At 59.9% G+C, this 55,329-nt stretch carries 58 protein-coding genes (1 of these 58 only partly in view); 18 read left to right on the forward strand and 40 right to left on the reverse strand.

Annotation, left to right across the window (positions count from 1 at the left end; translation table 11 throughout):
• Together HHL22_RS23075 and HHL22_RS23080 are read right to left on the reverse strand one after the other, a co-directional pair.
• Positions 1-2,203, reverse strand: a 2,203-nt coding sequence (locus tag HHL22_RS23075; protein ID WP_169533800.1) for an AAA family ATPase, incomplete at its 3' end; no start/stop codon positions are given.
• Positions 2,178-2,420: a hypothetical protein gene (locus HHL22_RS23080; protein WP_169533801.1), complete on the reverse strand. Its 243-nt coding sequence runs from the start codon at positions 2,418-2,420 to the stop codon at positions 2,178-2,180. The genes HHL22_RS23075 and HHL22_RS23080, both read right to left, overlap by 26 nt.
• A 324-nt stretch (positions 2,421-2,744) precedes the next feature.
• On the opposite strand from HHL22_RS23080, the gene HHL22_RS23085 reads away from it, so the two are divergent.
• Positions 2,745-3,674, forward strand: a complete 930-nt coding sequence (locus HHL22_RS23085) for a hypothetical protein (protein ID WP_169533802.1) — start codon at positions 2,745-2,747, stop codon at positions 3,672-3,674.
• Here the strand turns inward: HHL22_RS23085 and HHL22_RS23090 are convergent.
• The 4 genes from HHL22_RS23090 to HHL22_RS23105 form a co-directional block, all read right to left on the reverse strand.
• The gene (locus tag HHL22_RS23090) at positions 3,671-4,051 is read right to left on the reverse strand and encodes a hypothetical protein (RefSeq protein WP_169533803.1); all 381 of its coding nucleotides are present in this window, start codon (positions 4,049-4,051) and stop codon (positions 3,671-3,673) included. The two genes, HHL22_RS23085 and HHL22_RS23090, sit on opposite strands and share 4 nt — an antisense overlap.
• A complete protein-coding gene (locus HHL22_RS23095) occupies positions 4,048-4,419 on the reverse strand; it encodes a hypothetical protein (protein WP_169533804.1) in 372 nt (123 codons plus the stop codon). The genes HHL22_RS23090 and HHL22_RS23095 overlap by 4 nt, the downstream gene beginning before the upstream one ends.
• 66 nt (positions 4,420-4,485) lie before the next feature.
• The gene (locus HHL22_RS23100) at positions 4,486-5,520 is read right to left on the reverse strand and encodes a site-specific integrase (RefSeq protein WP_169533805.1); all 1,035 of its coding nucleotides are present in this window, start codon (positions 5,518-5,520) and stop codon (positions 4,486-4,488) included.
• The gene (locus HHL22_RS23105) at positions 5,513-5,881 is read right to left on the reverse strand and encodes an XRE family transcriptional regulator (RefSeq protein WP_169533806.1); all 369 of its coding nucleotides are present in this window, start codon (positions 5,879-5,881) and stop codon (positions 5,513-5,515) included. Before HHL22_RS23105 ends, HHL22_RS23100 begins: the two co-directional genes overlap by 8 nt.
• A 668-nt stretch (positions 5,882-6,549) precedes the next feature.
• Here HHL22_RS23105 and HHL22_RS23110 point away from each other — a divergent pair.
• The 3 genes from HHL22_RS23110 to HHL22_RS23120 all read left to right on the forward strand — a co-directional run bounded on the left by HHL22_RS23110 (position 6,550) and on the right by HHL22_RS23120 (position 11,458).
• Entirely contained in the window at positions 6,550-8,292 is a 1,743-nt protein-coding gene (locus HHL22_RS23110; RefSeq protein WP_169533807.1) for a hypothetical protein, read from the forward strand.
• Positions 8,293-8,396: 104 nt separating this feature from the next.
• The gene (locus HHL22_RS23115; RefSeq protein ID WP_169533808.1) at positions 8,397-10,067 is read left to right on the forward strand and encodes a hypothetical protein; all 1,671 of its coding nucleotides are present in this window, start codon (positions 8,397-8,399) and stop codon (positions 10,065-10,067) included.
• A gap of 245 nt (positions 10,068-10,312) precedes the next feature.
• On the forward strand, positions 10,313-11,458 hold the full coding sequence (locus HHL22_RS23120) for a C40 family peptidase (protein WP_169533809.1): 1,146 nt from the start codon (positions 10,313-10,315) through the stop codon (positions 11,456-11,458).
• Positions 11,459-11,541: 83 nt separating this feature from the next.
• On the opposite strand, the gene HHL22_RS23125 is transcribed toward HHL22_RS23120, so the two are convergent.
• From HHL22_RS23125 to HHL22_RS23160, 8 genes are all read right to left on the reverse strand, one after another.
• On the reverse strand, positions 11,542-11,988 hold the full coding sequence (locus tag HHL22_RS23125) for an arsenate reductase ArsC (protein ID WP_169533810.1): 447 nt from the start codon (positions 11,986-11,988) through the stop codon (positions 11,542-11,544).
• Between the two features lie 23 nt (positions 11,989-12,011).
• On the reverse strand, positions 12,012-13,118 hold the full coding sequence (gene arsB / locus HHL22_RS23130) for an ACR3 family arsenite efflux transporter (RefSeq protein ID WP_169533811.1): 1,107 nt from the start codon (positions 13,116-13,118) through the stop codon (positions 12,012-12,014).
• A 15-nt stretch (positions 13,119-13,133) separates the two neighbouring features.
• Positions 13,134-13,628, reverse strand: a complete 495-nt coding sequence (locus HHL22_RS23135) for a GNAT family N-acetyltransferase (RefSeq protein WP_169533812.1) — start codon at positions 13,626-13,628, stop codon at positions 13,134-13,136.
• Positions 13,629-13,659: 31 nt separating this feature from the next.
• Positions 13,660-14,103 (reverse strand): DMT family transporter, encoded by a 444-nt coding sequence (locus HHL22_RS23140; protein WP_169533813.1) that lies wholly within the window; start codon positions 14,101-14,103, stop codon positions 13,660-13,662.
• 30 nt (positions 14,104-14,133) lie between these two features.
• On the reverse strand, positions 14,134-14,907 hold the full coding sequence (locus HHL22_RS23145) for a metallophosphoesterase family protein (protein ID WP_169533814.1): 774 nt from the start codon (positions 14,905-14,907) through the stop codon (positions 14,134-14,136).
• Between the two features lie 72 nt (positions 14,908-14,979).
• Entirely contained in the window at positions 14,980-15,444 is a 465-nt protein-coding gene (locus tag HHL22_RS23150) for a DUF6428 family protein (protein ID WP_169533815.1), read from the reverse strand.
• 40 nt (positions 15,445-15,484) lie between these two features.
• Positions 15,485-15,835, reverse strand: a complete 351-nt coding sequence (locus tag HHL22_RS23155) for an ArsR/SmtB family transcription factor (protein WP_169533816.1) — start codon at positions 15,833-15,835, stop codon at positions 15,485-15,487.
• A complete protein-coding gene (locus HHL22_RS23160; RefSeq protein WP_169533817.1) occupies positions 15,822-16,097 on the reverse strand; it encodes a hypothetical protein in 276 nt (91 codons plus the stop codon). Before HHL22_RS23160 ends, HHL22_RS23155 begins: the two co-directional genes overlap by 14 nt.
• Before the next feature lie 588 nt (positions 16,098-16,685).
• Here HHL22_RS23160 and HHL22_RS23165 point away from each other — a divergent pair.
• The 6 genes from HHL22_RS23165 to HHL22_RS23190 all read left to right on the forward strand — a co-directional run bounded on the left by HHL22_RS23165 (position 16,686) and on the right by HHL22_RS23190 (position 21,473).
• The gene (locus HHL22_RS23165; protein ID WP_169533818.1) at positions 16,686-18,320 is read left to right on the forward strand and encodes a class I SAM-dependent methyltransferase; all 1,635 of its coding nucleotides are present in this window, start codon (positions 16,686-16,688) and stop codon (positions 18,318-18,320) included.
• A 109-nt stretch (positions 18,321-18,429) separates the two neighbouring features.
• Positions 18,430-18,708 (forward strand): hypothetical protein, encoded by a 279-nt coding sequence (locus HHL22_RS23170; RefSeq protein WP_169533819.1) that lies wholly within the window; start codon positions 18,430-18,432, stop codon positions 18,706-18,708.
• Positions 18,709-18,771: 63 nt separating this feature from the next.
• Positions 18,772-19,071: an antitoxin VbhA family protein gene (locus tag HHL22_RS23175; RefSeq protein WP_169533820.1), complete on the forward strand. Its 300-nt coding sequence runs from the start codon at positions 18,772-18,774 to the stop codon at positions 19,069-19,071.
• Positions 19,072-19,157: 86 nt separating this feature from the next.
• A complete protein-coding gene (locus HHL22_RS23180; protein WP_169533821.1) occupies positions 19,158-20,252 on the forward strand; it encodes a Fic/DOC family protein in 1,095 nt (364 codons plus the stop codon).
• A gap of 145 nt (positions 20,253-20,397) precedes the next feature.
• The gene (locus HHL22_RS23185) at positions 20,398-20,757 is read left to right on the forward strand and encodes a DUF6922 domain-containing protein (protein WP_169533822.1); all 360 of its coding nucleotides are present in this window, start codon (positions 20,398-20,400) and stop codon (positions 20,755-20,757) included.
• A gap of 8 nt (positions 20,758-20,765) precedes the next feature.
• Positions 20,766-21,473, forward strand: a complete 708-nt coding sequence (locus HHL22_RS23190) for a nucleotidyl transferase AbiEii/AbiGii toxin family protein (protein WP_169533823.1) — start codon at positions 20,766-20,768, stop codon at positions 21,471-21,473.
• Between the two features lie 30 nt (positions 21,474-21,503).
• On the opposite strand, the gene HHL22_RS23195 is transcribed toward HHL22_RS23190, so the two are convergent.
• The 16 genes from HHL22_RS23195 to HHL22_RS23270 form a co-directional block, all read right to left on the reverse strand.
• On the reverse strand, positions 21,504-22,049 hold the full coding sequence (locus tag HHL22_RS23195; protein WP_169533824.1) for a hypothetical protein: 546 nt from the start codon (positions 22,047-22,049) through the stop codon (positions 21,504-21,506).
• Positions 22,050-22,199: 150 nt separating this feature from the next.
• The gene (traN, locus tag HHL22_RS23200) at positions 22,200-23,063 is read right to left on the reverse strand and encodes a conjugative transposon protein TraN (RefSeq protein WP_169533825.1); all 864 of its coding nucleotides are present in this window, start codon (positions 23,061-23,063) and stop codon (positions 22,200-22,202) included.
• A gap of 12 nt (positions 23,064-23,075) precedes the next feature.
• Entirely contained in the window at positions 23,076-24,269 is a 1,194-nt protein-coding gene (traM, locus tag HHL22_RS23205; RefSeq protein ID WP_169533826.1) for a conjugative transposon protein TraM, read from the reverse strand.
• Positions 24,270-24,278: 9 nt separating this feature from the next.
• Complete coding sequence (traK, locus tag HHL22_RS23210) at positions 24,279-24,893, reverse strand: conjugative transposon protein TraK (protein ID WP_169533827.1); 615 nt, start codon at positions 24,891-24,893, stop codon at positions 24,279-24,281.
• Between the two features lie 39 nt (positions 24,894-24,932).
• Positions 24,933-26,045 (reverse strand): hypothetical protein, encoded by a 1,113-nt coding sequence (locus HHL22_RS23215; protein WP_169533828.1) that lies wholly within the window; start codon positions 26,043-26,045, stop codon positions 24,933-24,935.
• Positions 26,046-26,087: 42 nt separating this feature from the next.
• Positions 26,088-26,474, reverse strand: a complete 387-nt coding sequence (locus HHL22_RS23220) for a hypothetical protein (RefSeq protein WP_169533829.1) — start codon at positions 26,472-26,474, stop codon at positions 26,088-26,090.
• A gap of 36 nt (positions 26,475-26,510) precedes the next feature.
• Positions 26,511-27,158, reverse strand: a complete 648-nt coding sequence (locus HHL22_RS23225) for a hypothetical protein (protein ID WP_169533830.1) — start codon at positions 27,156-27,158, stop codon at positions 26,511-26,513.
• Positions 27,159-27,189: 31 nt separating this feature from the next.
• Positions 27,190-27,837, reverse strand: a complete 648-nt coding sequence (locus HHL22_RS23230; protein WP_169533831.1) for a hypothetical protein — start codon at positions 27,835-27,837, stop codon at positions 27,190-27,192.
• A 29-nt stretch (positions 27,838-27,866) separates the two neighbouring features.
• Positions 27,867-30,353 (reverse strand): TraG family conjugative transposon ATPase, encoded by a 2,487-nt coding sequence (locus HHL22_RS23235; RefSeq protein ID WP_169533832.1) that lies wholly within the window; start codon positions 30,351-30,353, stop codon positions 27,867-27,869.
• A gap of 26 nt (positions 30,354-30,379) precedes the next feature.
• On the reverse strand, positions 30,380-30,712 hold the full coding sequence (locus HHL22_RS23240) for a DUF4133 domain-containing protein (protein WP_169533833.1): 333 nt from the start codon (positions 30,710-30,712) through the stop codon (positions 30,380-30,382).
• A 9-nt stretch (positions 30,713-30,721) separates the two neighbouring features.
• The gene (locus HHL22_RS23245) at positions 30,722-31,039 is read right to left on the reverse strand and encodes a DUF4134 domain-containing protein (RefSeq protein ID WP_169533834.1); all 318 of its coding nucleotides are present in this window, start codon (positions 31,037-31,039) and stop codon (positions 30,722-30,724) included.
• Positions 31,040-31,090: 51 nt separating this feature from the next.
• Complete coding sequence (locus HHL22_RS23250; protein ID WP_169533835.1) at positions 31,091-31,870, reverse strand: hypothetical protein; 780 nt, start codon at positions 31,868-31,870, stop codon at positions 31,091-31,093.
• Positions 31,871-32,140: 270 nt separating this feature from the next.
• Positions 32,141-32,905 (reverse strand): LytTR family transcriptional regulator DNA-binding domain-containing protein, encoded by a 765-nt coding sequence (locus tag HHL22_RS23255; protein ID WP_169533836.1) that lies wholly within the window; start codon positions 32,903-32,905, stop codon positions 32,141-32,143.
• A 32-nt stretch (positions 32,906-32,937) separates the two neighbouring features.
• Positions 32,938-34,722, reverse strand: a complete 1,785-nt coding sequence (locus tag HHL22_RS23260) for a sensor histidine kinase (protein ID WP_169533837.1) — start codon at positions 34,720-34,722, stop codon at positions 32,938-32,940.
• Between the two features lie 258 nt (positions 34,723-34,980).
• Positions 34,981-35,712, reverse strand: a complete 732-nt coding sequence (locus HHL22_RS23265) for a hypothetical protein (protein ID WP_169533838.1) — start codon at positions 35,710-35,712, stop codon at positions 34,981-34,983.
• 61 nt (positions 35,713-35,773) lie between these two features.
• Positions 35,774-36,559, reverse strand: a complete 786-nt coding sequence (locus tag HHL22_RS23270; RefSeq protein ID WP_169533839.1) for a ParA family protein — start codon at positions 36,557-36,559, stop codon at positions 35,774-35,776.
• Positions 36,560-37,255: 696 nt separating this feature from the next.
• Here HHL22_RS23270 and HHL22_RS23275 point away from each other — a divergent pair.
• From HHL22_RS23275 to mobC, 3 genes are all read left to right on the forward strand, one after another.
• Complete coding sequence (locus HHL22_RS23275) at positions 37,256-37,579, forward strand: plasmid mobilization protein (RefSeq protein WP_169533840.1); 324 nt, start codon at positions 37,256-37,258, stop codon at positions 37,577-37,579.
• Entirely contained in the window at positions 37,576-38,448 is an 873-nt protein-coding gene (locus HHL22_RS23280) for a relaxase/mobilization nuclease domain-containing protein (protein ID WP_169533841.1), read from the forward strand. Before HHL22_RS23275 ends, HHL22_RS23280 begins: the two co-directional genes overlap by 4 nt.
• Positions 38,449-38,583: 135 nt before the next feature.
• Positions 38,584-40,593 carry a conjugal transfer protein MobC gene (gene mobC / locus HHL22_RS23285; RefSeq protein WP_169533842.1) on the forward strand — a complete coding sequence of 670 codons (2,010 nt, stop codon included), beginning with the start codon at positions 38,584-38,586 and terminating at the stop codon, positions 40,591-40,593.
• Positions 40,594-40,601: 8 nt separating this feature from the next.
• Here mobC and HHL22_RS23290 read toward each other — a convergent pair whose 3' ends face one another.
• Genes HHL22_RS23290 through HHL22_RS23300 form a run of 3 tightly spaced genes read right to left on the reverse strand, consistent with a single transcriptional unit; the run spans position 40,602 to position 41,837 of the window.
• Positions 40,602-40,835 (reverse strand): GDCCVxC domain-containing (seleno)protein, encoded by a 234-nt coding sequence (locus HHL22_RS23290; RefSeq protein WP_169533843.1) that lies wholly within the window; start codon positions 40,833-40,835, stop codon positions 40,602-40,604.
• Between the two features lie 7 nt (positions 40,836-40,842).
• Positions 40,843-41,463 carry a mercuric transport protein MerTP gene (merTP, locus tag HHL22_RS23295; RefSeq protein WP_169533844.1) on the reverse strand — a complete coding sequence of 207 codons (621 nt, stop codon included), beginning with the start codon at positions 41,461-41,463 and terminating at the stop codon, positions 40,843-40,845.
• Positions 41,460-41,837, reverse strand: coding sequence for an ArsR/SmtB family transcription factor (locus HHL22_RS23300; RefSeq protein WP_169533845.1), 378 nt, complete (start codon positions 41,835-41,837; stop codon positions 41,460-41,462). The genes merTP and HHL22_RS23300 overlap by 4 nt, the downstream gene beginning before the upstream one ends.
• A gap of 242 nt (positions 41,838-42,079) precedes the next feature.
• Between HHL22_RS23300 and HHL22_RS23305 the strand changes: the two genes are divergently transcribed.
• Entirely contained in the window at positions 42,080-44,254 is a 2,175-nt protein-coding gene (locus tag HHL22_RS23305) for a DUF3945 domain-containing protein (protein WP_169533846.1), read from the forward strand.
• Positions 44,255-44,357: 103 nt separating this feature from the next.
• On the forward strand, positions 44,358-46,433 hold the full coding sequence (locus HHL22_RS23310) for a toprim domain-containing protein (protein WP_169533847.1): 2,076 nt from the start codon (positions 44,358-44,360) through the stop codon (positions 46,431-46,433).
• 85 nt (positions 46,434-46,518) lie between these two features.
• On the opposite strand, the gene HHL22_RS23315 is transcribed toward HHL22_RS23310, so the two are convergent.
• Complete coding sequence (locus HHL22_RS23315) at positions 46,519-46,854, reverse strand: hypothetical protein (protein WP_169533848.1); 336 nt, start codon at positions 46,852-46,854, stop codon at positions 46,519-46,521.
• A gap of 495 nt (positions 46,855-47,349) precedes the next feature.
• Between HHL22_RS23315 and HHL22_RS23320 the strand changes: the two genes are divergently transcribed.
• On the forward strand, positions 47,350-47,589 hold the full coding sequence (locus HHL22_RS23320; protein ID WP_169533849.1) for a hypothetical protein: 240 nt from the start codon (positions 47,350-47,352) through the stop codon (positions 47,587-47,589).
• 196 nt (positions 47,590-47,785) lie between these two features.
• Positions 47,786-48,046, forward strand: a complete 261-nt coding sequence (locus HHL22_RS23325) for a hypothetical protein (RefSeq protein WP_169533850.1) — start codon at positions 47,786-47,788, stop codon at positions 48,044-48,046.
• Positions 48,047-48,081: 35 nt separating this feature from the next.
• Here HHL22_RS23325 and HHL22_RS23330 read toward each other — a convergent pair whose 3' ends face one another.
• From HHL22_RS23330 to HHL22_RS23350, 5 genes are all read right to left on the reverse strand, one after another.
• Complete coding sequence (locus tag HHL22_RS23330; RefSeq protein WP_169533851.1) at positions 48,082-48,348, reverse strand: hypothetical protein; 267 nt, start codon at positions 48,346-48,348, stop codon at positions 48,082-48,084.
• Between the two features lie 26 nt (positions 48,349-48,374).
• A complete protein-coding gene (locus tag HHL22_RS23335; protein WP_241738260.1) occupies positions 48,375-49,178 on the reverse strand; it encodes a ZIP family metal transporter in 804 nt (267 codons plus the stop codon).
• 20 nt (positions 49,179-49,198) lie between these two features.
• Positions 49,199-49,846 (reverse strand): DUF305 domain-containing protein, encoded by a 648-nt coding sequence (locus HHL22_RS23340; RefSeq protein ID WP_169533852.1) that lies wholly within the window; start codon positions 49,844-49,846, stop codon positions 49,199-49,201.
• Between the two features lie 79 nt (positions 49,847-49,925).
• Positions 49,926-52,097: a CHAT domain-containing protein gene (locus HHL22_RS23345; RefSeq protein WP_169533853.1), complete on the reverse strand. Its 2,172-nt coding sequence runs from the start codon at positions 52,095-52,097 to the stop codon at positions 49,926-49,928.
• Complete coding sequence (locus HHL22_RS23350; protein ID WP_169533854.1) at positions 52,094-54,208, reverse strand: heavy metal translocating P-type ATPase; 2,115 nt, start codon at positions 54,206-54,208, stop codon at positions 52,094-52,096. Before HHL22_RS23350 ends, HHL22_RS23345 begins: the two co-directional genes overlap by 4 nt.
• 93 nt (positions 54,209-54,301) lie before the next feature.
• Between HHL22_RS23350 and HHL22_RS23355 the strand changes: the two genes are divergently transcribed.
• A complete protein-coding gene (locus HHL22_RS23355; protein WP_169533855.1) occupies positions 54,302-54,583 on the forward strand; it encodes a hypothetical protein in 282 nt (93 codons plus the stop codon).
• Here the strand turns inward: HHL22_RS23355 and HHL22_RS23360 are convergent.
• Positions 54,580-55,329, reverse strand: partial view of an efflux RND transporter periplasmic adaptor subunit gene (locus HHL22_RS23360; protein ID WP_169533856.1) — the 3' portion only. The gene runs 435 nt beyond the window's last position; the window shows 750 of its 1,185 coding nt (coding positions 436-1,185); its start codon lies off the right edge, out of view; the stop codon is at positions 54,580-54,582. The genes HHL22_RS23355 and HHL22_RS23360 overlap by 4 nt on opposite strands.

Below are 55,329 nucleotides of genomic sequence, written 5' to 3' on the forward strand. Positions count from 1 at the left end.
CAGCGCCAGAAGGACTGAAGTGGGCTCCGACTTCGTTGCGAATGAACGTCAACCCATTGATTGTCTGAAACAAGTCATTTAATTGAATTTCAGACCAGTTGTTAGGCAATACAGGGTGGCCGTGCACATCACGGTCAATGCGGATAATAGTCGCTTTTTGTAATAGCTTACCGGTGCTAAACAGCAGTTCGCCCAATGTGTAAGAGTTGCCATGCTTATGCGGCAACAAGCATCCATAGGCAAGCGCTAATCTATCTAACACAGTCTCAAGCACAATACCAGCTTGTGAGGCCACCGCTTGTCTATCAAAAGGCTCAGCCCCCAGCGCGTCGGCTAGGGCGGCCATCAATGTTTGGTCCTCGTAGGGTTTTAGTCCTTTATTTAACGTCCAGCTTTCAAGCTTGATAAGATGCGCGCCAGCACTGTTCTGCCGATAGAGGTCATGCCAACGCCGGTTATGAGTCGCAATGATAAGCTGTTGAAAATACTGGGCTTCGTCAGCCAGTAGTTCAGAGATTCGTTGAAAATGCTGGGTATCGACAGACGTGAATACATCGTCGAGCACAAGCACGAGTTGTTTGGGATTTAGTCGCTTGGCCAAGGCTAGCCACAGACAAAAGCCGAATGTATCAAGGTGAGATTCGCTGAAATAGGCTTGTGGGATGACCTCTGAGGCATCCTCAAATCGAGCGTGCTGCTCAAGTGAAGACCGTTTCACTTCATCCATTTCGAGACGATGTAACCCAATCTTCTCCCCTGGATGAATGGCAGTAAATAGCCGATTTACTTCCTCGATTATTCCATCCAGAATAGTCTGCACAAACTCCCGGCGGGTATCTACTACCAATTGGCAAGTTTTGGTAAGTCTCTCCACCACCTGGCCCAAATCAGCAGCTTTCTTCGTGCTGTCTTTTAATAAATCAGCTTGCACTTTAATGTTGTCGTGCAAGGTGAGCCGCTGACGCAAAGAATCCAGTGCTTGCTGTACTACCGGACTTTCAGCCCATAGTTGCTGTGCAAGGTCCGTCGCTTGTTCGCTGATAACGTCACTTGCAGCAGCAGTTTGCAGTTCGAGAGTAAGCTCCTTCCAATTAATATTTAACGCTTGCACAGCTACCGGCTCGTGAGTGGCTAAGTGCGTGGCTAGCTTCTGGAATTGGCTGAATACATCCCGATTACACCGGTCACAATCATCTGCTGCGCGCTTATAACTGTTTTGCGTGCTGTTAACTAGCTGCAGCAATTCACTGGCACTTTGAAGTTGGTGCAGTTGGTCCTCTATGCGTTGCCGCAGGGATTCGGCCTGTACGTCATTGGCGCACAAGGGACAGCTAGTGGGAGCAGCAGGAGGAGCCAAGTATTTCCTGGCTGAAGTGAGCAGGCCAATAAGGTCAGTCCGGCGTGTATCTTCACTACGGTTTGTATCAGCTAGCTTCGCCTTCGCGGCTTCTACCTTCAGTGTCCAGTCGTCACGGGTTTCATGTGCTTGTTGCCAGCTGGCAGTAGCGGTTAATAGCGTCTTAATACCGGAAAGAAGCGTTTCCAAATGGCTTGCCTGACTTTCAAGGGCAGTCAAATCTTCCGCAATGCGTTGCTCAGCCCAACCTAGCGGCTCAGCTTCTGTTTCGTGCGCCTGTTTCTCCTGCTCCCAGAAAGCGTGCAAAGATTTTTGTGCTTGGTCGCGAGCTGCCTTCGCATTGCCAAATTGCTTGTCTACAGCCACTAAATCGCCGCGAAGAGCGGCCTCTGCTTTATCAACCTCTGCCACGTCGATAAAGCTTTTGATAGCCTCATATCGCTTCGCTGGTTGAGTTTCAATCAATTTTAATAACTCACGGCGACGCAATACAAGTATCCCCGGTAGAAAGCTACCATCGGTTCCGGCCGCTACGACGACATTCTTGCCACTGATAGTAGCTTTCCAGGTATGGCCAATAGCAGTTGTCAGTTCCACTTCCAATGACCGTGCGGTGCGGTTGATGGAAGAAACGTATTTGTGCGGATTTGGCCGAACACCTTCTCGGTCCAGAGACCCAAAAGAGGCATTGCCAACTGCATCAATGGCATCAACAACTGTGGATTTGCCAGTGCCATTTTCACCAAATATGACCACAACGGATTTCTTCGGGTCAAACTGTATCGTGACAGGTTGAGTTGCGCCCCGAAAGTGGGTGAGTTTAAGCTCCTTGATTCGGTGCGGCATGGTCAGTGGCTATAGCTGTAGAAGGAATAAGGTGCTTTTCGAGCAGGCTACGCCAATCACCCGCTTTTACCGTTTGGGAGTTAAGTAAGGCTGCCACCGCCTTCTCATCAGAAATACCAATAAAATCAGCCGCACGTAAAGCTGTTACAATTTGAGCAGCTAGCTCTGCATTAGCAGTTTGTGACGGGAAAGGCGAGTTAGATGATGGCTCGGACATTTCTGAATTAGAACGAAGGACAAATGTGTCTATTCTTGGCAATTTCTACCAAGCAGACAATTGGGCAGTTGAAGATATTACATCGGGCGTCAACTTCACGGGGTCTTCTGTTACAGGCAGCAGCGCCAGCGAAAAGAACATGTATTTTTACAATTGTAATTTGCAATTGTAAAAAAGCAATTGTAATTTAGTGCATTAACTAGCCCTCTTCCTGTCATGAGTCAGCAAAGCATCAATCTGGAACGGTCCCAAACGTGGGATGCCCTTTGTTTCCCAATAGCCGCCGTACCGTTAGAAACCCTACTCCCGACTGGCTACCGTATTGTGCCCACGGACCGCAAGCAGGCCATCGTTGGGGAGTTGCCGGATGGGACGAAGAACATCTTCGCCATGCAGAGCGGCGAGTACAGCCTGATTAAAAACGAGGTGCTGCGCGAGGCTGCTGAGCTGTACCTACCGGGACACACCATTGATGCCAGCTTTACGCCCCAGGGGGAGTTTTCCATCAACTTGATTCTGCCCGACGAAGTCAATATCGCTTCGGCGTCGGCGAATACTAAAGTGGTGGACCGGCTTTATAAGTCAATGATTATTAACAATTCATATTCAGGCAAAACGCCGTTTTCGCTGCAAGGCACGGCGTTGAAGGAACACATTGAGACGGGCACCACCTCGAAAATGCGGGTGAGCTACTACCGGCAGGTGTGCACCAATGGCCTGATGGGCTGGGCCGATGATTATATGAGCTTCGACCAGTACTTGGCCTGGCTGTTGAACGGCAAACCGAAGAAGTTTAAGGACGCACTTAAAATTAAGGATGCCGAGCTGGTCGTGCTAACGGGCCGCCAGGTGCAGCGCGAGCAAGAAGTGCTGGTGGATAAGAAGTTTCACCACAAGGGGCTCAACATAGAAGTGTTCAAAAAGCAGCTGGCCAGCATCTTTACCACCTTCCAGAACCAGACGAACTCGCTGACTCCGACCATTGGAGTCTATAAAGAGTTGGCTAAGCGCCCCACGCCGGAAAACCTGGCCACGGTCATTGCCGAGAGCGGCTTGCCGAAAATGCTGGCCCGCAATGCGATGGACCGCTTGGCCGAGGAAATGAGAATGCTGGAAACCCCGGCCAATCTATGGCTGGCCTACAATGCCGTTAACCACGCGCTGTTCAACAGCCGCAGCTCGCTTTCCATCAGCGACCGGTTCCGGCTGGACGAGGCCGCGTTTCACCAGTTGGCCACGCTGGCGCTGACCTAACCCACGGGGGGCATGCGCATGGCCGCGTGGTCGTAATAGAGGGTAGCCCAGCCATTGGGGTTGGGGCTACCCTTCGTGCGTTGGTGCAGCACGTCCCAGACTTCGGAGTAGGGAATGCTCACCCGTGTCCAGTCGGTGAGGCGGCGGCCGTCGAGCAGAACATCCAGTTGCAACTCATCGGCCCCTAACTCAAAGTTGCGGGTCGTCTCCTCGTTGAGCCACATAACGGCCAGCCACCACCGCGCCGGGTCATCGCCATCGTCGTTGTCTTCAACGTGGTCGTAGTAGTTGGCTTTCAAAAAGTAGTGGTTGCTGGCGTCGGGCAGGCCGGCGGCCATCGCTTGCAGCGCCGCAGCTAGGGGAGCAGGGCAATTCATGATTCCGTGATTACGCTTTGTTGATAGGCCCAGTCTTCGGGCGACAGAATGGCCTGCATGAAGGCGGAATAACCTTGGTCGCGCCGTTCCAGCGCGTGCCGGCGTAACGCCAGGCTGCTTTTGCTTTGCTCGAAGCCTTCCTGCTCGACCACGCGGCGCATGTTGGCGGGCAAGCCTTCGAGCCAGTCTAGGTAGTCGGCTTCGGTGATTTCGCCCACGGCCTGCCGCTGGTAGCGGTAACTGGCATTGCCCAGCCGAAACAGGCGGGCGTGCTCGGCCCGCTGCGCTTCTGGCAGGGCGGCCAGAAACTTCAATTGCGACTGGTGATACTTATCAAGCGGGTGCCGGGGCTGGAGCAGGTGTTCCATTTTGTAAATGTGCGAAACAACTGCGATTGGACTAGGGGCAACAATTCGAGGATACTATCTGCATGGCTATAGCCCTAGGGAGCGACCCGCATTATACTTAATAATGTCATCCAGCCGGGTGTAGCGGCTAATCATAGCATCGGTTTTCTGCTTGGTCTGATTCTTAATAAAGTCGTTGCTCTGGCCCGCCAGCTTGGAAGTAGTGATAAACGATACCCGCAGCGAATGCGCGGAATACTTCGCGCCCAGGTGCTCTTTCACCAGCAGGTTCACGCGCCGGTCGGCCAGGCGCTTGTCTGTGGGCTTGCCCGGCTCGCCCGGCCGGCTCCGTTTGAGCGATACAAACAACGGTCCCTCGGTGCGGTCCCCGAGCTGCGCTATCCAGGCATTGTAGGCTCCGATGGGGCAATAAGCCGGGTTTTCGCCATAGAAGATGATTTTCTGCTCGACTTCCCCCGCCTGGTTGGCTTTGCTTTTGGGCAGGGTGATGACCAAGACCTCGTCGGTCGCGTCATGCACCATTTCCAGGTGCTCCAGATTAATATCTACCAGCTCCGAGCGGCGGAAAGCGCCCGCGAATCCGAGCAGCAGCAGCGCCCGCGCTCGCAGCCCGTCCGGCCGCGAGAGGTCCAGCCGGTCGATGGTGCGTTTGAGGTGGGGCACCGAAAAGGCCGGGGCCTGCTTTTGCTTTTTGCCGATTTCCCGCGCCACGCCTTTGCGCAGCACATCCAGGGCCGGGGCGTTAATAGCCGAGGGCAGCCCGAGCAGCTGGTGGTTCTTCTCGATAGCGGCCAGGTGCCGGTTGATGGTGGCCAGCTTACGGCCCACGTCGGCGAGGTTCGCCACGTAGCTGGCCAGCGTTTCCAGGGCGGCGGGCCACGGCGCGAGCTGGTGCAACTCACAATAGGCCTCGTAAGAGCGTAAGTCCGCTGAGTAGGCCAGGCGCGTATTATCGGAGCCTTCTAAGCCGCGCAGCAAATACCGCTCAACATTAGGCGCTACGCGGCTGGCCAGGTCGGCGGCCAGCGCCAGCGTCGGCCTGTTAGCTTCTACCACGGTCAGGCCTTTTTCTCCCTTTGGTTCCTTTGGTGGCTTACTCATGGGTGGCCAGCTGGGCGTAGGTTGCTTCCACCATGACGGCAAGAACGTTGGCCATCGCCGGCTCCAACCGGCTGTCAGAGCGCAGCAGTCGAGCGACCGTCGCGGCCGTCGACTCAGCGGGGGCTGTCATCGGCGATGACGAGCAGTAGAGCAGCCGGGCCGGTGACACGTCCAGCCAGTTGCAGAAGTGCAGGAACACCGGCAGGTCGGGTAAGCGCTGCTGCTCGACCCTCAGCAAGGTGCCCACGCTGACCGGGCCGACGGCCTTGGTGATTTCTTCGGCGGCCTCTCGCAGGGTCTGGCTGCCGCGCTTGGCGCGAACCAGCGAAGCCAGTCGGGCAGTGTCGACTTGGTACAGCATATTTTGCAATTGTAAAAATATGGGTGGAAACGGTCATTTTGCAATTGCAAAATGACCGTTGCGGGGTGCCGTAAATATAGGCAGAGTTTAGGGCCGATAAGGAAGGCTTATGGTTCCTAAACTTCGAAAGGGGAGAGGAAAAAAAATTGATGACTCGGTTGAGTGGATGACTCCGTAGAACCTCGCGCCATCTTCACGGACCGCATTCCTCATTCAGTCCGCCTGCGAAATCGGACGACCAAGAACTGCTCGTTCCCTTTCAACTCCTTATTAATATGTGTCTCCGCGCTGGCTCAGTTTCCTAAGCTGGCTGTGGTGTGTTTATCCTTGTCTGGTATCGGCCACTTTGACTACGATTGAGAACAAGCTGCAATCTTGGAAGAAGTAATCTGTGCTTGCATTGTGTGCTGCGACACCTCGGGCAAGTCCCGCAGGCCAGCGCACCGCTCGCGATAGTTCCAGGAAGTGACCGTCCTTACGCTTGCCGGGCCTCAACACTTGGTGCTGCCAGTCACGTCCACTGCCTGAACTGGTTGGTATGGCGTTGAATAAACGGGTAGGTGGGCAGTAAGCGCGAAAAAAGCGGCAGTGTAATTAACGCCGGGCTATTTTTTGCTGTTCATCAAGTCAGGGGGCATTCATCTGATTTTCCAGTTCCCGCACCGCTTATGACCCGACAGCTTCTCGTTGACTTTTCTGACGTATTCAATGAGCCAATCTTGCCGATTGAGACTTATCTGGCGGGTATTAGCCGACTGCGGCGTTTGCAATGCGTCGCTCATTTACTTGGCTATCTAAGCCAGGTTCCTGCCGCAGAGCGCGACTATAAAACGGATATGGAGCAGATTTTTGCTCCGCACAATCGTCCTTTTGCAACGGTAGTGTACAATAGGATGAGTGACTTAGCTCGTCGTGCAGGTGCTAAGGTCAACTTCCTGCACCCTAAGGTGGTACTCCAGCTGTATGGCTACTGCTTTGAGTTGCCTGACTGCCCGGATACGCAGTCTTACCCAGAGGTGGAGCGAAACCTCTACAAAGCCTGTCTGGCGTTAAACGGTCCATACATTCAGCAGCAAGACCAGGCCATGGCGGATGCCAAACGCTTGCTCCCGACGCAGCGGTTAGCGGCATTGGCACTGGCGGGTACTTTTTCCGACTTTGAGTTGGTTAATCACCGCTTGCCCAATATTGCCATGCTGCAACTCATGAAGTCGGTGCGCTTTTTTGAGTTTATGGAGGCTGAGACTCGGTTCAAGCCTCTGTTAGAGGCCTTTTTGCAGTGCTTCGGCTGCCAGGATTGGCCGGAATACTTTCGCCGGCTCGGTGGGGTAATCAAGCCAGTCCTTCAAGCCACGAAGCGCGGCCGAATCGCGGTAGAGTTAGCTCCTGATGCTGATTTTGAGTCTAATCGCGCTTTCTTACGGCATTTCACCTTGCCCGAAGACTTACCAGTAGACCACGCCGATTTTACTAGTTTGCGAGCTACACCGCTGTGCGAAGAAGAGCCGGGCACTTTCGCATTGGTTTATCCAGTGCTGGTATTAGAAGCCCTGCACAAGGGGCTGTATTTTCAGTTTAGTGCCGCCAATCGAACTTTGCCCAAAGGGCAGCGGGAGCCAGATTGGCGCTCGGTGTACTGCGACCTGTTCTCGGAGCAATACCTGCTCTATCTACTGTTGGATGCCGTTTTTCGGGGCCGGGGTTTGGCCTTGAGCGGCAAAGCCATTCTTCAGGGCTGGCAACTAAAAGGGCAGTCCGAGCCGGACTACTATTTCCGCCACGATAACCGGGCGGTGCTCTTCGAGTCGAAAGACGTGCTGGTGCATAAAGATGCCAAGGCGGGCCACGACTTCGCTACCTATCTGGATGAGGTAAAAAAGAAATTCTACGAAGACGACAAGCAGCATCCCAAAGCAGCGAAGCAGCTGGCCAACAATGTGGCACGTCTACTGCGCCACCAGTTGCCTTTCGATACCAATTTTGACCCAGCCGAGTTGGTAATTTACCCGGTGCTGGTGGTGCATGACCGGCTCTATAACCAGCCCGGCCTGAACGTGGTCGTCAACGACTGGTTTCAAGAGGAGTTGGCCAAGCTGGCGCAGGAAGGTCTGGCCGTGCATAACGTGCGCCCGCTGATTATTATCGACGCTGATACGCTCATGGCCTATCATGAAGACTTCCGCGATGGGCGGTTAGTATTCGAAGACGTACTCGAAGAATACGTGGCGTACCTGCGAGCCCCAGCCTGGGCGGGCATCAGCACGGCCGAGGACGAACAGCGGCAGATGCAGCGTGTTCACCCCTTCGCCTTATTTCTGGAAAACTACGCGGAAAAGCGCGGTATGCCGGGCATTCCGCAGGAGATGCTATACCAGATTCTGCCCATCATCAACCGGGGCGCGGCCGACTAGCCAGCAGCGTAAAGTTATTGAGCGTTCTATATTACTGCCTTTCACTCATTTCGCCAGAACCTATAGCTTGGTGTTTTATCAAGCCAAAAAGCTAGCCCGCTGCCATGTTACTAAACCTGACCATTCCCTCGTTGCAGGTACGAAACGTTCAGTACGTCACGCTTAACCCCCGGTTCAGCAGCGCGTACTGGGTGGCAATCAGCCAGTATGTCCGCTTCGAGTATGGCGTGGGCAAACTCACCGACCCCGCGACGGTGCGGCGGGCGTTGGAGGGCATTTATGCGCTGCTGCTGGAAAACTTTGAGCGGGTAGCGGCGGCCGTTTCCAGCGTGCGGTTTCTGCTGTTTGTGCACCGCATCCACGAGTCGTCGGTGCTCATTTCGCAATTGTTTCAGGACGAAAACGAAGAGCTAAACGCCTACTTGACCCCGCAGGACCTGAAAGAACTCCCGGCCATCCGGCGGGTGCTGAAGCTGGTGATGGAAGCGGTACTGCCGCCGCAGTTCGCGGAAGAAATCGGGCCGGAGCTGGTGGGCAGCGCCCAGGCGACGCCTCAGAACGTGGCGCAGCTGGAAGAGCTGCTGTACCTGGGCGGCCACCTGCTGGAGATGAAGGAGTACATCAACAGCTGCTCGCTGTTTGAGAAATCCGTGTCGCTGCACTCCCGGTGGAAAAGGCCGCTGGTTATCCTGCACAACAGCCCGTACAACTACGTGCTCGAAACCGTGCAGCGCGACATCGCCACGTACCGCAACAACGAGTACGAGGGCATTAACGCCGAGCTGGACGAACAGCTGTTAGCCACCTTCGGCAGCAACCTCACGCGAGTCTTGCAAGGGCTGCCCGGCCTGGGCACCTTCATCGTGCCGCGCGAGCAGTGGCTGCGCGAGCAAGGCCTCACGCCCGGCCGCGAAGACGAGGCGCGGCCTTTCTACGCCGGGCTAACCCTGACGGCCCACAATAAAATGCCGCTGGCGGACTCGTTCCAGAAAATGCAGAACAACACCCGGCTCATTTACCGGCCCATCCTGGAGTTTCTGGATAAAAACGGGGAGCCGTACTGGGTGGTAGGCTCGGGCAAGATGCTGGAAAGCATGCGCGCGCTGCAAACCAACGCACTGCTGTGGGGGCATTTGCCCAACGAGTGGAAGGCTGCCCCCGACCTGCAGGCGTTTGCCAAGACGCTGGAGCTGCGCCGCGAAAGCCTGATGGTAGACCAACTTTCGGAGCACCTGCGGGCGCACGAGGTGCCGCACGTGACCAACCTCAAGCGGTTGATTGACCGGAAAGGCCAGGCCTTCAATATCGCGACGGCCGGGCTGGGCGAGATTGACGTTATTTTCCTGAACGTCGCGCAGAAAGTGATTTACGTGGGCGAATGCAAAAACAATCGGCCTCGGTTCGATATGTTTTACTGGAAGGGGGAGCACCGGCAGTTTTCGGAGGGCTACGAAGCCAAGCTGGCCCGCAAGCACGCCTGGGTGCAAAGCAATAAGCAGCGGGTGCAGGAGCACTTCACCCACGAGTTGAAAACCGACTTCGACTTCACGGACTGGACCGTGGAAGGGGTGTTTTTCCTGATGACCTCGTCCATCTACAAGTACGATGGCTCTTTTCTGGTGTTGACCCTGAAAGACGTGGACGCTTTCTTGGAGAACGGCTTTGTGTTCCGCTACCCGATTCTGGGCTTCCGGCGCAAAAATGGCAGCGAGTACGAAGTCCACTATCCCTACTTCAAAAACCTGCACCGCCTGGTCAGGGAAGGGGTTATATAGCTAGCGGCGGAAGGAATCCCCTGACCAGTATGCTAGCCGGGATGAAGGGTACGATAGGGTAACTCGTCGTTGCTGCCGAGGCTTGCCTAATAGGTGGTAATCCCCGCAGAATTGGCAGTTGGCGCAACTGGCCTTTGGTTTGTGGTGAAGCAGGTCATTCCGACCAAATAGGGAGGGCATCACTTGCGCCCCAACTCAAACAACGGGGGCTTACTCAGCTACATCACCTATCAACTTCCTGCCATATGTTCGTACTCGATTCGCAAAAGTTACAACCATTTGACATACTGCTAGTACGGTTTGCCGATACTACGTCGGCTGACATCCGGGCCGCCTGCAATTCCGAGTTCAGCCACGCCGCCGTGTACATCGGCAACAACTCGTTCATTGAAGGGGTACCACCCGTGGTGACGCTGTTCTCAGCCCAGCGCTATTTCTTCCCAACTCTCGATGACGTCCGAGTTATTCGGCTCAAGGCAGCCCATCGGGCTAGTTTCGACGCCGGGCAAGCCGAGCAGACGATACGGGGGTTGGCGTACTGCAACTACTCTAGTATGTTATTGACCCGTATTCAGTTGCGGTCTATAAGTGAGGATATCAAGGCCCGTTTTTTGCGGGAGAAGCGGTGGACGGGCGGCGTTGTATGCTCCACACTTGTCGCGCTGCCATACTACGCCGGGGGTATCGACATTTCACAGCAGCAGGAGCCGTTCTTCGTGCATTTTGGCGACATTGAGCAGTCCGATTTCTTTGAGGAAGTCACCACAAGTGTCTTTACCACGACTACCGAGCTGGACGGGGCCTTCAACTACTTCACCACCGCCGAGACGGGCTCCATTCTGGAAAAGCAGTCCGCCGCCGCCAAGGAGTTGAATACGCTCGTCACTGACATTCTGGGCGAAATGCGGCGCGACCGCAAAAAGTACGACACCATCCTTCGCATAGAAGACCAAGACCTGGTTTTTACCACCTGGGAGGACATCATTCCGCTCATCATGCGCTGGTTTCTCACCGAGCGGGGCCAGGAAATTGATGAGCAAGTCTACCGTAAGCTCGTATCGAGCGGGTACACCACGCTCTGGTTTGAGGAAGTGCACTCCCACCGCCGACTGTTTTTTCCCGCTGGTTACTTTGCCCAAGCCTTGGAAGAAGGTCCCCAGTACCTGATGCCCAAGGAGCATTACGAAACCACGCGCACCGCACTCAACATCGCGCTGCAGCACAACCGGCGGCAGGAGAAAGCTACTTTTCATAACTTCTCACAGGCTCCGGCTAAAACACTACACGCCTTGTTGGACATGCATCGCTCGTTCAGCGACTTGCTGCAATCTTCGGTTACCCAGTATACGGGCATCATTGACATGCTTGAGGAGTTGCAATTAGCTGGTTAATGCCTCCGCAGGCAAAGCCTAACACTGCGCACAGGCAAAAATTTCTGATGATGCTTTTCTAAGATGGCCTGGCAAGCCGTTGCTTAGTCAGCTTGCGCGGCCAAACCGGCAAAAGACTGCTGCACAAACTGGTGGGCATAGGCCTTCACTTGGTCGCGCACGGCCCGGAACTGCTGCATAATTTCCTCCTCACTGCCCGTGGCCTTGGCAGGGTCGGGAAAGTTGTGGTGCAGCTTCTTGGCGGAGGAGGGAAACACCGGGCACACCTCGTTGGCGTGGTCGCACACGGTAATCACGTAGTCGAACGGCACGGCGGCGTATTCGTCCACATGGTTGCTGGTGTGGTGGCTAATGTCCATCCCGTCCTCGGTCATCACGCGCACGGCGCGGGGGTTGAGGCCATGCACTTCCACGCCGGCGCTGTACACGGCGGCTTGGTCGCCCAGGGCTTGTTCGAGGTAGCCGTGCAGCAGTTGGCTACGGCAGGAATTGCCGGTGCACAGCACCAGCACGTTTTTTTTGTCAGACATGAGAGAGGAATAGCAAAGAAGGGTTACGCGGCCGAAGCCACCGTTTTGCCGCCGTACCAGCGGCGGCGGAACCAGAAGGCCAGATTGACCAGCGCAATCAGTGCGGGCACCTCAATCAGCGGGCCGATGACGCCGGCGAAGGCCTGGCCCGAGTTCAGACCGAACACCCCGATGGCCACGGCAATGGCCAACTCGAAGTTGTTGCCGGTGGCTGTGAAAGCAATGGAGGCATTCTCGGCATAATCGGCCCCCAGGTACTTGCCGGCGGCAAAGCTGAGCACGAACATGATGCCGAAATACAGGGCCAGCGGCAGGGCAATGCGCAGCACGTCGAGCGGCACCTGCACGATAGTCTCGCCCTTGAGGCTGAACATGACCACGATGGTGAGCAGCAGCGCCACCAGCGTAATGGGGCTGATGGCCGGGAGGTAAACCTTTTCGTACCACTCGTCGCCTTTCAGGCGGCGCAGGATGGTACGCGAGAGAAAGCCCGCTGCGAAGGGGATGCCCAGGTACACCAGCACGCTCTGCGCAATGTCCCAGATGCCGATGTTCACCGCGTAGCCTTTCAGGCCGAAGTAGGGCGGCAGCACGGTGATGAATAGCCAGGCCAGCACCGAGTAGAATAGCACCTGGAAAATGGAGTTGAGCGCTACCAGCCCGGCGGCGTACTCCCGTGAGCCATCGGCCAGGTCGTTCCACACCAGCACCATGGCAATGCAGCGGGCAATCCCAATCAGAATCAGGCCCATCATGTATTCCGGCTTATCAGGCAGCAGCCAGATGGCCAGGAAAAACATCAGCAAAGGGCCCAGAATCCAGTTCAGGAAAAGCGACAGGCCAATGATGCGCGTGTTCTGGAAGACCGTGGGCAGCTGCTCGTACTTGACCTTGGCCAGCGGCGGGTACATCATTAGAATCAGGCCGATGGCCAGCGGCACGTTCACCGTGCCCACCGAGAAGTAGTTGATGGCCCCGTTGATGCCGGGCACGAAATAGCCCAGGCCCACGCCCAGGGCCATGGCCAGGAATATCCAGAGCGTGAGGCCCCGGTCGAGGCCGGAGAGTTTCTTTTCGGCCAGCACGGCGGGGGCTGGCGCGGCGGGCTGGGGTTGATTGAGTGTGTTCATGATAAGGAAGTTGAATTAAGCGACGCCGACGCAGGCGCTGCGCCGCTCCATCTGCACCGTGTTGCGCCACACGCCGTGGTGCTGGCCAATGCGCTCGCGGTGGCCGATGACCCGGAACCCTGCTCGCGTGTGCAGGCCGATGCTAGCCACATTTTCCTCGAAGGTGCCGGCCTGCAGCGTCCAGATGCCGTGGGCCTCCGAGTCCGTAATAAGGGCGTGCAGCACCTGCCGGCCCACGCCTTGCCCGCGGGCTTCGGCGGCGATGTAAATACTGATTTCGGCCACCCCGCCATAGACGCAGCGGCTCGACACGGGCGAGAGGGCGGCCCAGCCCAGCACCGTGCCGGCATCATCGACGGCAACCAGGCGGCTGTGGGCCAGGTGCGCCCGGTCCCAGGCCTCCCATTCGGGGACCTGATTTTCAAACGTCGCGTTGCCGGTGGCAATGCCCTGCTCGTAGATGGCGCGCACGGCGGGCCAGTGCGCGGTGGTCATGGGTTGCAGCTTCATGAGCGGATAGCAAAAAGTGAGAAGAGCGGGATTATTTGCGGTTGAGCAGGTACGCCCCGGCGACGAGCAGCAGCGCCCCGGCCAGCCGGCTCAGGGTGAGGGGGCTGCGCACGAGGCCCAGTAGCCCCATCTGGTCAAAGAGCAAGGCCGTGAGGAGCTGGCCGGTCACGACCAGAGCGAACAGGGAGGCCGCGCCGACCCGTTGCAGGGAAAAGGTGATGGCCGCGATGTAGACCATGCCCAGGGCCCCGCCCGTCCACTGGTACCACCGGATTCCGTTCACCTCGGCCAGTGCCGGCAGTGACGTCTGGGTACTGACCAGCACTAGGGCCGCGGCCAGGGTGCCGACCAGATAGGAAGCGAGCACGGCCCACATGACGCTGTGCAGGCCCCCGCGCAGTTGGCTATTCACGGCCGATTGCGTGGTCAGGGCCGCCCCGGCCAGCACCAGCACGAGGAAGGGGAGGAATTTCATGGCCAGAACGACAGGTCAGGGGCGCAGCATTCAGTAGGCTTTGCGCAGCATGTCGGCGTACTCGTTGGGCAGCGGCGAGGCCTCCACGGCCCGGGCCGCTTTCTCCACGTCGTATTCAACGCGAATCAGCTCCGAGCGCACGCTGCCGGGGGCGGTGAGCCGGGTGTTCTCGTCGAGGTGCAGCAGCTGGTAGGCGGCGCGCGGGTCGCCGTCCTTGGGCTTGCCCACCGAGCCGATATTGAGCGCGTGGCGGTAGCGGGTTTCGCCTTCCACCTCGTAGGCGAAGGTGCGGTGGTAGGGCTTGTGGGTGTGGCCGAAGAGCAGAATATCCGCATTAGCTTCGGCCAGCACCCGCAGAAAGCTGGCTTCGGGCCGGTCCTCAAACAGGTATTCGTTGATTTTGCGCGGTGAGCCGTGCACCATCAGCAGGCTGAGCGTGCAGGGCTCCTCCTGAAAATCCAGTCGCATGTGCTTGGGCAGCAGGCGCAGATAGCGCCGCTCTTCGTCGCCCACCACGTGGTTGGTGTAGGCGATGCTCTGGGCGCCCAGGTCCTTTTCGGTGTCGGTTTTATAGGCGCAGCCGCAGTTGCTGCTGGCCAGCCCGATGCCCTGGTCGTAGTTGCCGGCCAGCGTGGGGATGCCGCGGCGGCGCACCTCGTTTACCACTTCGTTGGGCCAGGGCGCGTAGCCCACCAAATCGCCCAGGCAGAAAATCATGTCGGGCCGGCGCTGCTCCATATCGGCCAGCACCGCTTCCAGGGCCGGCAGGTTGCCGTGCACGTCGGAGAAAAAGGCAATCGTCATCGAAATCGGGAGGAAGGAATGGAGAGAAAAATCAAGCGGCGCGACCCAGAAGGGCCGCGCCGCTTAGCCTTGTTAGCAGCACCCGCCGCCCGGCGTGCAGCCGCCGGCCGTTTGCAGCTGCGGCAGCGCAAACTGCTGGGCGGCCGGAATGCCGCAGGCATCCTGGGCCAGGCAGGCCGTCTGCTTCTGCGTCAGCACGAAGTCGTTGCCCTCGCGCGTCAGCCCGAATTTGCCGATGGTAGCCTGCTGGTATTCCACTTCAATGTCTAGGTCGTCGGTGCCCAGAATGCGCTGCGACAAGTCCAGGATGTGCAGGAATTTCTGGGGTGCCAGGCGGTGGTCGTAGTCGCCGGCCTCCCAGAGCTGGAAGTTGGCGACCTGCTCCTGGCGCTCCACGCCGCCGCAGTCGATGAAATGCTTGCTCACCAGGCCCACTTCCGTCACGTGGAAGTGCGCGGGCAGGTACTCGCCCGTGGGCAAACGGAAATTGACGGCTTCCACTTCGGCCAAAGCCTGCTTGATTTCAGAGATTTTCATGGCGTTACGTATTGATTTGAAAGTGAAAAAGAAAGTGGGCTTAGCAGGCGCAAGCATCGTCGGGGCCGCAGGCCGCGCCGCTGGTGGCCTCAATGAAAAAGGCGGTGAACTGCTGGTGCACCCGCTGCAGTAGCTCGGTATTGAGGCAGTAGCAGACCGTGAGGCCGTCGATTTCGCCGCGAATCAGGTCCAGCGCCTTCAACTCCTGCAGGTGCTGCGAGACGGTGGTGCGCGAGAGCGGCAGCTCGGCGGCGATGTCGCCGGAAATGCAGGTTTGCTTGCTGGCCAGAAACTGGATGATGGCCACCCGGGCCGGGTGGGCCAGGGCTTTGGCCACGCGGGATAATTGCTGTTGCTCTTCGGTGAAGGCGGCGGTTTTAGCGTAGGTCATGGTCGGAAGCTGGAGGAGTGGGTAAGGTGGCGGCCGGTGCCGCCGTGGCCGCTAGCAGGTGGGTGAGCAGCGTTTCGGCCCGCTGATAGGCGCGCTGCTCGGCGGCTTGCAGTCGCTCTTCGCCGCCGCCGCCCGGCAGGCCATTGTAGCCGCCCTGCGTCTGAAGCCGCAGGCTTTCCAGCACGAGGCATTCGGTGCGCAGCACCCGTTCGAGCACGACGCGCAGCAGGGGGTGAACGGGAGTATCGACGGTGGATGACATGGGCGCCGGTAAGCAACTTGGAAGTATGTCGCAAATATACGACATTAAATGACGTAAGTTTACGACATATTTTCTTGGAAAGCCGAAACAAGCGGTTTTAGGGGCTTTTTGGTAGGGCGAGCCCGCTGGGCCAGGCTATGCAGGAGTCCGCTGCGCTACCGTGCTGCGCACCGCTCCCGCTGGTCGCGCCCTTCCTATCCTTCTCGCAAAAAATCCCCCCGCGCCGGCCCGGCCCAGGCAGCGCCGCTTACTCGGGGGCGCGGCCGGCTATCCGCCACTCCCGCTGGTCGCCACGGAATGCCGGCCGCGCCCCCGGTGCGCTCTGCAGCCCCGGCCGGGCCTTCCCCCTTCTTATTGGCTGCTGGCCGAACCGGCAAGGGCCGGTACCGCCAGCGGAGCGCTGGAGCCGGCGTACCGCCGGCAGCTTTTATTATAAGGAACAAGGGGGAAGAAGGAGTTGGCACAGTCAAAACGGTAAGTCGATTCCGGTTAAATATTGTTGTCTTTTTAGCAACAAAAACGTCTGAAATTGCGTTTAATAGGATAAGCAATTGGTTGTTCACTATCACCTTAGCCCTTTTAAGCATCATGCTCAATCCTGAATTCTTCCCTACCCCGGCCGCCGTTATTCAGCGCATGCTCGACCCGTTTTTCAACCCCGCTTCCACCGGCGACGAGGAGCCGGGCAGCGACCGGTACCGCCGCTACAACCCGGCCGCGGCGGCCCTGCGCAAGCTCACCATCTTGGAGCCCAGCGCCGGTAGCGGGTCCATCGTGGACGAGCTGACGGCCTGGCTGGACCGGGAGGACTACCACAGCCGCAGCGGCAAGCAAAACGTGTATTGCTGCGAGGCCGACCCCGAGCTGCGCGCCGTGCTGCACGACAAAGGCTACAAGGTGATTGCCAACGACTTCCTGAACTACCGGGGCGACCATTTTTTCGACCTCATTATCATGAACCCGCCCTTCTCCAATGGCGACCGGCATTTGCTTAAGGCCTGGGACGTGGTAGCTGCCGGCGGCGATGTGGTGTGCCTGCTCAACACCGAAACGCTGGCAAACCCCTACACCGAAACCCGGCAACTGCTGGCTCGCCTCATTGAGGACCACGGCACGAGCGAGGCACTGGGAGCCGTGTTTGCCGAGGCCGAGCGTCCCACCAACGTAGCGGTAAGCTTGGTCCGGCTGCACAAGCCCGCCAAGGCCGACCGCCTCACGTTTGAATTCACCAGCCGGGGCCGCAGGGGGCCGGAGCTAAACGAAAACCTGTTTGCCAATGCCGTGGCCACTCGCGATGTTATCGGCAACATGGCGGCCGAGTACGAGGGCCTGAAAGCGCAGTACGCGGCCTACCTGCAGGCCCGCGAAGGGATGAAGTTCTACGCCAAAAGCCTGCTGCGCAGCGAGTACCAGGACGTGCTTAAGCTGGCCGAGGCCAGCCTGGAGCGCGGCAGCCTGCGCACGAGCTACAACAACTTTGCCGACGAGATGAACCAGCAAATCTGGGGGCTGGTGCTCGATAAGGTGAACATTCAGAAGCTGATGACGGCCGACGTGCGCCGCAACTTCGCGGCCTTCAGCAAGGCCCAGGGCTACCAGGAGTTTACCCACGAGGCCGTGGCCGAGCTGGTGGCGCTGGTGCTCGACAACCGCGAAACCATCATGGAGCAGGCCGTGGAATCGGTGTTCGATACCTTCACCAAGTACCACAAGGAAAACCGCCTACACGTGGAGGGCTGGGTAACCAACTCACAGTGGAAGGTAAACCGCAAAGTAATTCTGCCCTACGCGGTGGAGGAAAGCTATTCCGGCAAGGGCTTCCGGGTGAACTGGAGCCGCCGCGACGACTACGCCGACATCGACCGGGTGATGTGCTACCTGACGGGCGAAAACTACGATACCTGCGTGGGCATCGACACGGCCCTCGACCGCTACGGCAACCAGAACCCCAACCCGAACGGGGTTTGGACGGTGTACAGCCGGTTCTTTGAAATCCGGGCTTTCAAGAAAGGCACGGTACACCTGATTTTCCGCGAGGAATTCCTCTGGCAGGAGTTTAACCTCCGGGCCTGCGCCGGCAAGCAGTGGCTGCCTGGCCCCGAAATGGCCGCCTATCGTGCCCGCCAGGCCAAAGCGGCCACCACTAAAACGCACTCGATGGTACCCGAGGCAGAGCAGGTGGCCGCGCCCGGCACCCAAATGCAGCTGCAGCTTGCGGCCTGAACACCGTTGCCAGCGGGCGGGCTGCCGCCCGCTGGCACGCGCCGGGGGTAGTGGCACATTGCCCTGCTGCTCCTCCTCCCCTAATGCCGGGAAGCGTTATAATGCGAGCATGAAAGCCCCATTCCCTCCCTCGGCCCCCCCCGCTGCTACCCCGCCGGCGGGCCAGCAGTTCAGCTACCTGCTGCGGCATGGCCGCTTCTCCTTCACCGAGCGCGAGTTACAGGAACACCTGCAAATGACCTACCGCACCATCAAGCAGCGCGAAGCTGACCCTTCCGGCCTGACCGTAGCCGAGGCGCTCCGGGTGGCCGAGCTGCTGGCCGTGCCCGTGCAAACGGTGCTGGATGCGGCCCTGGCCGATGCGCAGGCGGCCGGCGCGAAGCAGTAGCCTGATTTGGCACATTTTTGCCTAACTTTCGTTTGCCGTAGTAGACTACTCAGGCAAAACAGCATGGATACCCTCGTAAAATTCGGCCCCAAGGAAGCAACCCGTGAGCAGCGCCAGGCGCTATCGGACCGGGCGGCCGCGCTGAACGCGACCCAGGACCGCAAGCTGAGCCCCTTTGCCGAGCAGCTAAGCCAGCGCTACATCAACGGTGAGCTGAGCCTACCCGAGGTAAACGCGCAGCTTGATGCCCATTACCAAGCCCAGGCCCAGACGCCGGTACCCACGCGGGGCGACGATGGCACCCTGGCGGTGGCGCCCCGGCCGGCTCCCGCCGTGGCCAAGGCCCGCTCATTATCGCACTAGCCCTTCGCTCTTACTCTATTCGCTAACGCCCTGCCGGTTGGTGGGGCGTTTTGCTTGCTTACCCAGTTCCCGCGCGGCTTTTCCTTATGACTGACGGTTTTACCGACCCCCACACCGGTGTCCTGATTAACAAGCTCAACATCACCGATGAGGACAAGCTGGCCGAGGTCGAAGGCAACCGCTTCCACTTCCGCCTGCTGGAGGTGCTGGCCGGCCACGTGGAAGTAACGCCCCACAACGCCCAGGGCCTGCAGGCATTGCACCGCCACCTTTTTCAGGATGTGTACCCGTGGGCGGGCGAAACACGCGCTTGGGGCGAGTTCCAGGCCACCAAGTCAACTTCGGCCGATAAGCAGGGCCCCGGCTTGTACACCATGTACTTTGGCAGCTACCAGCAACTGCCCGCCCACCTGGATGCCATTGGGCAGCAGCTGGCCGCTGAGCGCTTTTTGAAGGGGCTGGACAAAGACCAGTTTGTGGCGCGGGCGGCCTACTATTTCGACCAGTACAACTACGCCCACGCTTTCCGGGAGGGCAATGGCCGGACCCTGGGCGCAGCCTTCCAAGTGCTGGCCGAGAATGCCGGCTACGACATGAACCTCGTTGCGCAGTCGCACCCCAGGCAATACAACCAGGCCCGGGACTACGCCATTCTACGACCTGCCGGAAACTCAGAAGTCGATTTGCAGCCGCTCCGCGCCTTTTTCGGCCAGATTATAAGCCCGCTCCCGGAACTGGTGCTGGCCCCGGCCGCGCCCGTGGTAGTGCCCGAGTTTCTGCGGCGCGTGGACGCCATGCGCGAGGTGCAGCAGAGCCAGGAGCCCATCTGGCGGGCGCTGCTGGGAGGACGTCACACCGGCGTAGCCCGGCAAATTATGCAGGGCACCCGCGGCGTGGTGCACCCCGATGCGCAGCAGCCGGCACGGCTGGCCATCCTGAAAACCGGGGCCGAGCTGCTGGAGCAAATGCCCGCCAAGATGGAAGATGCCCGCCTGCGCCAGCGCGTGGCGCGGCTGCTACGGGCACTCCCCCTGGTTACGGTGGTGCTGCTGATAGCAGGGCCGCCGCTCAAGGCCGCGCCGCAGCAAGGGCCGGAGCCGCCCAACAGGCAAGTGGAGAAAAACGTCGAGCCCCAGCTGCAAAAAATGCCCGGGCAGAAACGAAAAGGGCCAAAGCTGTAAGTCAAAACCAGGCAGCTAAGCGCAACTATAGGTCCCCCGAAGCTGTTTAAATAGACAGGCTGTGATAGGGCTTTTTATCCCTTTGGTTCAATCCAGCCGTAGTAGTAAGCAGCTTGCCTGATGGCCAAACTCATCCCCTGTTAGCATGGAAAAGCGCCCAACTCCTACCCCCGAAGCCATAGCTCCGGCAACCGTGCCTTTGGCCGTGCCGGCCCCATTGGCCGAGCACCTGCCCACGCTGCTCTGGGACGTGGACCCCGACACCATCGACCCGCAGGCCATGGCGCGTACCATCGTGCAGCGCGTTATTCAGCGCGGGAGCAAAGAAGACTGGGCCGCCATGCTGGAATACTACGGCCGGCCCCGCGTGCAGGAAATCGTTGAAACGGTGCCCTATATGTCGGATGCCGCCATTGCGGCCGTGTGCCAGTTCTTCCACATCGAAAAGGAAACCCTTAGATGCTACCAGCGCAAGCAGTCGATACCGCAAACCTTCAACTCCTAGCGCAGCTCATGCAGGAGCCCTTGCTGAAGCCGTTCGTCCTGGTAGGGGGAACGGCTTTGGCGTTACATCTGGGGCACCGTCGCAGCCGCGACCTCGACTTGTTTTCGGACGGCCCCACGCCGATTGACGGCGAAATCAAGGACCTGCTGCTAAGCAAATACGAGATGCGGGCCGACGGCGCGCTCCAGCGAATGCGGGCCCAGGAGCCGGAATGGGACAAAGCCGCCATCCAGGGCGTCATCGGCCAGGTCAAAACCGATGTGGTGAACTACGGCTTCCCGCTGATACGACCGGCCGTGCTCTATCCCGGCTCCAACATTCGCATGGCCTCGCTCGAAGACCTGAGCGCCATGAAGCTAGCCGGCGTGGTGATGAGCGGCGAACGACTCCGTGACTTCGTGGACGTGGCTGCACTGAGCGAGAAGCTCACGCTGAACCAGATGCGCCAGGCCTACGAGGGCCGCTTCAACACGTCCTCTTCCGAAGTGCCCCGCGCCCTGGCCTTCCACGGTGACATCGATTTCAACATGAAACCCGAGATGCAGGGCTACCGCTGGCCCGCCATCGCCACGCGCCTGGAGCAGATGCAGCGAAGCCCCGACCGTCTGTTTCCACCCATCGTGGCGCAGCGGCTGGTGATGCCGGTGCTGGAGCAGATACGGGAAGTCAACAAACAAAAAGCCCCCGAGCCGAAGCTGCGGGGGCCGAAATTGTGAGCGCCTAACGTGAAAAAATAGTCCTGGGCATTAACGAAGAGCCCAGTTATAGCCCCGGCGGTAAGACCAGAGGGCTAAGCTGGGGGCGATGTCCTCGGTGAAGCGGTAGCGCCCGTAAGCAAACAGAGCAAAAGCTGCCCCGAGGCCCCAGCCCCATAGCGGACTGGCCGTGGGAAACGAGCTGGTGATAAACAGCCGAACCAGCCAGCCGGGCAGCAGGCAAGTAACCGCCACACAAACCGAGAACGGCAGTAGCCACAGCCAGCCCGCGCGGCGATGCTGGGCAACCACCAGGCCTTTGAGCCAGTAGAGGCCGGCGTAAAACAAGTAGGCTACAACACCGATTCCCAATAAGCGGACTGCCCCGAGCACTGGCCCGAGAAAATCCAGGGGAGCCATCACCACGAAACCCAGCATCAGGAACGGAGCCGCCAGCAGCACTTCAACCACCACCCGGGACCCCGCCACCAGTACCCAGCCAATCAACTGCCCAAGCCCTTGCCCCAACTGCCGCGAGGCTTGGTAGGAGTGCTGCTCGTTGCGGCCTTCGTCGAGTCCTCTTTGGTAGTCTGACATAGCAGTGCGAATAGTGGAAGGGAAGGTGCCTCACAGCGGTTTTAGCGCAAGGATGCATCCTTTTAGCTGTTTCTAAACGGCGAATGAAGCATTGGTGTTCCTGTTTGACTGTTTCTGAACGGGTGGGCTGCTTCGTGAGCGAGCCAACTGCTACTTGAAAGAGCGGGCTTTAAGCAGGTCAGAATTCGCCAGCTTGAGTTTGACATTTCGCCCGCCGCCCTTTTCATACACTTCGATGATGAGCTGTTTTTGTTCAGGGATGGTGAATTTCTTGAAGATGTAAACCTGTTCGAGCTGGCCTTTGGCGTCAATCTTTTTCAGCCCCCCGTTGAAGACGTAGATGGGCGTGATTTCCAGTGCCTGCTCAGCCGTGCGCTTGGCCACCTGCTTATCCTGAATGTAGAATTTGACGAAGTCCACGTCGTAGGTCACGTTCGACTTGTTGGCGACGTGCAGCGGGAAAAACAGGGTTTCCTGCTTGTAGCCCACGTTGCCGGCGCGCACGCTGAGCTGGTTGGCACTCTCGCTGGCTGAGGTGCCACCCGCCGCCAGCGCCTGCCGGGAATACGCATCCAGATTGCCCTGCGGGATGGGCGAGTTCGACAAAATGGCTTCGCCCTGTGCCGATGAGGCCGAGCCAGCCGCCCCTAGGTCAAGGCTGAGCACCTTGGGGTCGTGCTGGTAGTTCACCACAAAGGAATAGAGCTTACCGTCGGAGGTGAGCACCGTCATGTTCGACTCGGGAAAGCCCGCCGAAGCGGCTTTCACCCGCACGATGTTCTCCGCGCCGGTGGCCTTCGCTGCAATCAGGCCCGAACTGCCCAGGTCGACGTAGGTGACCGGAAAGGGAAATACCAGGTGGGTGGTTTTCTGGTCGCTGATGTAGAGCGGATAGGTAGGCAGCTTGTTGGCTTCCGAATATTGCAGCATCCGGGCGGCCGAGGTCTGGGCCCGCACCGGGGCAGCCGCCAGGCCGAGTAAAAGGGCGCTGGTAGCGAATAGGGTGGTTTTCATGGGAGGGAGTTGCTAGTCTTTGTCTACTTTGAGCATCACGTTGTAGCCCGCCTTCAGCCGGACCTTGACCAGGCGGATTTTCTTCTGGCCAATGCCCTTCACGGCGCTCACGGCCACGCCGGCCGCGGCGGTCGCGGGGTTGGCGCTCATGGTCATCATATCGGCCGCGCCCAGGCTCTCCGCGCCGGCCTGCTTGGCGGCGTCGCGGGTGATGGCGCCGGGAATGTGCAGGCCTTCCAGCCCGTCCACGTCGTACACTTCCAGCGCCGCCGGAAACACGCTGTTGCCTGATTTCAGCGTTTCAATGGCGATGCTCAGCCGCTCGCCGGCCAAGCTGCACTTGCCGTAGATGAAGGTGTTGGCCGGCAGCGAGTGGCCGTTGATGACGGCCGACTCGGTAAGGCGCATCTTGACCAGCGAACCGCTCACGACTTCCTGTGATTCGTGGATGACCGCTGGCAGCGTATTGCCGTCACCACCCGTGCCGGTTTCGGCATCGAAGCCTTGGAAAGAAGCCGTGCGCTTGCGCCCCGGTCCGTTGGAGCCCAGCCGTGACACCACGGCATCATCATCCACGGCGCGCAGCCGGGTGCTGGGTTTCTTCTTTTTAGGAGCCACGGCCACCGCCCGAGGAGCCGCCCCTCCCCCACCGGCGCTGTTCGACTGGGCAAGCATGGCGGCCATTTGCAGCTGCGCCTTTTGCTCGGCCAGGTCGCGCTCATGCTGCGTGCGCATCAGCTCCATTTGTTCCTGCGGCGTGAGGGCTCCGGGTTGGGCGGCCGGGGCGGCAGTGGTATTGGCCCCGCCATTTAGCTGGGCCTGCTGCGCAGCAATCAGCTGCTGCTGGGCAGCGGCCACCGATTTATCCACCGAGCCATTGGGGCCGGCTTTCCCATCGGCGCCAATGCCGTAGGCCAGGCCGGTGCCTTTGGCCGTGTCCAGCTTGGCATCGACCAAGCCCCGGTTCCGCATGGAATCGACCGGGCTGGCGTAGGCTTCGAGCTTGCTGGTGGTGATGGTGGCCTTTTCCGCTTTAGGCAGGTTGGTGTTGAAGCCGGTCGCGGTGCTCTGCGCTGCAGCCGGCGTGCCCTGGCCGCCTCCGCCCAGGTAGAACATCACGGCCAGAAAGGGTACGCCCACCACCGGCAGGAAGGTAGCCATCTTGCGGGTGCGGAGAAATTGGGCATCGTGCGGTTTGGTTTCCATAGAAGCAGATTAGCGGGGCTGGGTGTTCAAATCCTCGTTCTTCAGCACCCGCCAGTTCTCCATCAGGAAGCCGTGGGGGTTGTTTTCCGAGCGGGTCACGTCGCGCAGCGAGCACTCGGAGAGGAAGTTGCGGTTGGTCACCGAGGTGGCCCGGATGACGCGCTGATGACCGTAGCAGCGCGCCACCATCGGCCGCGAGTTGGTAATCACCACGCTGTCCACGGTCATTTCCAGGCTGATGTTGGCGGCAATCAAATCGTTGTAGAAGCCCTTTTCCTTGAAGTTTTCGTACTGCCGCTTGGCCGAATTGTCGGCCAAGTACAGCGCCTTGTTCACGTTGCTGTCAATGGCCTTCTGGTCGGGGTCGAGGGTGAAAAACAGCTCGTGAAAGCGGGTGACGTGGCTGCGCGCTTCCACCGGCCGGTTGGCCCGCGCATCCTGCGCCCCGGCCGTGAGCAGCTGCCCGCCCTCCAGCACGTAGATGCGGTTGGCCGCCGCGTTGGTGGATTGGAACGCGAAGTAGGCAATGGTGCCGGCCAGCACCAGCACGGCGACAATGAATAGCAGGGCCAGCGTTTTGACCTGCTGGAAAGCCGAGTCGATGGATTTAAGGGACGCGAACATTGCGGGATGAATAAGTGGAAGAATGATGAGCGGCTTCGGCTAGCCGCGCAGGCGATTAATTTGCTCGCGCACGGCCGTGCCCGCTCGGTGGCCAAGTGATTCGCCCCGCGTGGCATTGCTGCTCCCGCCCATGCCGGCCAGGCCCTGGCCCGCGCCGACGGCAGCTCCCAAGCCATCGGCCCCGGTGCGCAGGCCTGCCCCGCCCGTGGCCCCGGCGATGCCGGCTGCCCCCACCGTGGTCGTGGTGATAAATGAGGTAGCGGCGCGGCCTACGCCCGAGCCATCAATGAGCATATCGGCTGCCTTGGGCACCATCAGATAGCCCACGATGGCCAGCACCAAGAGGCACAGGTAGCCGATGTCGGCCGACTCGACGCTGCCGCCGGCCTGTAGCTGCTGGATGTTGCTGTTGAGCATCGTGACCTGCACGTGGGCCAGCACCGCGGCGTAGATGTTGGCCACCGGCACCCACAGCGAAATCGTGATGAAATAGCCAAACCACTTCATCAGCCCGCCGCCAAAACCGGGGATGATGGCAATGCCGAAAGCCAGCGGCCCGGCCACGCTCAGCAGCACGAGCAGGAAAGTAGAAATGAGGCTAATGGCCAGCTTGGCCGCCAGTGCCCCCAGTTCCAGGATGGATTTGGTCCACTCCCGGAAGTTCTGGCCGACCGAGTATTGCACCTGGTTCATGGCCAGCGTGGCCTTGCGGCCGATGTCCAGCGCGCCGAGCTTGCCCAGGTCCTCCTCGTACTTTTCGTTTATCTGCATGTCCGATTTGGCCTTGGCATCGGCGGCCAGCCGGTCCCGCTCACCCGTCAGCCGGTTCACCTCTCCCAGTTGCCCGAGGCGGATGGCATCGGTGCCGTGGGCCACGGCCATGGTGATGCCGCGCAGGCCCGAGCACAGCGGCACGAACAGCAAAATGGCCAGCCCGATGGCGAACGGCCGCAGCAACGGGAAGAAATCGATGGGCTCGGCCCGGGCAATGTGGCCCCACACCCGGCTGCTGATGAATAGCAATGCCCCTACCCCACCAATGGCGCGGCCCAGGTTGATGAACTGCGCGGTGAACGTCAGCATCTCGGTGTAAATCCCTTCGAGCTTTTGCTCATACAGGGCCATGTTGAGGTCGATGGAAGTTGGGTCCATAAGGCAGTCGGGAGTGAAAGAATGGGAATGGGGAAAGGCCGCTTAGGGCAGGTAGTGCTCGTCGTGCACGTTGGCCAGCCGCCGGGTGCCCCGCGCCAGAATGCCCGCTTCTTTCGCGGCTAATTCTCCCACCAGCGCGGTTTGCGCCGGTTCCTGGGCCTTGGCCGGGTCGAGTTGGTCCAGGGCAGTCAGGTTGTCCTGGCTCTGCTGCACCATATCGGCGAAGCGTTGCTCCGAATCCTTGATATGGGCCGGACTAAGCTTTTCGGGGCCGGTGAGCGTGGGAAGCAGTGCGACGTACTGCTTTTGCTGCGTCAGCAGCTGCTCGTGCTGCTGGCGAATGGTGGCCACCCGAGGGTCCGGCTTGGCCACCTCGGAACTGCAGCTGACAGCCAGCAGCGCCAAGGGCAGGAAAAGGAAAGTTTTCATAAGTCGGAAGTAGGAATTGGAGAAGACGCTGCCGCGCTAGCGGGCCGTCATGAAAGCGCGCATGGATTCGCGGTCCTGCACCTGCTGGGCTTGCTGCTGCGCGATGGCCCGGCACTTGCTGCTGAAGTAGTTCATCAGGTTGTGCTGCTCGCTGATGCGGTCGGCGATGTTGTCGATGAACTCGATGCGCTCCGGGTCGGTCATCTTGGCCTTGCTGGCGCTGAGCACCCCGGCCAGCTCACCCATCAGGGCAATGTTCTCCGTGAGAATGCCCTGGTACACCGTCGAGGCCTCGCTGAGCTGAGCGGGCGATAATTGCTTGGTGCGCAGCTCTGGAATGATGGCCGAAAACTGGCTAATCATCTCGCCTTGGTGGGTGTAGATTTCCCGCACCCGGCGGTAGTTGCGCACCCCGGCGCTGATTTGCAGCAGGCTGCTGTACCATTGGTCGTGCAGCGCCTGGGTCTTGTCAATAACGCCCTTAATCTGGCCGCTGACCTTGGTCATATCACTGGCCAGCACCTTGCCTTGCCCGAGCAGGGTAGTGGAAATGCCCTGGTGCACGACCTGCTTGCGGGACTGGTCCTCGGCAATCGGGGCCGAGATGACGGCCGGCATTTGCGCGTAAGCCGGGCCTGCCAGCAAGGCCAGCGCCACAACGAGCTGTTTTGTGCTTGATTTCATAGTAGATAGCCTGGGGAAGTGGAAGTAGCCCTTAGCGGACGCCCATTAGCGCATTGAGGGCCTGCGCGTCCTGCGCTTTCTGCTCGGCCAGGTGCATCTGCACGAGGTTGCGCTGGGTGAAGTAGTTGATGAGGCCCAGCTGGTCGGTGATTTTCGCGTCGAGCTTGTCGATGAAGCGCATCCGGTCGGCATCGGTCATTTTGAGCATGGCCGGGCTCACGATGGTCTGCAAATCCGAGAGCGTGTTGGCGCTTTCGGTCAGCATCTTGGTGTAAATCGTCGTCATCGCCGAGAGCTGTTCCGGAGCCACGTAGGGCGACTGGCGCAGCGTTTCGATAGCCGTCGAGTAGTTCTGAATGATGCGGCCCTGCTTCTCAAACACCGACTGCACGCGCCGGTAGCCGCGCACCGCCGCGCTGACTTGCAGCAGGCCGTCGTACCAGGTTTTGGCCAGCTGCAGGTTCTTTTCCGAGAATACCTTGGTCAACTCCTGCTCTTTCACGCCGGCCTTCACCAGCACGTTAGCCGCTGAGGAAAGCCCTTTCATGGTATTCTGCAAGCCGGTTTGCACGCCCGATTGCACTTCGAGCACCGGAGCGGTTACCACGAGCTGCGCAGAAGCCTTGGTGATGCTAAGACCCAGCATAGCCAGGCCCAGGAGCGTGATTCTCGTTTTCATGTTCTTCCCTTTGGTTGAAATCAGATGCCCTACCCTTCGCGCAGCTCGTTGGCGAAAAGCTTGATGGCCGTGGGCATGTCGCCGGTCTGCCTGAGCTTCTCGAACAGCCGCACTTTCTCGGTTTCCTCGGTGGTGTAGGTCACGTATTCTTCCTTCGACACCTCAATAGCGTACACCTTCGACACGACCCCGCCCAGGCTGATGAATACCTCCGTGTAGCGGCCCCGGGCGGCCTTGTTGTCGCGGTTGATGCTCAGCACCAGGTCCTTTTCCTTGGGCGTGAGCGAGAGCAGCGCCTGAATCTCATCGAAGCGGTTGATGAACTTGCGCTGGTCGAGCAGAATCTTGCAGTCCGAGTTGTTGATGATGGCGTCCTTGACAATCTCGTTGCCGATGATGTCGTCGATTTCCTGCGTCACCACGATGGCCTCGCCGAAAAACTTGCGCACCGTCTTAAAGAGATACTTGATGTAGGCCGCCATGCCCGGCGTGGTCAGCGCCTTCCAGGCCTCCTCAATCAGAATCATCTTCCGCACCCCTTTCAGCTTGCGCATCTTGGAGATGAAGGTTTCCATGATGATGAGCGTGACCACCGGGAACAGAATGGGGTGGTCCTTGATGTTGTCTAGCTCGAACACGATGAAGGGGGCCTGCACCAGGTCCAGCTCCTTCTCGGAGTTCAGTAGGTAGTCGTACTCGCCGCCCCGGTAGTAGGGCTTGAGCACGTAGATGAAGTTATCGAGGTCGAAATCCTTCTCGCGGACCTTCTCTTCCTCAAGAATCTTGCGATAAGGTCCTTTAACAAACTCGTAGAACGTGTTGAAGCTCGGCTTAATAAGCGCGTTAGCTTCCAGCATTACGTAATACAAACTCACGGCCGTGGAGAGCGACACGTACTCCGACTGACTCACGCTTTCGTCGTCCTTTTTCCAGAGCGCCTGCAGCAGCGTTTTGATGGATTCCTTCTTCTCCACGTCCAGCTTGCCCGAAATCAGGAAGGGATTGAAGGCAATCGGGTCGTCCTCCTCGTAGGTGAAATACACCCCGCCCACCAGCTCGCAGAGGCCCTTGTAGGAGTTGCCGGTGTCCACCAGCAGCACGTGCGCGCCCTGCTCGTAGTACTGGCGCACCATGTGGTTGGTGAAAAACGACTTGCCCGAGCCCGAGGGCCCGAGCACGAACTTGTTGCGGTTGAAGATGATTTGCTTCTTCATTGGCTCATCCGAAATGTCCACCAGCACGGGCTTGCCGGTAAGGCGGTCGGAAAGCTTGATGCCCTTGGTGGCCCCGGTGCTGCGGTAGTTGGTTTCGGAGGCCCAGAAGCAGACGGCCTGCTCGATGAAGGTGTAGAAGGTTTCCTCCGAGGGAAAGTCACCGGCGTTACCCGGGATGCCGCCCCAGTAGAGCGCGGCGATGTCCACCGTGTTCTGCCGCGGCTTGCAGTTCATGGCATTGAAGGCGGCATTTACCAGCTTGCGCACTTCGGTCAGCTCTTCCTCGTGCCGGCCCCAGGTGAGCACGTTGCAGTGCACCCGCACTGGCCGGCGCTTGTGGGCAATCAGCTCGTTGAGAAAGGCATTGTAGTACTCGAAGTTGATGGCATTCTGCCGCGAGTAGAGCGAGAGCGAGTTGAGTCGGTCCTTCTTCTGCTCGAAGGTCTTGACGGTCTTCTGGGTGTTGTCCAGAAACACGTACTGGTTCAGGATGTGGTTGGCACCCAGCAGCAGCCCCAGCGGCGCGGCAAACGAAATGGGGAAGTCCGAGTACTCGGTGCTGTATTGCTCGTAGCGAATGTCGGTTTCCACCGAGGTGGGCAGGTCATCGAGGTTGGCCACCGAGAACATCTGGCAGAACTCCGCTCCCACTTTCAGCCCTTCGGTTAAATCCAGGTCCACCTGCAGGGCCTGGTCGGACAGGTCCAGCGCCAAGTACTTTTCCAGCAGCCCGGCCTTTTCGGCGGTGCCGGCCAGCTCGTCCGACGTCAGCCGGTGCGAGCGGATGTAGGGCGCATTGGTGGGCCCCACCCCTTCCAGCGTGCGCACAAACTGGCCCACGTTGTCGAAAAAGCTCTCCAGCACCTTGGTGTCGAGCATGTCCTTGGGCACGATGTTGCGCCGGGCCAGCAGCCCCGAGGTGCTGCCCCAGTTGGGCCGCTCCGACGAGGTTTTGGTGATATAGAGGTAGCAGAAGTGATTCAGGAACGGCCGTTCGTTGAAGTGGCGCTCGTAGGCCGAAGAAAGCAGCGTGCGCTCGGCCTCGAAGCCGGGGGCGTATTTGTCCTCCACGTACCAGTCCTGCTTGTGCACCACGCAGTGGTCGGGCAGCAGGCGCACGGCCTTCACGAAGGCGGCCTGCAGCTGGGCGTAATCCTCCCGCGAGAGGGTGAAAATTTCCGGTAAATCCAGCCGGAACGCCACCGTCACGTCCGCATTCTTCGAGATGAGGCAATCCTTCTCCACCTTGTAGATGGGCTGCTTGGATTCGAGGGAAACGGAGGGCAGAACCTTATTGCTCATAAGCAGGAAAGCACCCAAACCAGCCGCTAGGCGCGGCTGGTCGGGTCCTCGTTGAGGCGTTGGAAAAGGCGGCTGTGCCGGTTGGTGATGTACTTGGGCGACGAGCGCCGGGCGGCGGCTTTCATCAGCCCGTGCTCGCCGTAGCGCCGGTTCAGGGCGAACACCCCGGCCCACATGCCGCCCCCGGCCAGGAAGGTGACCAGCACGGTGAGCACCAGCGGCAGGCCCAGCAGGTAGCAGGTCACGAACAGGGTGAACACCAGCCCGATGCCGGCCACCAGAAAGTAGATATTGCTGCCCACCAGCCCCTTGAATTCGACGGGCTTATTGATGCCGCGATTGAGGTCGTAGATGGGCATGGCAGCAACTTAGAGGAAGAAGGAGCGCACCACCGTGGCCACGATGACCAGGAAAATCATCGAGCCAAACCACGACACGGCCGTTTTCTGGGTATCCTGGTCGCCGGAGTTCCATTTGCCATACACCTTGATGGCTCCCACCAGGCCCAGCACCGCGCCGATGGCGTACATGAGCTTGGTGAGCGGGTCGAAGTAGCTGGTTACTTGGGTGGTGGCGTCCTGAATGCCGGCCGTGCCGTTGCCGCCCCCGGTCTGGGCGTAAAGTAGTTGCGAGCTGAATAGCAGGACCACGAGGGCCAGCGAGGTAACGAAAGGTTTCTTAGTCATGGCAAAGGAAAAGGAGTCGGGAATCAATGATTAGGGAGAAAGAAGGCCGCGCTACTCATCGTCGGGGCCGAAGAGGTCATCCAGCTCGGCGTGGTTGAGGGCCATCTGCTGGGCCATTTGCTCGGCCAGGGTGGTGCCGGCCAGCTCCATCGGCGGCGCGGGCTGCTGGCCGGCTTGCAGCAGGGTCAGGTATTCGGCGACGGAGGCGGCGGACACCAGCTTGGGTAAGCCCACCGGGGCAATGTCCAGCCGCGAGGCCACCGGCTCCTCGAACGTGGCCAGCGGCTCGTAGCCATCGGCCACCAGGAGTAGCTGCACGGTTTCGGGCTCAAGGGCCCCGCCAACTGCCGTTGTGGCTGCTATTGGCTCAACGGGCAGGTTGTGGGCTTCGCGCCGGACCAGCGCAGCCAAGTGCTCGTCGGCCTGGTCGGCTTCCTCCATGCGGTTTTCGTCCTGCGCCTGCGCTTCGTCGCCTGCGGTGGCCGTCGCCTCCATCGGGGCGGTGTCGCTGGTGCTCTCATCGTGGCCAGTGGCCGTGCCGGTGGAATCGGGCAGTGCCCCGCTGACCAGTGGCTCGGCCGCCGCCGGCAGGTTCTGGTCCGCTCCGGCCTCGGGGCTTTCCGCGTTATCGGCTTCTGCCCGGGATTCGGTGGCCGCGGGCGTGGCCTTCACGAAGGCCGAGGTGGGGCGCACCAATGAGGGAGGGGCCGCCACGCTGCCGCCCGCGCCGGCGAGCTGGGCACCGGCCATCTTTTTGCCCGGCGTCAGCAGGCCCGTGAGTTCTACCCGGTAGTAGAGCAGGCCCACTACTAAGTAGTAGAGAACAACCACAACCAGAACGAAAAGGCCAAACTGGCCCCAGGAATAGGCGCTGAGCATCGCGGGGAAATAGCGTGGCACCCCAGGCCGACCGGCCCGGACGTGAACTTGCCAAACCGTGATTTGACGCTACAAACCTATCCGGGCTATAAACCGCTTGGGTAGAAAGTTGACGAATGGTTGGAATTCGATGATGAGGTGCAGCCCCGACACACGAACGGCACGCAGCTCCGGGGGAAAAACCGGACTGCGTGCCGTTGAAATGGCCATTGAGGCAGCAGGCTATCCCACCAGGTGAATACGGTTTTTCAGCTCGTCCTTGCACGAGCGGCTCACCGGTACGTACTCCTTGCCCAGCAGCACGCTGCTTTCCTCGTAGGCCTGCACGTGGTCTAGGTTGACGATGTGGGAGCGGTGGGTTTTGAAAAACTGGTCGGGCAGCTTCTGCTCCAGCTCCTTCATCGTGGAGTCAAACACGAAGCTCTCCCGCACGGTGTGCATGCGCACGTAGTTCTGCAGGGCTTCGAAGTAGAGAATGTCGGCGAGCAGCACCTTGACGTGACCGGAGCCCTTGCGCACAAACAGGTAATCCTTGAACTTGGGGCAGCGCTCGGCTGGCCCCAGTACCTCCGTGCCGGCGGCATTGGCCGTGTCGGCCACGGGGCCGGTAGGACCGGCCTGGTAGGCATTGTAGAGGGCCAGCTCGACCTGCACCCGTAGCGAATCATCGGTGAAGGGCTTGACCAGGTAGCCATAGGGCTGGGCCAGCTTGGCGCGGTTCAGGGTGTCGGCGTCGGAGCGGGCTGTGAGAAACACCACCGGCACCGCAAACTGCCGGCGGATGAGCAGGGCGGCCGCGATGCCGTCGCAGTCACCGGCAATGTTGATGTCCATTAGCACCAGTTCCACGGGCTGGGTGGCCAGCACGCGCAGGGCTTCATCGCTGTTGTCGACGGGTTCGAGCGGGGTGTGCCCCAGCCGGACCAGCGTACGTTCTATCTCAGCGGCAATAAGCAATTCATCTTCAACAATGAGAATGGTAGACATAGGGTGGGATAAAGGGCACGCCGCGAGGCTCGTCATTCACGAGTAACCTCCATGTGCGTGCCCGTGGGAAAGGAACGGGTCACCACCAGCTTCGCTTTCAGCTGTTTGGTGAGGGTGCGGACCAGCTGCATGCCCAGGGAGTGGGCTTTGACCGGCGCGTCCTGGGCCGGCATTCCGGTCCCGTCATCGGCGATGGTGAGCTGGAAGCCGGTGGGGCGGCTGGCGAAGGAAACATGCAGGTGGCCCTGGGCAAGGCCCTGAAAAGCGTGCTTGTACGCATTGGTCACTATTTCGTTCACAACCAAGCCCAGGGTGCTGGCCTCTTTGGGGCTCATGATTACCGGGGCCAGGTTCATGCTCAGCTCGATGTTTTGCTTGGCCGTGGTAAGGGCGATTTTCAGGGAATCAAGCAGTTCGCGCAGGTACTGGTCCATGCGTACTTCGGCCAGATTATCGGCTTGATATAAGAATTCATGTACCATGGCCATGCTCTGAATTCTGTCCCGGCTGGCGGTTAGCGCGGCTACCAGGGCGGGTTCGGGTAGGGTGGTCGCCTGCCAGCCCAGCAGGCCGCTCACCAGCTGCAGGTTGTTTTTCACGCGGTGGTGAATTTCCTGTAGCAGTACCTCCTTTTCGGCCACGGCCCGGCAGTTGGCCTGGTTGGCTACGGCCAGCAGCGCTTTTTGCCGCCGCAGCCGCCAGTACAGCCAGCTGCCCACCCCGATAGTCGTGGTCAGTCCACCCAGCAGCAGCCACAGCGAGTGCAACTGCGCCCGCTGGCCGCGCTGCTCAAACTCGGCGGCCCGTTTCTGCTCGGTGAGCAGCTTCACGTCGTAGCGCACCTGCAGCTGGGCTAGGGCCTGCGCCTTGTCGCCGTTGAAGAGGGAGTCGCGCAGGTCCTGCGCCCGGTTGTCAAGGTCGAAGGAGCGGCGCAGCTGGCCCTGGTCAGCGTGCGCCCAGGCCAGGTTTGCCAGCGCGTCGGCCTCGTAGTCGGGCATCTTCAGCTCGCGGGCCAGGGCGAGGGCCAGCTCTGCCATCCGCTGCGAGACAGCCGGCAGCCCCTGCAGCCGGTACACGCGGGCCAGCGCCAGGGCCGAGCTGGCCGTCTGGGGCCGAAACCCGTGGCGCTGCATGATGCGCAGGGCCCGGTTCATATTCGTGGCCGCTGAATCCAGCGTGCCCGCAGTCTGGGGTTGAATCATGGCGTACACCTCGCCACGGAACTGGTACACGTAGCCCAGACCCCGGGCATCCCTGGCGCGCTGCATGTAGGGCAGCGCCCGGGTGGCGTAGTGCAGTACCGAGTCGTAGCGCTGCATCACCAGAAAGGTGTTGGCCAGGTTGAGCAGCAGCCCGCCCCGCTCCCGGGGCGGAACGTTGCCCACGGCTCCTTGCTGCTGGTAGGCCTGCCGCATATACTTCAGGCCTCCTCTCACATCTTTGGTATCGACTGCTACCAGACCCATGCACTGCGTGAAGCGCCATTCGTCGGGTAGCTGGTGCACCCTGGCCACGCCGGCGCCTTCCTGGCTGTACCGCATGGCCGCCACGTAATCGGCAGCCCGCTCACAGTTCACCACCAGCTGGTACAAGCCATCGGCCATGCCCGGCCAGTCCCGCCGGTGGCGGGCCAGCTGCACGGCCTGCTCCCCCACCCGGCGGGCCTCCGGCTCATCCTGCGCAAACAGCGCGTCGCTTAGGGCCCGCAACGTCTGAAACCGGACCGAGTCCGGCAGCTGTGGTCGCCGGGCCACTGCGCGCAGCGAGTCAACGGTGGCGCTGTCGCCGGGCGAGGCCAGGCTGTTTTCGGCCGGCAAACAGGTTGCGCGAGCTACCGTACCGGCCCACAGCAGGGCCAGCACGGTCAAACGCTTACCGCCCGCCACGTCGCCTCGACGCTCCTTGGGGGCTGGGAATGGATGGACTGCTGGTACGCATTGCTGGTAGAGAATAGGGCCCCTCCCCTACCCTGCCCAGGTGGGCCGGCAGCGGAAGAGATAGTTTGAAATAGACAAGGAAGAACCGTCCGGCCCCCAATTGAGCCGCGCCGGCGAAATAGCCCCTAACGGATACGCTTACTTTTTGGGCGACATCATCTGGCGCAGCTGCCGCTGAAACGCTTTCTGAATCTGGGCCTCATTCGCCGCCTTGAACTGGGCGAGAATGTTGTGAATCACATCAGTCGAGGAGGCTCCTCCACCCAGCAGCAGGCCCATCTGCTGAAAAAACTGCTGGTGGCTGGCCGTGATGCGAATCTGAAAAGTCTTCTTCTCCGCCGAATCCGCAAAGAGGGAGGTTAGGTCCAGCTTGTCCTTGCTGTCCCCCGTGGCCGCTGGCGTCGGCGCAGCCTCCACTTCCACCTCCACCTCCTCCTCTTCTTCCTCCAGGTCATCTGCAACGGGTAACTCAGCCGCCGGCGTGGCCGGCGGTGCCGGTGCTGCCAAAGCCGATACTTTTTCTCCCTTTGGTTCTACCGGGGTTGTATTGACGGCTGGTGCGGAAGCAGCAGCTAACGAAGGTGCGGGCTCCGTGGCGGCAACGGGTGCTACCGGTACCGACGGTTCCGGCTTTGCGTCTGGGACCGGGGGTGCGGCCTCGACGGGCACCGTGGCTGGCTCCGGGGCCGGGGCCACCGCGGTGGGCGTAGCCGCCGGGGTAGGCGTAGCCTCCGCGGCCGGGGTGGGCAGTACGAAGGGCTGACTGGTCCCCATGTGACTGATGGCCGCGACGGAGCCCGTCAGGCGGGCCAGCTCGGCCATTTGTTCTTCCGGGGTGAGTTTGGGTTTCTTGGTGGAGGCTTTGGCCATGACGAAGGAGGATGCAGGCTTGAAATTTTAGAGGAAAAGCAGCGACGGATGAGCCGTAGGGCTACGCGCCAGGGGCTGACTCGACGGCCGGGGCCGTAAAGGCAATGGTTTTACCCGAGGGCGTGACCGCCCCCTCCCCTACCACCAGGGTCAGAATTTCCAGGATGAGCTGACCCAGGCCGAGGCGGTTGAGGTCGCGCTCTGGCAGCGGAAACATGGTGGAGCGGTTTTCCTTATAGGTCATCAGTAGCTCCACCCGGCTCTTGAGCAAGGGCAGGCCTTTCTCCTGAAACAGTTCCTCCGTCTTGTCATAAATCCCTTTTTTCTCGGACTTTACAAACTTGTTCCAGAAGGCATAAAAGCCCAGCAGGTTGGAGTCTTCGTCGCGGGCCTGCACAAACTGGCCCAGGATGCCCATGTAGGACATGGTGGATGCGATTGACCCCTTGTCTGGCTCAATCGGCAGGAAAATGTAGTCCACCAGCCGGAGCAGCTCGGGAAGCCCCACCACGTTCACCGTGCCGGGCGTGTCCACCAGGATGAAATCATAGTCCTGCTCAAACAACCCTTCGATGGAACTCACGGCCTTCTCCACGCTGGAAATGATGACCGGATACGGCGGGATGCCCTGCTTCAGCAGGCGGGCCTGAAACGGCGCTTCCGACTGCAGCCGGTTCTGCTCTTCGAGGCGGTAGGCGTGCAGGGAGTTCTGCGGGTAGTCGCAGTCCACCATGGCCACCTTATAGCCATAGTAATAGCACAGCGCCGAGGCCATGTGCGTGCCGATGGTCGACTTACCAGCACCCCCCTTTTGGGTGGCAAATGCGAGTACGTGGGGTTGATTCATGCGAAGGGCCGGAAGGTTTGAAGACGTTGGATTATTAGTTGCATAGTGGCGTTGTTGTACCGCCACTTAGGTGCAATGGGGCAACACAATAAAGTTGCTTTGTTGCAAAAGTTAACAGTTGTCTAGTTGCAAAGTTGCAAGACAACAAAGATTATGTGTTGCAGTGTTGTTTAGTTGTAGTGTGGCGAAGGTAGCAAGTTGTGTTGTTGCAAAGCAACTTTATGGCAAATTCATTTATATTTTCTGTGTGGTAAAGTTGCAAAGTTGTTTTAGTGCATTGGTGCAAATAACCAAACTTTCAGACTTGACAATGTACATCCTTGCCTAGGTTGTATAGTGGCAAAGTTGCAATGGTGTAGTGTGGCAGTATGAGCCAGAAGCCCATACGAAGTAGTAAAGACACAAATTGCGACAATATCAGGTGTAAAGTTGCAAAGCTTTAAAGTTGCAATGTGGCATGAATTACTAAATCTAACTCTAGTCCTAGCACCGTGCAACGCCCCGTTCCAACAGCCCGTTCATCGTCCAGCAAGCCATGTCATTGTCCGGACAAACTTCGTTTGCCCGAGTCAATGACACCGCCAAGTTCGCAGGCTCACATGGCTTGGCTTGCTAGTTTAGCGTATAGCATTTAGTAATTCGTAATTCTATAGTAGTTTTAGCAAGCCTGGGTAAGCTAATCTCCCCAGAATCATCATGGAACCAGAGAAGCAAGCTAATAATACCGTTGACGCAGCCCGGACTTTACGTATTGACGTGCGGGTTAGCCCGGATGAAAAAAAGGATTTGCAGGCAAAAGCTACGGCCGCCGGTTACAAGAAAGTGTCGGCTTATTTGCGCGATGTGGGCCGGGGAGCGGAGGTCAAAGAAACTATTCCGCCGGAGCTGCGGCGACAGCTGGTAGGCATCGGAACCAACCTCAATCAAATAGCTCGGCTGGCGCAGGCTGGTAAATCATTCAGCTCTCACGAGGCCCAACTGGTACAGGCGCTGGCTATCATTCGAGGTTACCTGATATGATAGCAAAGACCACCATCGGTAATGACTTTGAGGGGGCATTAACTTATGGCGCGGGGCAGCGCCAGGGCCGGGGTAAGGAGCCGGGGGAGGCTCCACTTTTGGTCGTGGCTAATCTAATTCCGGGCACTCCCAAGGAAATGGCTCAGGACATGCGGGCCGTGGCGGCGCAGAGCAAAAAGATTCAGAAGCCGGTGTGGCATACCGTGCTCTCGTGGAAGGCGGGGGAGGTGGTGAGCCAGGCGCAGAAAGTAGCCGCTGCCCAGCGGTATTGCGAGCTGATTGGTGCGCCTATCGACCGGCACCAGGTGGTCGTTTATGAGCACCGGGATAAGAAGCACGCGCACGTTCACATCTACCTGAACCGGGTGCCGATTGATGGGGGACCGGCGCTTCGAACGGATAATAACTTCTACCGGCAGCCGGCCATTACGCGGCAGATAAGTCAGGAGCTAGGTATGGACCCCATTCCCAAGCGGCGGCGCAGCCTGCGGGCGCTGGACCCCACGAAAGAGGCAGCGCGGGAGCAGGTGAGTCGGGCGTTAAAGTTGTTACTCGCGCAAGCCGATAGGGGAAGTGAGGATTGGCTGGCTTTGCAATTGCAAAAAGAACTGATTGGGGTTCGCTATACCCACGACAAGGGCGGCGTACTGCGGGGCGTGAGCTTTGAACTGAACGGCGTGGCGGTCCGGGGGCAGGAGGTAGGCTACAAAGGGGCGCAGCTGCGCGAAGCCCTGGCCGCGCCTGGGTTGCAGGCAGTAACAGGACCGGAAGTTGCGCCTGCACCCGGCGCGGACCAGCCAGCCGTACTGTCGAAGCCAAGGCGGCCCGAGCCGGCGAAGCGACCCCGCCGGAAGGGGCCCGCCCGGTAGCGGCCGGACGGGTAGGGCGGTTCATTCGTGTGCGCGGCGTGCACCTCACCGCTGACTTTGGACCGCTCGTCAAATAATCTACGCCGGGCATTGTAGACGGGGGTAAGTTGCTTGATTCACCAAGCGTTTCAAGCGATGGAAGACGAGAAAGGACTGCGAAAAATCATGGAGTTTATGCGCCTGTTTGCCATTGTGCTGATGGGCATTAACATCTACTATTACTGCTTCGGCTACTTCAAAAGCATGGGCTGGACGCCGGCCGTGGTCGAGCATATTCTGGAGAGCTTTACCAAGAATACCTTTCTGTTTAAGGCCAGCTGGGTTAGCAAGACGCTGGCCGTGGTATTCCTGCTATTGAGCTGCCTCGGCACGCGGGGACGGGCTAATGAAAAGCTGAAAGGCGCCTCGGTGGCGGGCTACGCCGCCATTGGGCTGGCCCTGATTTATGGGTCGGATGTAGTGCGCAGCTTCTCGTTGGGGGCTGGGTTGACAACGGCGCTTTATACCGGGCTGCTGTCGGCGGGCTTTCTGCTGCTGCTGAGCGCCGGGGCCTGGCTGAGCCGGCTCTTCAACAACGACCTGATGAAGGACATCTTCAACAAGGCCAACGAGAGCTTCCCGCAGGAAGAGCGGCTGATGGAAAACGAGTATTCGGTGAACCTGCGCACGGAGTACCAGCTGCGGGGCAAGCAGCATCAGGGTTGGCTGAATGTGGTCAATCCGTTTCGGGCCACTATGGTGCTTGGCACCCCGGGCTCGGGCAAGAGCTTTGCCATCATCAACGAGTTCATCCGGCAGCACCTGGCCAAGGGCTTCTGCATGTACATCTACGACTACAAGTTTGACGATTTGAGCCGCATCTGCTACAACACGCTGCTGCGCCACCAGGACAAGTTTGATAAGCCGGTGGGCTTTTACGTCATCAACTTCGACAACCCCCGCAAAAGCCACCGCTGCAACCCGCTGCTGCCCGAGCTGATGACCGACATCGTGGATGCCTACGAAAGCGCCTCGACCATCATGCTTAATCTCAACAAAAGCTGGATTCAGAAGCAGGGTGACTTCTTCGTGGAGTCGCCCATCAACTTTGTGGCGGCCATCATCTGGTTTTTGAAGCTGTTCGAGAAGGGTAAGTACTGCACCTTCCCCCACGTCATCGAGTTTCTGAGCCGTGACTACGAGGAGATTTTTCCGGTGCTGGCCTCGTACCCCGAGATTGAGAATCTGGTTAAGCCCTTCGTGTCGGCGTTTCAGAAAGATGCCATTGAGCAGCTGGAAGGCCAGATTGCTTCGGCACGCATTCCGCTGGGCCGGCTGGCGTCGCCGCAATTGTATTGGGTGATGTCGGGCAACGATTTTACGCTTGACATCAACAGCAACGAGGAGCCCAAGGTGTTGTGCGTGGGCAACAACCCCGAGCGCCAAGCCATTTACGGCGCGGCGCTGGGCCTCTACAACGCCCGCCTCGTCAAGCTGGTGAACCAGAAGGGCAAGCGCAAATCGTCCATCATCATCGATGAGCTGCCGACCATCTACTTCAAGGGACTGGATAACCTCATTGCCACGGCGCGGAGCAACAAGGTGAGCACCTGCCTGGGCTTCCAGGACTTCTCGCAGCTGGAACGCGACTACGGCCAGAAGGAGGCCGAAGTCATCAAGAACACGGTGGGCAACGTGTTCAGCGGGCAAGTATCGGGCAACAGCGGCAAATGGCTGAGCGAGCGGTTTGGCAAGATTCTGCAGCAGCGCCAGAGCCTGAGCATCAACATGCGCGAAACCAGCACCAGCCTGTCTACCCAGATGGACAGCATGATTCCGGCCAGCACCATTGCCAACCTCACGCAGGGAAACTTCGTGGGCGCGGTGGCCGACAACTTCGGCGAGGAAATCGACCAGAAAGTGTTTCACGCCCGCATTCAGGTGGACGTAAAGGCGGTGGCCGCCGAAGCGAAGGCCTACCAACCCATTCCCGACATCACCAGCTTCATTAACCCGGCCACGGGCAAAGACGAGGCCGAGGAGATGATTAAAGCTAACTTCAACCGGGTGAAAACCGAGGTGAAAGAACTGTGCGCCCGCGAGTTGCTGCGCATCGGGCAGGACCCTACGCTGCGGCACCTCATCAAGGAGAAAGCCGAGAAGTAACGGGGCAGCTAGCCGCAGCAGCTGCCCGGGCCCTGCTGCTGGATGGGCGGGCAGGGCACCGTGCCGTAGGAACAATACACGCAGCAGTCGCCGGCCAGGGGTTTGAGCACCGTATGACAGCCCGGGCACTCGTAAAAGTATTGGCAGGCATCGGTGGGCATCTGTTCGGTTTGCTGATGCGCGCAGACCGGGCAGGTGAGCGTGGAAGTAAGCTGCGGGGTTTTGAGGGTAGGGGCGAGCATCCGATAATTAGTTGCGGGTGATAATCTGGTAGCCCGTGCCATTGATGGCTTTTTCCACCTGCGCGGCCGGGCTCTTCTGCGCATCAAAACGCACCTGCGCGGTGCCCTGCGCGTACGACACGGTGATGGCCTGCACGCCCGGCAGCAGCTGTACCGCGTGCTCGACGTGCTGGGCGCAGGCCTCGCAGGTCATGCCTCCGATGCGGTAGGTGGCCGTCTGCCACACCGGCGTGGCCCCATTTGCTGCCTGGACCGGGGCGGCGGCAGGCGAGGCCGGGTACAGGCGCGCCCCGTAGTAGGGAAAAGCCAGCAGCAGCACCGCCAGCCCGGTCACCATTCCCAAAAAAAGCCGGGATTGGGTGAATGCCGGCTTGGCATCTACCGCACAGCCGCAGCCATCGTTAGCCGGGGCCGGCTTGAGCTTCTGGTACCACGCGAAGCCCAGCACGCCCACCGTGAGCGCCATTAGATAGGGGCGGAAAGGTTCGAGCCAGGAAAAGGCCGCCGCGGAAGCACCCAGCCCGCCGACCAGGGCCAGCAGTGGCGTGATGCAGCACAGGGAGGCAGCCAGGGCGGTGAGTAGCCCCGCGCCGAGCAGGGGCTTGCTGGTGGAGGTAGGTGCGTTCATGGGGCTGGCTGAAGCGTCGGGGTGGCGGGGTGGCCAGTTAGCAGCGGGCGCAGCAGGGGCAGGTGCTGCTCGCTAAGCGCGTAAAAAACTGTTTGGCCGACTTTGCAGGCAGTGACCACACCGCCGTCTTTGAGCTTGCGCAGGTGCTGCGAAACGGCCGATACCGTCATGCCCAGCACGTCAGCTATGTCGCACACACACAGCTGTTGCTCGGCCGCCAGCAGATACAGCATTTTGAGCCGGACTTCGTTGCCCGCCAGCGCCAGGACAGTGGCCGTGGCCTCAAGAGATGGCCCGGCCAAAGCCAGGCGCGCCTGACATTGCTGGATGTAATCAGCATCGGCAAAAACCCGGATGCAGGCGTTGGTTTCCATAAGAACTGTTTTCGCAAAGGTAGTACTTGCGTGTTTAAGCAAGTGCTAAAATACGCAAAGTTTTCGCCGGGGCATTCCGCCGTTCGTGTGGTGTGCTGGCACCTCACAGCCCATTTCCAGCCACTCATCAACTTTCTCCCCAGGGCCTGATGGAGGCCGGTAGGTTTGCAGCGTCGAATTCCGAGCTGGCCGCGCCTGCGCCGGCCGGAAGGACAGCTTTTATTCACCTACCCATTCCTCCTATGGCTGAGCAAGATGAAGTGAATACCCCCACGCCGGAGCGCTGGTACATGAGTGCGGTGCCGACCTCCAACGGCAACCTTAGCGGCCATGGCCTGCAGCGCGAGCCCGCCGGTCACTCCCTCTATGAGATTCAGATTAATCCCGCCAACCCCAGTCAAGCGGCCCTGCTGCCGGCCCCCGGCGCGGATGGCCGGCTGCTGAATGCCTTTGACCACGCCCTGATGCGGGCTTTTTCCACCAACCGGCTCCCCGGCCGGGAGGATAAGTTTCTCACGGTAGAAAAGCCCACGCTGCTGGAAAAGGTGGGGGAGAATTGGAAAATCACTGAGCAGGGCCGCGTGGGCTACAGCGCCACCGAGCCCGAGCAGCGGCTGCAGGTATTTGGCCAGCTAACTCCACAGGCCGCCCAGCAAGCCGAACTGACCACGCGGGCCGAGGAGCTGGCCGGCAAGGTGGCCACCACTACGGGCGCTGTTCGCACTGAGACGGAAGCGGAACTGGAGGTAGTGGCCAACCGTGCGCAGCAAGGTCCCGACGAGAGCCGCGCCACTTACGCGGATGCCCTGCGCGATGAGGCCCGGGCGGAAGTAGGGGAGGGGCCAGGCAGCGAGCAGCGGCCCGTGCCCCCCGCGCCAGCCCCGGATGCCGCGGCCGGCGCGGAGCCGGTCGGAGAATTGCGCATTGCCTGGCAGCAGCAGGGCGGCGAAGTGGCCCCGCTGCTGGAAATGCGGGCCTACCTCGACCAGCTAAAGGAAGCCGGCGTAGCGGTTGGCGCTTTGCAGCTGGAGCGCGACCCGGCGGGCAAGCTCAGCGGCGGTTTCGCGGTGAGCTACGACCCGGAGTCGCACAAGCTGGGCCAGCTCGAAGCGGCCCTGCAAGGCTTTCGGCAAGTAGGAAGCGGGGTAGCCGTGGTAGAAAAGCCGGAGCAGGCCGCCGCCCGGCGGCAGGAAGTGGGCTACGATGACGACTACGAGCCCCAGCGCAGCAAGCAGGTGCGCGAGGCCTTCGGTGTGAAGCAGTGGGATGCACTCAGTGCCCAGCTTTCGGCCGTGCCCAAGCAGGCCCTCACGGCCCCGGAGCAGGTGCAGCAGGCCGCCGCTGAGCAGCGGGTGCAGCAGTTGGCCCAGCAGCAGGGCAAAACCACTGAGCAGGTCATCCGCGACGGCAAGAGCATTTTTGACATCGACACCAGCGGCAACCCCGCCTCGGCGTTTCTGAAAAACTTCTACGCCCACCTGAACGGCGGCCCCAAGACCCGGCAGAATCTGGAAGTCGACTACGAGAAAACCCGTCAGGATTTGCAGGCCCGCCTGACCCGCCACGCCGGCACGGCCCAGCCGGCACTTTCGCCCGGCCCGCTGGCCCCGGATGCCAAGGTTCCCGGCGGGGCGACTGGCCCCGTCGTGGGGGAAGCTGCCCGCCAGACCGTCGCGATGCCGGCCCCACCGGCGGCCCTGTTCCAAGCCAATGAGGTGCCGCAAAAAGTGCTGGCCTCCCTCGGGCTGAACCTAGCCGAGTTAACGGGCAGCGGGCAGCTGCAAAAGCTGCTCAGCGGTGAAAAAACAGACCTTTTGCCCATGCAGGTAGCGGGCAAGGAAGGGCAGGAACCCGTGAAGTTCGAGGGCAAGATGGTGCTGCACCGCGAGGCTGACGGCACGGCCACGCTCAAAATGGAATTGCCACAGGAGAAGCTGGTTATTCCCAACGAGATTGGCGGGCAACCCTTCACCCCCGAGCAGCGCCAGCGGCTCGAAACCGAGGGCAACGCTGGCCTGATGCGCGGCCTCAAGGACGAGCAGGGCCGCGAGTTCAACGGCTACGTGGCCGTGGACAAGGCCATGAACAAGGTGGTGGTGCTGCCCGAAAGCAAAGTGACGTTGCACGACACCGTGGCCGGCGTCAAGCTGACCCCCGAGCAAAGCCACGACCTGCGCGAGGGCAAGGTGGTAGCCCTGGCCAACATGGCCAGCGGCAACGGCGGGCAGAAGTTCGACGGCACCGTGCAGGTGAATGCCGCCAAGGCCTGCATCGAGGTGAAACCGGCCGCTCACGAGCTGAGCCAGCGCCAGGCCCCGCGGGCCGAGCAGACGGTGAAAGCCACCACTACGACCGTGGCCCCAGCCCCCGTGAAAGCCGAAGCGCCCCAGGTAAAAACCCGGGGCCCCCGCCACTAAGCTGGCCTATCCCAATCCCTCCTCTTCTCATCCTACAAGCCCGGAAGCCCACTTCCGGGCTTCTTTTTTCTGCCTTCCATTCTTCGAAATCATCCGCTTTACCATGGAACACGAACTCACCTTCCAGAAGATTAAAGAGCAGGTTGAGCTGCCCGAGCTGCTGAGCCACTTCGGCTACAACCTCCGAAAAGGCGAGCACCTGGGCAAGGGCAAGTGGCATGTCTTCGAGGGCGATGACACGCTGGTAGTGTTCAAAGGCCGGGGCGGCGACTGGATGTATTTCAACGCCCAGGACGACCGCGACAAGGGCAGCGTCATCGACTGGATGAAGAACCGGGTCAGCTCCGACCGCATCTCTGGCATTGGTCCGCTGCCGGGCCGCAACCTCTGGCAGTCGGTCAACGACCACTTCCGCGCTTACCTCAACCTGCCCGAGGCGCAGCGGCCCCGGCTCGACCTGCCGCCCATTGTGGAAACCGCGCCCGGCGAGAAGTTCCACAGCATCTATACCCAACACTGCCGGCCGCTCGAAAACACGGCCTACCTGGAAGGGCGCGGTATTACCAAAAGCACGATAGATAACCCGCAGTTCGCCGGCCGCATCCTCAATCAGCTTTACACGGTGCAGAAAGAAGGGCTACCGGCCAAAACCTACGTTAACACGGCTTTCCCGGCCTACCACGAGGGGCGGGTAGTGGGGCTGGAGCTGAAGGGTGAAGGCTTCAAGGGCCAGGCGCCCGAAAGCCAGTTTACCCGCTCGCTGTGGCTGAGCAAGCTGCCCGAGGGCCGGCCGGCGGCGGTGCTGGTAGTCAGCGAGTCGGCTATCGATACGCTGTCCTATGCGCAGCTGCACCCCGGTGAAAGCGCCCTGTATGCTTCCACGGCTGGCACGCTCACCCAGAACAAGATTTTCGAGCTGAAGCGGCTGCTCAGCGAGGAGCATATTCCGGCCATCCGAGCTGCCTTCGATAACGATACGCAGGGCCACCACTTCGATACCCGGCTGCTGGCAGGGCTGGCCAGCGAGCAAAACCCCATGAAAGTGGTTCGCGAGCACGAGCACCGGCTGACCGTCGAAATCACGGCCGCCCACCCGGCCGGCGTGCAGGCGCTGAGTCAGCACCTTAAAAGCTACAACGACCAGGCCACCCGGCAGTACGCCCAGGAAAACGGGGAGCAGGGCAACCCGGCCAGTAGTCAGACCCTGCGTGACGAGTTGATTCACTCCAACAAGCTGGGAGCCCACACCTACCAGTTTCATGTGCCAATGAGCCGCGAAGCGCTGGGGGCTTTCAATCAGGCAGCCAGCCAGGCACTGGCTTTCGAGCACCGGGTGGAGCTTGTGAAGAGCCAAGGCAAGGACTGGAACCAAGACCTGAAACAGGACCAGTTGCAGCGGGTGGTGCAGCGCGAGCTGGGTGGTGTCGACGAGGACCAGTACGGCTTCGGCCAGCAGCACTGGGACAACCCACCCATCGAAGGCCAGGGCAAAATTGCGAAGTTGCACGAGGCGCAGGCCCAGGCCCGCCGCCAGGGCGAGCGGTTGCTCGTGGTCGAGTTGCGGGAAAGCCGCGATGCCGTGGCGCTGCTGCCCACCCTGCGCGAAAATCTCGAAAAAGTCGGGCTTACCATTGACCACGCCCTCAAGATTGAACCGACTGCGGCCCGCGAAATTGCCACGGAGCTAACGCTACGCTACCGGCTGGATTCGCCGCAACTGCCAGCCATCAGCGACGCGCTGGATGCGTTGCGGCAAAATCCCAGAACGACGGTCATTGAGCCGGGGCCGGATGCCACGGAGCGCCGGCAGCTGGCCATAGCGCAGGAGCAGCAGCGCCGGGCCGGCCCTGAGTTGGTGCCCAGTGATTCTCCCGCCCACGACCAGGCCCGGCAATCGTTTATCGAAGCTGCGGGCCTGGTGGCCCGGGAACTGCGCGAGAGCGCCGCCACGCTGAACGCGGCCCGCTTGCAGGAAGTCAGCCGGCAATTGCTGACCAAACCGGCGCTGGAAGGCCTGAACCGGGAGAACGTGGAGAAGGTGCTGGCCGTGGTCGATAAGCTCGACACGTTGAAGGATAACCCCGCCGTGCAGCAGCTGCGCCAGGCCGTGCGGCAATTGGAGCAGCCCGCCCAGACGCAGCCTGTACCGCAAAAGCCACGGCCCGGCCCCCGCTTGTAAGCCGGCAATGCTGGTGCAACGGACTTGGCCGTTTTCAGCCGCTCCATAACCGGGGCGGCTTTTTTGTGTGCGGCAAGGCGGGTGCTTACGTGGCGGGCGGCAGGAGCAAGGCCAGTAGCTGCTGCTGCAGCTGTTCCATGGCCGTCATGCGCTCGGCAAGCTGCCCGATGGCGGCCAGGATTTCTTCCGTTGCCGGAGAGGCCTGGGCGGTGGCCACGGCGGTGGGCGTGCGCCCGCGCTCCTTGCGCCGACGGGCTTTGATTGCCGACTGACTTTCGAGCGGGTGGGCCCGCCCGGCCCGCTGGTTGCAGGCCGCTACCCGGCAGGGGCTGCCGCAGTATTTCTGTACCCACCGCTTCTTGGGGACAAACTTTCGCCGGCAGTATTCGCAGGCAATCTGGGAAGTGTCGAGGAGTGACAAAGGCGTTTCGCGTTAATACCAATTGCAAGTAACGAAAACACATTTTGTGTCCTATGAATCGCTACCCGGCGGTCGCAGGTTTGCAGCGATGAACCTGCTCCGAATTTTTGCTCCGACCTTCCAACGGGCTACCGCCCCGCCGTCCCGTGATGGAGTTGTATCTGCTCCCCCGGCTAAATCACGCTTGCAGCCCCCATAAGCGGGCTATAAATGAGCGTGCATTTCTGGCAAAGCACTGATTTGTATTGGGTTGACCTTCTGACAGCATCAGATAAACCGCTCACCGGCTTCGCTCACCTTTGCGAGTGTCCGAGCTGGGCAACCCCAACATTTCCCGGATTCAAAAAAAAGTTTGCCATTCACCCCCATTTGGACTGCCGACGATGTGGCAGGGGGGCTACTTAGTCTCGTCGGGGCGAATTAACGCCGCCTCGCGCAAATCTGGTTACTCACTTCAACCCCCGGGTCTGACGCCCGACTTTCTGAACACCTAACATGAGTACAATTAACATTGCCGTTTACACGGCCCTGCTGACCTTGGTAGCCGCCGGGCTATACGTCATTTTTCGATTCGTACAGCTTTACCGCGAAGTGACCCGGCCCCAGGTGCCGGTGTCGGCCCCGGCGGCCCCGTTCGTGCATCCCGGGAAAAAAGTAACGACCTACACCTTTTCGGTTATTCAGGAAGTGGTGGTGCCACCCGCCCCGGCGTCCGCGCCTCGCCCTGCGCATTAGATGGGCGGGCAGGTTTGCTTACGTTGTGTAGTACTGGCTCAGCAACACCAGCAACCCCAGAGCCAGGTAGATGCCGAAGCGTTGAAGTTTCAGGGCGGGCTTATGATGGTGGCACATGCGGGGCCAACACGGCCCCCGGCCATTCCGTTGCATTTGGGCGGCGTCCCGTATAATTCGGCTTTCGAGCTACTTGGTTATGGCCTATCCCGAAGACGATACTGCCGGCATGACGCAGCTCCTGCGCTACGTGCTCACCATCGACAATATGTGCGGGCCGGACTGCATCGGGTGGGTGCGCGAGCGGCTGGTGGGCCTGGGCCTGGTAGTGGACCGCGTGGCCGTGGGCGAAGCCGAAGTGGCCACGGCCCACGTCAACGGCCCCGACCTCAACGCCATTCATGCCGCGTTGGAAAGCGGCGGCTACCAGTTGGTGGGGGCCGTAACCAAAGTCGGCTAGCCAAAGGTGGAATGAGCACAAAGCCCATTTGTTAATCAGGCCACAGTAGTGCTGACTACGTGGCTGCGGGCTTCGGGCTCGCCCTGCTGAGTTTCGTGCTGCACGTAGTATTCCAGCAGGGTGCCGGGCGCAAAAGTGTCGGTATCAAGGAAGGGCGAGCGGGCGTTGACGGCCACCCGCTGCCAGGTGGAGGCCTCGCCTCCGACGCGGCGAAAGACGTGGGCAACTTCCAGCAGCTCCTTTGAGAAAGCTAGGTGGCGGCCGTTGGGCTCCAGGGTCAGGTCAATTTTGGCGGTGTGCATGCGCAGCGTAGTGGAAAAGGGTGAGGTCAGGCGACCATGCCCAGAATTAAAAACAGGAGGAAGCCCACAAAAAAGGCCAGCGTGAGCAGCGGCGTTTCGGTTTCCTCGTGCGCTTCGGTCAGCAACTCCTCGGTGACCAGAAACAGCAACGCGGCCAGGCCAAAGGAAAGCACGATTTCCAACAAGTTGCCGGTGGCCCCGCGCAGCACTGTGGTGCCAATGCCCGCCCCGACCAATAGCATGAGCGAAGTGCCGGCCACAATCGCGACGGCCCGGCCCTTGCCGTGGCCATCCTGCCGCAACTCAATGGCCGTGGCCAAGCCCAGCGACAGCAGCTCGATGGTGAGGGCAATGGCCAGCAGGGTGCCTTCCTTCGCGCCCGCCGCAAAGCCGATGCCCAGCAGCAGCCCGTCAATGAGAATATCAATGCCAATGGCCACCAGCAGGCCCCAGGGAAGGGAGGCCGCGGTGGGTGGGGCGGTTACGCCGGCGCTTCCGGCCGGCGCATCGCCTACTTCCCCAGGCTCCTCTTTCTTTTCGAGGCGCTGGGTGAAGTAGCGCAGTCCCAGCATGGTGGCCACGCCCAGCCCGAAGCCCAGCGCCACTTCGTAGGGCGCATGGTGCTGCACAATGTCGGGCAGCAGCTCGACGGCCACGACCGAGAAGATGACGCCCGCTGCGAAGTGCAGAATGGCGCTGCGCAGCTTCGGGCCGGGGGCCCGCCACACGGCCAGGGCCGCGCCGGCAATCATGACCACGGCCGGCAGCAGCGAAAAGCCCAGCATGGTGGACCAGGGCGGAGTGACGGCGGCGGGAATAGTAAGCAGCATGGATGAAGCGGATGTAAATGTTAGTGAGAGGATTTTGCCGCGTGGGACTTGAGCCAGCGCTGGTACTGCTTGATTTCGGCCTGCTCGTCGCGCACAATCTGGCGGGCGGCGTTTCTCACTTCCGCGTCCTTGCCATAGGCCAGCTCGGTTTGGGCCAGGGCCACCCCGGTTTGGTGATGCACCTGCATAATCGTGGCAAAATCAGCATCAAGGGTGCCAGGCAGGGGCGGCGGCTGACGCAGGGGAGCCAGCGCGGCGGTAATACGCCGCACAAACGGGTCCTGGGCGTTGCCCGGCCGGTATTCCTGGCCCGCCGGCGGCTGCCGGGTGAGGGCCAGCGTGAGCACGTGGTTGTCGCGCTCATGGCCCTTGAGCACGTGCTGGGCCAGGGCGCGAAGGGTTGAGTCTTTGCCGTGCGATAGTTCTACCGCCGCCAGCCGCTGGGCCCCGCCGTGGTGCACGCTCATCAGGCGGGCAAGGTCCTCGTCCCAGCACCCGAGGCGGTGCACCGTATCGAGCTGCTGCGCGACCAACTGCAGGGTGTCGCCCAGGGCCGGGGGCGCGGCCACGGGAGCCAGCTTGGGCTTGGCACCGGCGTGCACTTCCTGCTCGTGCTCATCGGTATCGTGCCGGGAGCTGCAACTGATAATTATGCTGGAAATAAGCATTACGAGCCACGGGCTAATGGCACGGAGGGGCCATGTGATAAGTAGTGCAGCATAAGCTAATTAGAAAAACCCTCAAACATTAGGAGAAATACACGGCGCTGCCCCATTTCAAAATATTGGACAAGTCAGCATTAGAGCTGTACTGTAGCCTGTCAACCAAGGCTGTAATTGCTGTATGCTGTGTTTCCGGCTCGATGGAATTGAGCTTGTCAATTATGCCCGCTTCTCCAGCAATCAAGGTGAGCAGTGCTGATTGATAGGCACTGAAATAGGTCGCCCCTGACTGGCATAATCCCTCAGCCACCAAAGCACCAAGCAGCATAGCTACTAGCGAGTCAGCCATCCATAAGTGCGAGAGAACGTCTTGATTATCGCTGGTTACAACATGACCAAAGCCCACATTTAGGAACTCTCCAATCTGCGTGTTGGCCCCGCCCTCACATACATTTAGGAACAAAAGCCGAACGTGCGGGTGCTGAACCGTAATGGCCGCGAGTTCGGTGAGACTCACTGCTTCGGTATGAGAAAGGGCGAAGCTGGAATTATCGGGCTCGTAGTAGCCCCTTTCACCATGCGAAGAAACCCAGATGATATCATAATCGGGGCTACGGTAGGCATCGATAAAGTCCTGCTTTGTCGCAGTGCCCTCTATCAATACAGTCAGTTTTGCCCCGGCTTTTTCGAAAATGTAGGCGAGCGCATTACCTTCCATTTCCGAGGTGACGCTGCTACCTTGCCAGAATAGAACGTGACGGGGGCGTAGGTAAGCGCCCTTGTTTTGCAGGCTTGTATAAATGGGGAATGTAACCTGCAGCTCTTTTAGCATCAACGCCTGCAATGGCAGTTGATTAAAATTAAAGGGACACAAAGCAGTTACCCCAGATATATCTAGTTGCCCGAGCTTCTTAAGATTGTAGAAGCTAGAAACCGTTCGTTCAAACTCGCGGCCGAGTGGCAATATCGGAAAGCCTATTGTTCTTTCTGGCACTGGCGTAATCTGGCCCGGCGTTCCCCTGAGTACATGCAACTGACTCAATGCCTGATTAGCCATATCCACCAAAACGGGCACGGCAACGACATTATCCTGTTCGTGAACCGCCAACCCTCCCTTCGCACAGTATAGTACTCCGTCCTTAGCATTGGGTAAGATAAAAAGGATAGAATCCCGTGGTGCCCAATCAGCATCAGGATGGTAGTAAGCTGTCAGCAAAGTCGCCAGTTCCGTAGTGGCGGCGTGCTGGCATAGGGTTAGAATAACGTTGTTTAATACTTTGAAGAGACGTGACTTCTCGTACGTAATGTCAATCAAGGTTTTAGCCCTGGCTTCTACTTCATGACTAAACTCTCTGACTGCTGTAAGAATGGCGTCGAAATTCGTTTTAATAGCATCAATACTGTTGTCTATCTCGCAGGCAATCTGCATCTTGTCTTGGGCGGAAAGTGTGCCATGAGCTTTTAACTCTGCGTAGATAGACTCGCGTTGAGCAGGCTGTTTGCTTGTTAGCACCAAATGGACACCTAGATGCTGTTTCTCCGCGCTAAGCGGCCCCCAGCTAAGCTCGCTGTATACAGTGCTGATAATATCCAAGATGTCTTTGGCTTTGTCAGGCTGTTGGTATTCAGTTGTCCACGCGTATAGCTGTGTGAGCAGAAAGGCTCCATCCATCGTAGTTGCGCGTATGACTTCAGCTGCCCACTTAATGGACAGTTCTAGAAAATCCTGGCATAATTGGGATAACCCGCTAAAGGAACGTGAATAGTAAAAGAGCTGTCCCAGCCACAGCGTGATGATTTGCAAAACGTCCACGCCAAGCGCAAACTGCCATGATTGTGGATTTGCAAATCGCCAGAGCCGCTCCGGTTGCGACTCATATTGCTCCCCATTTTTCATGGTTCTGCCATACAACGACTTTGTTAAACAGTCGAACACATCGAGCATGGCGCCCCGTTGGTTATAAGTGCCGGCTGCTTTCGCCCCGTGAATCAATAGAAGCAAATCAAGTCCAGCGAACGGAAGCACCATCGCCGGGTGCTTCTTCGCAATGATTATATCATCAAAAATGAGGTTGATGTGTTTTCTGAATTCGTCCAGTGTTAACTCTTGAGCAAGAGCACACTCTACAGTAAATATGTCTTCAAGCACAAAAACCAGATGTTGGTCAGCAGGATGGTAGTCCTGTTCCCAAAACGTTTCAACTTCTTGGCTGTAACGACCAGCATATACCGCTGGGAAAACGTCTCTTATCTTCATTGTTGATAATCTGCTTTGCTGGTGAAGTCCATCCGTTGAATCCGCACGGCGTTGAGAATGGCCAGCAGGGCCACGCCCACGTCGGCAAACACCGCTTCCCACATGGTGGCCACGCCGCCGGCCCCCAGCGCCAGCACGATACCCTTCACGATAAAGGCCAGCCAGATGTTCTGCCACACCACGCGGTGGGTGGCGCGGGCAATGCGGCGGGCCGTGGCAATCTTGCTCGGGTGGTCGGTTTGAATCACTACGTCGGCCGTTTCGATGGTGGCGTCCGAGCCCAGCCCGCCCATGGCAATGCCCACGTCGGCCAGGGCCACCACCGGGGCATCGTTCACCCCGTCGCCCACAAAGGCCAGCTTGCGGCCCTCGGTGAGGTACTGCTGCACGTAGTTGGCTTTGTCTTCGGGCAGCAGCCCGCCGTGGGCTTCGCTGATTCCTAATTCTTTGGCTACGCGCTGCACGATGCTGTCCTTGTCGCCGGAGAGCATGACCAGCTTGCTGATGCCGTCGGCTTTCAGCTCCTGCACGGCGCGGGCCGCGTCCTCTTTCGGGGCGTCGGCCACGGTGAGGTTGCCGGCGTATTTCCCGTCCACGGCCGCCACCACAATGCTGTCCACCACCTGGTCGACTTCGGGCGGATAGGCCACGCTGAACTTGGTCAGCAGCTTGGTGTTGCCCGCCAGTACGTCGCGGCCGTCCACTTTCCCTCGCAGGCCGTGGCCAGCGATTTCCTCCACGTTATCGACGGGCACGCCCGCCGCGGCCGCCCCGACGTGGGCCACCACCGCCTTGGCAATGGGGTGCGTCGATTTGGTTTCCAGCGCCCCCACCAGGCGCAGCAGCTGCTCGGGGGTAGTGCCGGCCGCCGGCTGCACCTGCTGCACGGCAAATACGCCCTGCGTGAGCGTGCCAGTCTTGTCCATTACCACGGTATCAATTTCGCGCAGCACGTCCAGGAAGTTGGAGCCCTTAAGCAGGATACCCGCTTTCGAGGCCGCGCCAATGCCGCCGAAGTAGCCCAGCGGAATGCTGACGACCAGCGCGCAAGGGCAGGAAATGACCAGAAACACCAGCGCCCGGTAGAGCCAGTCGCGGAACACGTAGTCGCTCACCACGAAGTAGGGCACCACAATCAGCAGCACGGCCAGCCCTACCACGATGGGGGTATAGATTTTGGCAAACTTGGTGATGAACTGCTGCGTTTTGGCTTTGCGGCCCACCGCGTCCTGCACCATGGCCAGGATTTTCGAGAGCTTGGTGTCCTTAAAAGCGGCCGTCACCGTCACCTGAATCAGGGATTCCAGGTTAATCATGCCCGCCAGCACGGCCTCGCCCGGCTGCTTAGTTTGAGGGGCCGACTCGCCAGTGAGAGCGGCCGTGTTAAAGCTGGCCGCCTTACCGTTGAGGGTGCCATCGAGGGCTACTTTCTCGCCGGGCTTCACTTCCATCACGTCGCCTACCTGCACCGCTTTGGGGTCGAGCACCAGGGGCTGGCCGCCGCGCACCACGGTCACTTCGGTGGCCTGAATTTCGAGCAGGGCCTTGATGCTGCGCTTGGCGCGGTTCACGGCCGCGTCCTGAAACAGCTCGCCCACGGTGTAGAACAGCATCACGGCTACCCCTTCCGGATACTCACCGATGGCAAAGGCCCCGAGCGTGGCCAGGCTCATGAGCAGAAACTCGTTGAAGATGTTGCCGCTGGGAATGCTGAGCACGGCGGCTTTCACCACCTTCCAGCCCACCAGCACGAAGGCCAGCCCGTACCAAACCAGGCGCACGTAGCCGCTGAAAAAACCGACTTTATAGTAGTCCAGCGCGATGCCGGCTAGCAGCAGCGCGAAGCTGATGCCCGGCACCAGATAGGGGTTCGGTTCGGCTGGGCCGTGGTCGTGCTCGTCGTCGTCGAGGTCCAGCTCGCCGGGGTCGTGCGCGTGGCCGGCGTGGTCCTCATCGGCGGCGGGGGCGTGGTCGTGGCCGGCCACGTCGTGGCCCTGGGGCGCGGCGGCGGCTTCGGGCGTGAGCTGGTCGCGGCTGAGCGCGCCCACGTTTTCGGGCTGCACCTGCTTGGCGGTGTTCAGCTCCTCGCCAAGCTTATCAGATGTAGGCATAAGTGAGTCGTATGAAGTAAAAAGCGTGGTAAACAGAGTCCCTATCACTGAACTGGGAGCTTCAAACGGGATGAATCCGAAGCAGTGTTACTTTTGGTGCAGGCCACCAATGCCTTGCTGTTCAGAAGTCTTCTCTTTAGCCGTCCCTTCAACATGAGTGCTAGCCCGTCGTCCGACTCTGCTATTCCAAGCATGGAAGAATATGTGAAATCCTTGTCGGACAAAGATTTGCAGGACTATTACGAGTTGATGACTACATCATCGAATAGAGCGGGAACTACTGTATGGGCGAAGAAATCTGCTAAAAATGTTGCACTTGCTTGTAAGAATGAGCTTGGCACCCGTGGTATACTTGGCCCTCATTCAGCCCATTAGTCCTCTTCCTCCTCGGCGTTTTTGAGCTTGCCGAGCAAGGCGTAGGCTCCCTCTACGACAAAGCGCAGCTGTTTGCCCTGCTCGGTGGCCGGTAGGTGAAATTCGGTGTAGCCGTCTTCGCTCACGCCCCGCGTCACGGGCACGAGGCGGTAGGTGGCCCGGCCGGCGGCCGGGCCCGAATCGGTGGCCACGAACACGTAGGACTGGGCCCCGTACTGCACCACCGCTTTTTCCGGCAGGGTGGGCACGGTCACGCGGTTGGTTTCGATAACGGCCCGCACGAAGGTGCCCGGCAGCAGCTGCTCGTCTTCCCGGTCCAGGTGGGCGTGCACCCGCACGGTGCGCTCGTCGCTGATGGTTTTGCTGATGAGGTACACGTGAGCCGTGCGCTCCCGGCTCAGCGAGTCATTGCCCAGGGAAAAGCGCACCAGCTGGTTTTCCTTCACCTGCGGAATGTCCTTTTCAAACACGGTCAGCTCGACGTGCAGGTGCTCGGGGTTGACGATTTCAAACAGCACGTCGGTGGGCGTCACGCTCTGGCCGATGCTCACGTTCACCGCCTTCACGAAGCCGCCTTTGGGGGCTCGCAGGATGGCCGTGCTCACGATGGTCCCGCCGATGGGCAGGCCGGCCAGACGCAGGCGGGCGGCCTGGGCATTGGTTTTCACTTGCAGGGCCTCGTACTCGGCCTGGGCACGCTGGAAGTTCTTTTGGGGCGCTACCTCCTGCCGATATAGCTCGCCCTG

This window comes from Hymenobacter polaris, assembly GCF_012927305.1.
GTDB lineage: Bacteria > Bacteroidota > Bacteroidia > Cytophagales > Hymenobacteraceae > Hymenobacter > Hymenobacter polaris.

Excerpts from the sequence above, each read along its gene's own strand:
- HHL22_RS23150 (WP_169533815.1), bottom strand. The coding sequence starts at position 15,444 with ATGAAAATCTCTGAAATCAAGCAGGCTTTGGCCGAAGTGGAAGCCGTC.
- HHL22_RS23110 (WP_169533807.1), top strand. The coding sequence starts at position 6,550 with ATGACCCGACAGCTTCTCGTTGACTTTTCTGACGTATTCAATGAGCCA.
- HHL22_RS23225 (WP_169533830.1), bottom strand. The coding sequence starts at position 27,158 with ATGAAATCAAGCACAAAACAGCTCGTTGTGGCGCTGGCCTTGCTGGCA.
- HHL22_RS23245 (WP_169533834.1), bottom strand. The coding sequence starts at position 31,039 with ATGACTAAGAAACCTTTCGTTACCTCGCTGGCCCTCGTGGTCCTGCTA.
- HHL22_RS23310 (WP_169533847.1), top strand. The coding sequence starts at position 44,358 with ATGGAACACGAACTCACCTTCCAGAAGATTAAAGAGCAGGTTGAGCTG.
- HHL22_RS23180 (WP_169533821.1), top strand. The coding sequence starts at position 19,158 with ATGACTGACGGTTTTACCGACCCCCACACCGGTGTCCTGATTAACAAG.
- HHL22_RS23345 (WP_169533853.1), bottom strand. The coding sequence starts at position 52,097 with ATGAAGATAAGAGACGTTTTCCCAGCGGTATATGCTGGTCGTTACAGC.
- traK (WP_169533827.1), bottom strand. The coding sequence starts at position 24,893 with ATGTTCGCGTCCCTTAAATCCATCGACTCGGCTTTCCAGCAGGTCAAA.
- HHL22_RS23340 (WP_169533852.1), bottom strand. The coding sequence starts at position 49,846 with ATGCTTATTTCCAGCATAATTATCAGTTGCAGCTCCCGGCACGATACC.
- HHL22_RS23125 (WP_169533810.1), bottom strand. The coding sequence starts at position 11,988 with ATGTCTGACAAAAAAAACGTGCTGGTGCTGTGCACCGGCAATTCCTGC.
- HHL22_RS23270 (WP_169533839.1), bottom strand. The coding sequence starts at position 36,559 with ATGAATCAACCCCACGTACTCGCATTTGCCACCCAAAAGGGGGGTGCT.
- HHL22_RS23255 (WP_169533836.1), bottom strand. The coding sequence starts at position 32,905 with ATGTCTACCATTCTCATTGTTGAAGATGAATTGCTTATTGCCGCTGAG.
- traN (WP_169533825.1), bottom strand. The coding sequence starts at position 23,063 with ATGAAAACCACCCTATTCGCTACCAGCGCCCTTTTACTCGGCCTGGCG.
- HHL22_RS23290 (WP_169533843.1), bottom strand. The coding sequence starts at position 40,835 with ATGCTCGCCCCTACCCTCAAAACCCCGCAGCTTACTTCCACGCTCACC.
- HHL22_RS23165 (WP_169533818.1), top strand. The coding sequence starts at position 16,686 with ATGCTCAATCCTGAATTCTTCCCTACCCCGGCCGCCGTTATTCAGCGC.
- arsB (WP_169533811.1), bottom strand. The coding sequence starts at position 13,118 with ATGAACACACTCAATCAACCCCAGCCCGCCGCGCCAGCCCCCGCCGTG.
- HHL22_RS23305 (WP_169533846.1), top strand. The coding sequence starts at position 42,080 with ATGGCTGAGCAAGATGAAGTGAATACCCCCACGCCGGAGCGCTGGTAC.
- HHL22_RS23175 (WP_169533820.1), top strand. The coding sequence starts at position 18,772 with ATGGATACCCTCGTAAAATTCGGCCCCAAGGAAGCAACCCGTGAGCAG.
- HHL22_RS23220 (WP_169533829.1), bottom strand. The coding sequence starts at position 26,474 with ATGAAAACTTTCCTTTTCCTGCCCTTGGCGCTGCTGGCTGTCAGCTGC.
- HHL22_RS23120 (WP_169533809.1), top strand. The coding sequence starts at position 10,313 with ATGTTCGTACTCGATTCGCAAAAGTTACAACCATTTGACATACTGCTA.
- HHL22_RS23160 (WP_169533817.1), bottom strand. The coding sequence starts at position 16,097 with ATGTCATCCACCGTCGATACTCCCGTTCACCCCCTGCTGCGCGTCGTG.
- HHL22_RS23195 (WP_169533824.1), bottom strand. The coding sequence starts at position 22,049 with ATGTCAGACTACCAAAGAGGACTCGACGAAGGCCGCAACGAGCAGCAC.
- HHL22_RS23095 (WP_169533804.1), bottom strand. The coding sequence starts at position 4,419 with ATGGAACACCTGCTCCAGCCCCGGCACCCGCTTGATAAGTATCACCAG.
- HHL22_RS23105 (WP_169533806.1), bottom strand. The coding sequence starts at position 5,881 with ATGCTGTACCAAGTCGACACTGCCCGACTGGCTTCGCTGGTTCGCGCC.
- HHL22_RS23185 (WP_169533822.1), top strand. The coding sequence starts at position 20,398 with ATGGAAAAGCGCCCAACTCCTACCCCCGAAGCCATAGCTCCGGCAACC.
- HHL22_RS23280 (WP_169533841.1), top strand. The coding sequence starts at position 37,576 with ATGATAGCAAAGACCACCATCGGTAATGACTTTGAGGGGGCATTAACT.
- HHL22_RS23320 (WP_169533849.1), top strand. The coding sequence starts at position 47,350 with ATGAGTACAATTAACATTGCCGTTTACACGGCCCTGCTGACCTTGGTA.
- HHL22_RS23350 (WP_169533854.1), bottom strand. The coding sequence starts at position 54,208 with ATGCCTACATCTGATAAGCTTGGCGAGGAGCTGAACACCGCCAAGCAG.
- HHL22_RS23155 (WP_169533816.1), bottom strand. The coding sequence starts at position 15,835 with ATGACCTACGCTAAAACCGCCGCCTTCACCGAAGAGCAACAGCAATTA.
- HHL22_RS23140 (WP_169533813.1), bottom strand. The coding sequence starts at position 14,103 with ATGAAATTCCTCCCCTTCCTCGTGCTGGTGCTGGCCGGGGCGGCCCTG.
- HHL22_RS23240 (WP_169533833.1), bottom strand. The coding sequence starts at position 30,712 with ATGCCCATCTACGACCTCAATCGCGGCATCAATAAGCCCGTCGAATTC.
- HHL22_RS23080 (WP_169533801.1), bottom strand. The coding sequence starts at position 2,420 with ATGTCCGAGCCATCATCTAACTCGCCTTTCCCGTCACAAACTGCTAAT.
- HHL22_RS23230 (WP_169533831.1), bottom strand. The coding sequence starts at position 27,837 with ATGAAAACGAGAATCACGCTCCTGGGCCTGGCTATGCTGGGTCTTAGC.
- traM (WP_169533826.1), bottom strand. The coding sequence starts at position 24,269 with ATGGAAACCAAACCGCACGATGCCCAATTTCTCCGCACCCGCAAGATG.
- merTP (WP_169533844.1), bottom strand. The coding sequence starts at position 41,463 with ATGAACGCACCTACCTCCACCAGCAAGCCCCTGCTCGGCGCGGGGCTA.
- HHL22_RS23265 (WP_169533838.1), bottom strand. The coding sequence starts at position 35,712 with ATGGCCAAAGCCTCCACCAAGAAACCCAAACTCACCCCGGAAGAACAA.
- HHL22_RS23145 (WP_169533814.1), bottom strand. The coding sequence starts at position 14,907 with ATGACGATTGCCTTTTTCTCCGACGTGCACGGCAACCTGCCGGCCCTG.
- HHL22_RS23215 (WP_169533828.1), bottom strand. The coding sequence starts at position 26,045 with ATGGACCCAACTTCCATCGACCTCAACATGGCCCTGTATGAGCAAAAG.
- HHL22_RS23090 (WP_169533803.1), bottom strand. The coding sequence starts at position 4,051 with ATGAATTGCCCTGCTCCCCTAGCTGCGGCGCTGCAAGCGATGGCCGCC.
- HHL22_RS23100 (WP_169533805.1), bottom strand. The coding sequence starts at position 5,520 with ATGAGTAAGCCACCAAAGGAACCAAAGGGAGAAAAAGGCCTGACCGTG.
- HHL22_RS23300 (WP_169533845.1), bottom strand. The coding sequence starts at position 41,837 with ATGGAAACCAACGCCTGCATCCGGGTTTTTGCCGATGCTGATTACATC.
- HHL22_RS23330 (WP_169533851.1), bottom strand. The coding sequence starts at position 48,348 with ATGCACACCGCCAAAATTGACCTGACCCTGGAGCCCAACGGCCGCCAC.
- HHL22_RS23325 (WP_169533850.1), top strand. The coding sequence starts at position 47,786 with ATGGCCTATCCCGAAGACGATACTGCCGGCATGACGCAGCTCCTGCGC.
- HHL22_RS23275 (WP_169533840.1), top strand. The coding sequence starts at position 37,256 with ATGGAACCAGAGAAGCAAGCTAATAATACCGTTGACGCAGCCCGGACT.
- HHL22_RS23335 (WP_241738260.1), bottom strand. The coding sequence starts at position 49,178 with ATGCTGCTTACTATTCCCGCCGCCGTCACTCCGCCCTGGTCCACCATG.
- HHL22_RS23135 (WP_169533812.1), bottom strand. The coding sequence starts at position 13,628 with ATGAAGCTGCAACCCATGACCACCGCGCACTGGCCCGCCGTGCGCGCC.
- mobC (WP_169533842.1), top strand. The coding sequence starts at position 38,584 with ATGGAAGACGAGAAAGGACTGCGAAAAATCATGGAGTTTATGCGCCTG.
- HHL22_RS23115 (WP_169533808.1), top strand. The coding sequence starts at position 8,397 with ATGTTACTAAACCTGACCATTCCCTCGTTGCAGGTACGAAACGTTCAG.
- HHL22_RS23235 (WP_169533832.1), bottom strand. The coding sequence starts at position 30,353 with ATGAGCAATAAGGTTCTGCCCTCCGTTTCCCTCGAATCCAAGCAGCCC.
- HHL22_RS23190 (WP_169533823.1), top strand. The coding sequence starts at position 20,766 with ATGCAGGAGCCCTTGCTGAAGCCGTTCGTCCTGGTAGGGGGAACGGCT.
- HHL22_RS23170 (WP_169533819.1), top strand. The coding sequence starts at position 18,430 with ATGAAAGCCCCATTCCCTCCCTCGGCCCCCCCCGCTGCTACCCCGCCG.